The organism is Curtobacterium sp. MCBA15_008, from assembly GCF_001865065.1.
Classification (GTDB): domain Bacteria; phylum Actinomycetota; class Actinomycetes; order Actinomycetales; family Microbacteriaceae; genus Curtobacterium.
The window spans coordinates 316052-368795 of the sequence record NZ_MJGN01000045.1 but is presented as its reverse complement, the minus strand read 5'-3'; the positions used below and the strand labels follow the sequence as shown (position 1 = coordinate 368795).

General features: G+C 72.2%; 58 protein-coding genes and 1 pseudogene. 21 read left to right on the top strand and 38 right to left on the bottom strand.

What is annotated here, in order from left to right; genetic code table 11:
- A pseudogene (locus BIU96_RS16270) lies at positions 1-260 on the bottom strand (hypothetical protein); the annotation flags it as partial.
- Between the two features lie 221 nt (positions 261-481).
- Here BIU96_RS16270 and BIU96_RS16265 point away from each other — a divergent pair.
- From BIU96_RS16265 to BIU96_RS19960, 6 genes are all read left to right on the top strand, one after another.
- Entirely contained in the window at positions 482-2953 is a 2472-nt protein-coding gene (locus BIU96_RS16265; protein ID WP_071293634.1) for a phosphoketolase, read from the top strand.
- Between the two features lie 91 nt (positions 2954-3044).
- Complete coding sequence (locus BIU96_RS16260) at positions 3045-3401, top strand: hypothetical protein (protein ID WP_139200102.1); 357 nt, start codon at positions 3045-3047, stop codon at positions 3399-3401.
- Positions 3382-3594: a hypothetical protein gene (locus BIU96_RS16255; protein WP_139200101.1), complete on the top strand. Its 213-nt coding sequence runs from the start codon at positions 3382-3384 to the stop codon at positions 3592-3594. Before BIU96_RS16260 ends, BIU96_RS16255 begins: the two co-directional genes overlap by 20 nt.
- 24 nt (positions 3595-3618) lie before the next feature.
- The gene (locus tag BIU96_RS16250; RefSeq protein ID WP_071293631.1) at positions 3619-4302 is read left to right on the top strand and encodes a fumarylacetoacetate hydrolase family protein; all 684 of its coding nucleotides are present in this window, start codon (positions 3619-3621) and stop codon (positions 4300-4302) included.
- A 158-nt stretch (positions 4303-4460) separates the two neighbouring features.
- A complete protein-coding gene (locus BIU96_RS16245; RefSeq protein ID WP_071293630.1) occupies positions 4461-5444 on the top strand; it encodes a sugar phosphate isomerase/epimerase in 984 nt (327 codons plus the stop codon).
- A gap of 10 nt (positions 5445-5454) precedes the next feature.
- Complete coding sequence (locus BIU96_RS19960; protein ID WP_175477586.1) at positions 5455-5631, top strand: hypothetical protein; 177 nt, start codon at positions 5455-5457, stop codon at positions 5629-5631.
- 25 nt (positions 5632-5656) lie between these two features.
- Here the strand turns inward: BIU96_RS19960 and BIU96_RS16240 are convergent, their stop codons facing one another.
- The 6 genes from BIU96_RS16240 to BIU96_RS16215 all read right to left on the bottom strand — a co-directional run bounded on the left by BIU96_RS16240 (position 5657) and on the right by BIU96_RS16215 (position 11052).
- The gene (locus BIU96_RS16240) at positions 5657-5986 is read right to left on the bottom strand and encodes a hypothetical protein (protein WP_071293629.1); all 330 of its coding nucleotides are present in this window, start codon (positions 5984-5986) and stop codon (positions 5657-5659) included.
- Complete coding sequence (locus tag BIU96_RS16235; RefSeq protein WP_139200100.1) at positions 5983-6543, bottom strand: hypothetical protein; 561 nt, start codon at positions 6541-6543, stop codon at positions 5983-5985. Before BIU96_RS16235 ends, BIU96_RS16240 begins: the two co-directional genes overlap by 4 nt.
- Entirely contained in the window at positions 6540-7070 is a 531-nt protein-coding gene (locus tag BIU96_RS16230; RefSeq protein ID WP_254786201.1) for an RNA polymerase sigma factor, read from the bottom strand. The genes BIU96_RS16235 and BIU96_RS16230 overlap by 4 nt, the downstream gene beginning before the upstream one ends.
- A 236-nt stretch (positions 7071-7306) precedes the next feature.
- Complete coding sequence (locus tag BIU96_RS16225; protein ID WP_139200098.1) at positions 7307-7507, bottom strand: hypothetical protein; 201 nt, start codon at positions 7505-7507, stop codon at positions 7307-7309.
- A 135-nt stretch (positions 7508-7642) separates the two neighbouring features.
- The gene (locus BIU96_RS16220) at positions 7643-10165 is read right to left on the bottom strand and encodes an ATP-dependent DNA ligase (RefSeq protein ID WP_071293625.1); all 2523 of its coding nucleotides are present in this window, start codon (positions 10163-10165) and stop codon (positions 7643-7645) included.
- Positions 10162-11052: an SDR family oxidoreductase gene (locus BIU96_RS16215; RefSeq protein ID WP_071293624.1), complete on the bottom strand. Its 891-nt coding sequence runs from the start codon at positions 11050-11052 to the stop codon at positions 10162-10164. Before BIU96_RS16215 ends, BIU96_RS16220 begins: the two co-directional genes overlap by 4 nt.
- A gap of 105 nt (positions 11053-11157) precedes the next feature.
- On the opposite strand from BIU96_RS16215, the gene BIU96_RS16210 reads away from it, so the two are divergent.
- Complete coding sequence (locus tag BIU96_RS16210; RefSeq protein ID WP_071293623.1) at positions 11158-12186, top strand: Ku protein; 1029 nt, start codon at positions 11158-11160, stop codon at positions 12184-12186.
- Here BIU96_RS16210 and BIU96_RS16205 read toward each other — a convergent pair.
- Positions 12183-12662: a DUF6328 family protein gene (locus BIU96_RS16205; protein ID WP_071293622.1), complete on the bottom strand. Its 480-nt coding sequence runs from the start codon at positions 12660-12662 to the stop codon at positions 12183-12185. The genes BIU96_RS16210 and BIU96_RS16205 overlap by 4 nt on opposite strands.
- A gap of 113 nt (positions 12663-12775) precedes the next feature.
- Between BIU96_RS16205 and BIU96_RS16200 the strand changes: the two genes are divergently transcribed.
- Complete coding sequence (locus BIU96_RS16200; protein WP_254786186.1) at positions 12776-13357, top strand: antibiotic biosynthesis monooxygenase; 582 nt, start codon at positions 12776-12778, stop codon at positions 13355-13357.
- A gap of 4 nt (positions 13358-13361) precedes the next feature.
- On the opposite strand, the gene BIU96_RS16195 is transcribed toward BIU96_RS16200, so the two are convergent.
- From BIU96_RS16195 to BIU96_RS16180, 4 genes are read right to left on the bottom strand one after another with little or no spacing between them, the layout of a single operon-like run.
- A complete protein-coding gene (locus BIU96_RS16195) occupies positions 13362-14297 on the bottom strand; it encodes a Ppx/GppA phosphatase family protein (RefSeq protein WP_071293620.1) in 936 nt (311 codons plus the stop codon).
- A gap of 31 nt (positions 14298-14328) precedes the next feature.
- Complete coding sequence (locus BIU96_RS16190; protein ID WP_071293619.1) at positions 14329-15186, bottom strand: ribokinase; 858 nt, start codon at positions 15184-15186, stop codon at positions 14329-14331.
- Positions 15183-16613, bottom strand: a complete 1431-nt coding sequence (locus BIU96_RS16185; RefSeq protein ID WP_083402995.1) for an MFS transporter — start codon at positions 16611-16613, stop codon at positions 15183-15185. The genes BIU96_RS16190 and BIU96_RS16185 overlap by 4 nt, the downstream gene beginning before the upstream one ends.
- Positions 16614-16618: 5 nt before the next feature.
- Entirely contained in the window at positions 16619-17632 is a 1014-nt protein-coding gene (locus BIU96_RS16180; protein ID WP_071293618.1) for a nucleoside hydrolase, read from the bottom strand.
- A gap of 182 nt (positions 17633-17814) precedes the next feature.
- Here BIU96_RS16180 and BIU96_RS16175 point away from each other — a divergent pair, with 182 nt between their 5' ends.
- Positions 17815-18825: a LacI family DNA-binding transcriptional regulator gene (locus BIU96_RS16175; protein WP_254786185.1), complete on the top strand. Its 1011-nt coding sequence runs from the start codon at positions 17815-17817 to the stop codon at positions 18823-18825.
- 167 nt (positions 18826-18992) lie between these two features.
- Here BIU96_RS16175 and BIU96_RS16170 read toward each other — a convergent pair whose 3' ends face one another.
- The 6 genes from BIU96_RS16170 to BIU96_RS16145 form a co-directional block, all read right to left on the bottom strand.
- Positions 18993-20669 carry an MDR family MFS transporter gene (locus BIU96_RS16170; RefSeq protein ID WP_071293617.1) on the bottom strand — a complete coding sequence of 559 codons (1677 nt, stop codon included), beginning with the start codon at positions 20667-20669 and terminating at the stop codon, positions 18993-18995.
- Complete coding sequence (locus BIU96_RS16165; protein ID WP_254786184.1) at positions 20666-21286, bottom strand: TetR/AcrR family transcriptional regulator; 621 nt, start codon at positions 21284-21286, stop codon at positions 20666-20668. Before BIU96_RS16165 ends, BIU96_RS16170 begins: the two co-directional genes overlap by 4 nt.
- Positions 21287-21333: 47 nt before the next feature.
- Positions 21334-21816 (bottom strand): GNAT family N-acetyltransferase, encoded by a 483-nt coding sequence (locus BIU96_RS16160; protein WP_254786182.1) that lies wholly within the window; start codon positions 21814-21816, stop codon positions 21334-21336.
- A 26-nt stretch (positions 21817-21842) separates the two neighbouring features.
- Complete coding sequence (locus tag BIU96_RS16155) at positions 21843-22520, bottom strand: HAD family hydrolase (RefSeq protein ID WP_071293614.1); 678 nt, start codon at positions 22518-22520, stop codon at positions 21843-21845.
- Positions 22521-22591: 71 nt separating this feature from the next.
- The gene (locus BIU96_RS16150) at positions 22592-23233 is read right to left on the bottom strand and encodes an MBL fold metallo-hydrolase (RefSeq protein ID WP_071293613.1); all 642 of its coding nucleotides are present in this window, start codon (positions 23231-23233) and stop codon (positions 22592-22594) included.
- Positions 23234-23290: 57 nt separating this feature from the next.
- Complete coding sequence (locus tag BIU96_RS16145; RefSeq protein ID WP_071293612.1) at positions 23291-23716, bottom strand: MarR family winged helix-turn-helix transcriptional regulator; 426 nt, start codon at positions 23714-23716, stop codon at positions 23291-23293.
- 72 nt (positions 23717-23788) lie between these two features.
- Between BIU96_RS16145 and BIU96_RS16140 the strand changes: the two genes are divergently transcribed.
- Positions 23789-24550: a glycosyltransferase family 2 protein gene (locus tag BIU96_RS16140; RefSeq protein WP_071293611.1), complete on the top strand. Its 762-nt coding sequence runs from the start codon at positions 23789-23791 to the stop codon at positions 24548-24550.
- Here the strand turns inward: BIU96_RS16140 and BIU96_RS16135 are convergent.
- Complete coding sequence (locus BIU96_RS16135; protein WP_083403007.1) at positions 24547-25185, bottom strand: helix-turn-helix domain-containing protein; 639 nt, start codon at positions 25183-25185, stop codon at positions 24547-24549. The genes BIU96_RS16140 and BIU96_RS16135 overlap by 4 nt on opposite strands.
- A gap of 67 nt (positions 25186-25252) precedes the next feature.
- On the opposite strand from BIU96_RS16135, the gene BIU96_RS16130 reads away from it, so the two are divergent.
- Positions 25253-26242 (top strand): NAD(P)/FAD-dependent oxidoreductase, encoded by a 990-nt coding sequence (locus tag BIU96_RS16130; RefSeq protein WP_071293610.1) that lies wholly within the window; start codon positions 25253-25255, stop codon positions 26240-26242.
- Positions 26243-26302: 60 nt separating this feature from the next.
- Here BIU96_RS16130 and BIU96_RS16125 read toward each other — a convergent pair whose 3' ends face one another.
- The 6 genes from BIU96_RS16125 to BIU96_RS16100 all read right to left on the bottom strand — a co-directional run bounded on the left by BIU96_RS16125 (position 26303) and on the right by BIU96_RS16100 (position 31182).
- Entirely contained in the window at positions 26303-26968 is a 666-nt protein-coding gene (locus BIU96_RS16125) for a pentapeptide repeat-containing protein (RefSeq protein ID WP_071293609.1), read from the bottom strand.
- Between the two features lie 5 nt (positions 26969-26973).
- Positions 26974-27393, bottom strand: coding sequence for a DUF6314 family protein (locus BIU96_RS16120; protein ID WP_071293608.1), 420 nt, complete (start codon positions 27391-27393; stop codon positions 26974-26976).
- A 9-nt stretch (positions 27394-27402) separates the two neighbouring features.
- Positions 27403-27753, bottom strand: coding sequence for a hypothetical protein (locus tag BIU96_RS16115; protein ID WP_071293607.1), 351 nt, complete (start codon positions 27751-27753; stop codon positions 27403-27405).
- Positions 27754-27887: 134 nt separating this feature from the next.
- Complete coding sequence (locus BIU96_RS16110; RefSeq protein ID WP_071293606.1) at positions 27888-28946, bottom strand: NAD-dependent epimerase/dehydratase family protein; 1059 nt, start codon at positions 28944-28946, stop codon at positions 27888-27890.
- Complete coding sequence (locus tag BIU96_RS16105) at positions 28946-30139, bottom strand: zinc-dependent alcohol dehydrogenase (RefSeq protein WP_071293605.1); 1194 nt, start codon at positions 30137-30139, stop codon at positions 28946-28948. Before BIU96_RS16105 ends, BIU96_RS16110 begins: the two co-directional genes overlap by 1 nt.
- Before the next feature lie 155 nt (positions 30140-30294).
- On the bottom strand, positions 30295-31182 hold the full coding sequence (locus BIU96_RS16100) for an aminoglycoside phosphotransferase family protein (protein WP_071293604.1): 888 nt from the start codon (positions 31180-31182) through the stop codon (positions 30295-30297).
- Positions 31183-31204: 22 nt separating this feature from the next.
- Here BIU96_RS16100 and BIU96_RS16095 point away from each other — a divergent pair, with 22 nt between their 5' ends.
- On the top strand, positions 31205-31582 hold the full coding sequence (locus tag BIU96_RS16095; RefSeq protein WP_071293603.1) for a hypothetical protein: 378 nt from the start codon (positions 31205-31207) through the stop codon (positions 31580-31582).
- A gap of 138 nt (positions 31583-31720) precedes the next feature.
- On the opposite strand, the gene BIU96_RS16090 is transcribed toward BIU96_RS16095, so the two are convergent.
- The 5 genes from BIU96_RS16090 to BIU96_RS16070 all read right to left on the bottom strand — a co-directional run bounded on the left by BIU96_RS16090 (position 31721) and on the right by BIU96_RS16070 (position 35457).
- The gene (locus tag BIU96_RS16090; RefSeq protein WP_071293602.1) at positions 31721-32356 is read right to left on the bottom strand and encodes a DNA alkylation repair protein; all 636 of its coding nucleotides are present in this window, start codon (positions 32354-32356) and stop codon (positions 31721-31723) included.
- Positions 32353-33156 carry a sulfite exporter TauE/SafE family protein gene (locus BIU96_RS16085; RefSeq protein WP_071293601.1) on the bottom strand — a complete coding sequence of 268 codons (804 nt, stop codon included), beginning with the start codon at positions 33154-33156 and terminating at the stop codon, positions 32353-32355. Before BIU96_RS16085 ends, BIU96_RS16090 begins: the two co-directional genes overlap by 4 nt.
- An 86-nt stretch (positions 33157-33242) precedes the next feature.
- Positions 33243-34430 (bottom strand): peptidoglycan DD-metalloendopeptidase family protein, encoded by a 1188-nt coding sequence (locus BIU96_RS20450; protein ID WP_071293600.1) that lies wholly within the window; start codon positions 34428-34430, stop codon positions 33243-33245.
- Between the two features lie 176 nt (positions 34431-34606).
- Positions 34607-35083 (bottom strand): SRPBCC domain-containing protein, encoded by a 477-nt coding sequence (locus BIU96_RS16075; RefSeq protein WP_071293599.1) that lies wholly within the window; start codon positions 35081-35083, stop codon positions 34607-34609.
- The gene (locus tag BIU96_RS16070) at positions 35080-35457 is read right to left on the bottom strand and encodes a helix-turn-helix transcriptional regulator (RefSeq protein ID WP_217642286.1); all 378 of its coding nucleotides are present in this window, start codon (positions 35455-35457) and stop codon (positions 35080-35082) included. The genes BIU96_RS16075 and BIU96_RS16070 overlap by 4 nt, the downstream gene beginning before the upstream one ends.
- Positions 35458-35529: 72 nt before the next feature.
- Here BIU96_RS16070 and BIU96_RS16065 point away from each other — a divergent pair, with 72 nt between their 5' ends.
- Positions 35530-37413: a gamma-glutamyltransferase family protein gene (locus BIU96_RS16065; protein WP_071293598.1), complete on the top strand. Its 1884-nt coding sequence runs from the start codon at positions 35530-35532 to the stop codon at positions 37411-37413.
- On the opposite strand, the gene BIU96_RS16060 is transcribed toward BIU96_RS16065, so the two are convergent.
- Positions 37395-37769 (bottom strand): hypothetical protein, encoded by a 375-nt coding sequence (locus BIU96_RS16060; RefSeq protein ID WP_071293597.1) that lies wholly within the window; start codon positions 37767-37769, stop codon positions 37395-37397. The genes BIU96_RS16065 and BIU96_RS16060 overlap by 19 nt on opposite strands.
- A gap of 90 nt (positions 37770-37859) precedes the next feature.
- Complete coding sequence (locus BIU96_RS16055; protein WP_071293596.1) at positions 37860-38903, bottom strand: NAD(P)-dependent alcohol dehydrogenase; 1044 nt, start codon at positions 38901-38903, stop codon at positions 37860-37862.
- 288 nt (positions 38904-39191) lie between these two features.
- On the opposite strand from BIU96_RS16055, the gene BIU96_RS16050 reads away from it, so the two are divergent.
- Together BIU96_RS16050 and BIU96_RS16045 are read left to right on the top strand one after the other, a co-directional pair.
- Positions 39192-39632 (top strand): OsmC family peroxiredoxin, encoded by a 441-nt coding sequence (locus tag BIU96_RS16050; protein ID WP_071293595.1) that lies wholly within the window; start codon positions 39192-39194, stop codon positions 39630-39632.
- A gap of 116 nt (positions 39633-39748) precedes the next feature.
- Entirely contained in the window at positions 39749-41257 is a 1509-nt protein-coding gene (locus BIU96_RS16045) for a threonine/serine exporter ThrE family protein (protein WP_071293594.1), read from the top strand.
- 15 nt (positions 41258-41272) lie between these two features.
- On the opposite strand, the gene BIU96_RS16040 is transcribed toward BIU96_RS16045, so the two are convergent.
- Together BIU96_RS16040 and BIU96_RS16035 are read right to left on the bottom strand one after the other, a co-directional pair.
- Complete coding sequence (locus BIU96_RS16040; RefSeq protein ID WP_071293593.1) at positions 41273-41467, bottom strand: DUF2795 domain-containing protein; 195 nt, start codon at positions 41465-41467, stop codon at positions 41273-41275.
- 110 nt (positions 41468-41577) lie between these two features.
- Positions 41578-42252, bottom strand: a complete 675-nt coding sequence (locus tag BIU96_RS16035; RefSeq protein ID WP_071293592.1) for a TetR/AcrR family transcriptional regulator — start codon at positions 42250-42252, stop codon at positions 41578-41580.
- Between the two features lie 168 nt (positions 42253-42420).
- Between BIU96_RS16035 and BIU96_RS16030 the strand changes: the two genes are divergently transcribed.
- The 4 genes from BIU96_RS16030 to BIU96_RS16015 all read left to right on the top strand — a co-directional run bounded on the left by BIU96_RS16030 (position 42421) and on the right by BIU96_RS16015 (position 46803).
- Positions 42421-42744: a hypothetical protein gene (locus BIU96_RS16030; RefSeq protein ID WP_071293591.1), complete on the top strand. Its 324-nt coding sequence runs from the start codon at positions 42421-42423 to the stop codon at positions 42742-42744.
- A gap of 89 nt (positions 42745-42833) precedes the next feature.
- Entirely contained in the window at positions 42834-43739 is a 906-nt protein-coding gene (locus BIU96_RS16025; protein ID WP_217642285.1) for an ABC transporter ATP-binding protein, read from the top strand.
- Positions 43736-44719, top strand: a complete 984-nt coding sequence (locus BIU96_RS16020; RefSeq protein ID WP_071293590.1) for an iron-siderophore ABC transporter substrate-binding protein — start codon at positions 43736-43738, stop codon at positions 44717-44719. The genes BIU96_RS16025 and BIU96_RS16020 overlap by 4 nt, the downstream gene beginning before the upstream one ends.
- Entirely contained in the window at positions 44650-46803 is a 2154-nt protein-coding gene (locus tag BIU96_RS16015; protein ID WP_302847736.1) for an iron ABC transporter permease, read from the top strand. The genes BIU96_RS16020 and BIU96_RS16015 overlap by 70 nt, the downstream gene beginning before the upstream one ends.
- 166 nt (positions 46804-46969) lie before the next feature.
- Here BIU96_RS16015 and BIU96_RS16010 read toward each other — a convergent pair whose 3' ends face one another.
- Positions 46970-47851 (bottom strand): SDR family oxidoreductase, encoded by an 882-nt coding sequence (locus BIU96_RS16010; RefSeq protein ID WP_175477587.1) that lies wholly within the window; start codon positions 47849-47851, stop codon positions 46970-46972.
- 347 nt (positions 47852-48198) lie between these two features.
- On the opposite strand from BIU96_RS16010, the gene BIU96_RS16005 reads away from it, so the two are divergent.
- Positions 48199-48993 (top strand): hypothetical protein, encoded by a 795-nt coding sequence (locus tag BIU96_RS16005; protein ID WP_071293588.1) that lies wholly within the window; start codon positions 48199-48201, stop codon positions 48991-48993.
- A gap of 34 nt (positions 48994-49027) precedes the next feature.
- On the opposite strand, the gene BIU96_RS16000 is transcribed toward BIU96_RS16005, so the two are convergent.
- Together BIU96_RS16000 and BIU96_RS15995 are read right to left on the bottom strand one after the other, a co-directional pair.
- Complete coding sequence (locus BIU96_RS16000; protein ID WP_071293587.1) at positions 49028-49810, bottom strand: endonuclease/exonuclease/phosphatase family protein; 783 nt, start codon at positions 49808-49810, stop codon at positions 49028-49030.
- 25 nt (positions 49811-49835) lie between these two features.
- Positions 49836-50396: a sigma-70 family RNA polymerase sigma factor gene (locus BIU96_RS15995; protein WP_071293586.1), complete on the bottom strand. Its 561-nt coding sequence runs from the start codon at positions 50394-50396 to the stop codon at positions 49836-49838.
- Positions 50397-50444: 48 nt separating this feature from the next.
- Between BIU96_RS15995 and BIU96_RS15990 the strand changes: the two genes are divergently transcribed.
- On the top strand, positions 50445-51110 hold the full coding sequence (locus BIU96_RS15990) for a TetR/AcrR family transcriptional regulator (RefSeq protein WP_071293585.1): 666 nt from the start codon (positions 50445-50447) through the stop codon (positions 51108-51110).
- Here BIU96_RS15990 and BIU96_RS15985 read toward each other — a convergent pair.
- Entirely contained in the window at positions 51103-52626 is a 1524-nt protein-coding gene (locus BIU96_RS15985) for an LCP family protein (RefSeq protein WP_071293584.1), read from the bottom strand. The two genes, BIU96_RS15990 and BIU96_RS15985, sit on opposite strands and share 8 nt — an antisense overlap.
- Between the last annotated feature and the right edge of the window lie 118 nt (positions 52627-52744).

Genomic DNA, 52744 nt, shown 5'->3' with positions numbered 1-52744 from the left:
AGCTTGGCGTTGCCCGAGACACCCGGGGTCAGCTTCAGCGCGGTGAGCGCGTCGGTGAAGCCCTTGTCGAGCGCCACGGCGGTGTTGCCACCGAGGACCTCGGGGACCGAGGCCACCGGGCCGGGGATCTTCGAGGAACTGGAGGACACGGTGTGCACGGAGCCGTCGGCCTGCGCGGCCGAGACACCGAACGCTGCGCCGCCGAGGACGAGCGCGCCGGTCGTGGCGAGGGTGATCGAGGTCTTGAGTGACTTGCGCATTGGTCTTCAGTCCTTTGCTGTGACGGGCACTCCGGCCGGTGGCCGAACGACGCTTCTGTGCGTACGCTGAATACCGGCCGAATCTGACCGGAGAGCGCCCTGGGCGTTTGCCCTTGTGCATCTCATTCGGCACCCCCTCGCAAACGGTTTGGAAGTGGTGCAGAAGTTTTTCGAGCGGTCTCCCTGGGACGGGCTGTGCCACTCCTCCGTACCGTGGGGGCATGTCCCCCGCACTCACCACGAGCACCGACCGGATCCGCGCGATCGACGCCTGGTGGCGCGCCGCGAACTACCTCACCGTCGGGCAGATCTACCTGCTCGACAACCCCCTGCTCACCCGCCCGATCGAGCCCGACGACATCAAGCCCCGGCTGCTCGGCCACTGGGGCACCTCGCCGGCGCTGAGCCTGGTGTACGCGCACCTCAACGCCCTCATCGCCGAGACCGACCGCGACGTGCTCTACATCTGCGGTCCCGGGCACGGTGGCCCGGCGATGAACGCGAACGCCTGGCTCGAGGGCACGTGGGGCGAGCTCTACCCCTCGATCACGCCCGACCCGGCGGGGCTGCAGTCGTTCTTCCGGCAGTTCTCCTTCCCCGGCGGGATCCCGTCGCACGCCGCCCCGGAGACCCCGGGCTCGATCAACGAGGGCGGTGAGCTCGGCTACTCCCTCGCGCACGCGTACGGCGCGGCGCTCGACAACCCCGACCTCGTCGTCGCGTGCGTCGTCGGTGACGGCGAGGCCGAGACGGGGCCGCTCGCTGCCTCGTGGCAAGGCCACACCTTCCTCGACCCGGTGCACGACGGGGCGGTGCTGCCGATCCTCAACCTGAACGGGTGGAAGATCGCGAATCCGACGATCCTCGCCCGCATCCCCGACGAGGACCTCACCGCCTACTTCCGGGGGCTCGGGTACGAACCCATCGTCGTGGACTCGGCCCGGGTCGACGACGACCCCTTCGCCGTGCACGCGCTGTTCGACGGGGCACTCCGCCGCGCGATGGCGACGATCGACGACATCCAGGCAGCGGCCCGGGCGCAGGCCCAGCGTGCGGCCGCGGGGCAGCCGGCCGGAGCATCCGACCTCCGCCCGCGCTGGCCGATGATCGTGCTCCGGACGCCGAAGGGGTGGACCGGCCCGAAGGAGGTCGACGGGGAGCAGGTCGAGGGCACCTTCCGCGCCCACCAGGTTCCGCTGCCCGGGGTCCGCGAGAACGATGCGCACCGGAAGCAGCTCGAGGAGTGGATGCGTTCGTACCGCCCGGAGGAACTGTTCGACGAGGACGGCCAGCCGATCGGCATCCTCACCACCATCCGGCCGACGGGCGACCACCGGATGAGCGCGACGCCGCACGCGAACGGCGGCCGGATCCGCACGGCGCTCGACCGTCCCGCCCTCGCCGAGTTCGCGGCCGAGGTGGGCACCACGGCGAGCGCCACCGGCACCCTGGGGCCGTGGCTCGCCGCGCTCATCCAGCGGAACCCGTCGACGTTCCGCCTGTTCGGTCCCGACGAGACGATCTCGAACAAGCTCGACGCGGTGTTCGACGTCACGTCCCGCGTCTGGCGCGCGCAGCGCGGCGTCGGCGACGAGCACCTCGGAGCGCAGGGCCGGGTGACCGAGGTCCTCTCCGAGCACCTGCTCGAGGGCATGCTCGAGGGCTACGTGCTGAGCGGCCGGCACGGACTCATCAACACCTACGAGGCCTTCGCCCACATCATCGACTCGATGGTCGGCCAGTACGCCAAGTGGCTCGAGTCCTCGACCGACATCGACTGGCGGGCGCCGGTGTCGAACCTGTCGATCCTGCTGTCGTCGCACGTCTGGCGGCAGGACCACAACGGGTTCTCGCACCAGGACCCCGGCTTCCTCGACGTCGTCGCGTCGAAGCAGCAGGACCTCGTCCGGATCAAGCTGCCGGCGGACGCGAACACGCTGCTCGCCGTCGCCGCGCACGCCATGGAGACCACGGACCGCATCGAGGTCATCGTCGCGGGCAAGCACCCGGAGCCGGTGTTCCTGTCGCTCGACGACGCCGTCGCGCACGTCGACGCCGGCGCCGGCGTGTGGGCGTGGGCCGGCACCGAGGACACCGTCGGCCGTGCGGACGTCGTGCTCGTGTGCGCCGGCGACGTGCCGACCGTCGAGACCGTCGCCGCTGCCGACATCATCCGGAAGCACGCACCGTCGGTCGGGGTGCGGGTGGTGAACGTCGTCGACCTGCTCGCGCTCGGTGACCCGCGGAAGCACGAGCACCCGCTGCGCGACGAGCGCTACGACGAGCTCTTCCTGCCCGGTACCCCGGCGGTGTTCGCCTTCCACGGCTACCCGTCGCTCGTGCACCAGCTCACCTACCGTCGGAACGGGCACGACGACCTGCACGTGCACGGCTTCCTCGAGCAGGGCACGACCACGTCGCCGTTCGACATGCTCATGCGCAACGAGATGGACCGGTTCGCGCTGGCGCACGACGCCCTCACCCGGGTCGACGCCGACGCGCACGCGGACCTGCTCGGCAAGCTCTCGGAGGCCCGGGACGCCGCACGCGAGTACGCCTACACCAAGGGCGAGGACCACCCGTCCGTCGGTGGGTGGGAGTTCGCGGGGTGGCCCCAGGACGAGCCCGCCTCCGGTGGCACCGGTGGCGACCCGGGAGCGGGCGAGTCGGAGGGGTCGGCGCCCGGCAGGTAGGTCCTCCTCCACAGCCTGGAGGCGCGGGGCGCCCTCCACAGGACCGGTCACGCTCGTCGCGTGGCCGGTCCTGCTGCGTCAGGGTGGCGGGATGGACGGAACATGGGCCGCGGTGACCGGCGCAGTCATCTCGGCGATCGGGGCGTGCGGCGCGGTCGCGGCGCTGGTCGTCACGGTGCGCGAGGGGCGCGCTGCACGGCGGAATACAGAGTTCTTGGGGCACCGGGACATGTGGTGGCAGCGTTGGTCGTGGGTCGCCGACCGTGCGACGGCGGACGACGACTCGGGTCGCGCCGCCGCGTCCGTGATGGCTGCTGCCCTCGTGACCCGTACGTGGACGACCGAGGACGACACGTGGATGTTCCACGCGCTCGAGCGGCTCTCCGCGCAGCAGGTACCGGGCGAAAAGACGAACGAAGGGAACGGCGATGATCTCGAAGATGGGTGACCAGGAGTTCAAACGGCGACTCGACCTCCGCGAACTCACCACCGCACGGTTGCTCGCCAGCGCGCACTACGGGCCGATCCTCCGCGCCCAGGGTGCGGAGGAAGAACTCGCGCAGATGCGGATCGAGTGGCGTGAACGGCAGGAGCGGGCCCGCGCGCGGAAGCTACGAGAAGAGGCTTCCTTCGCGGACTGACGGGGGTCGTGGCACGCTGGACGGGTGACCGACCTCGTGCTCCCGGCACCGACCCTCCCGACCATCCCGACCTCGACCGGCGGGCGGTTCCCCGTCCGCCGGGTGTTCTGCGTCGGTCGGAACTACACCGCGCACGCGCGAGAGATGGGCCACGACCCGGACCGCGAACCCCCGTTCTTCTTCACCAAGCCAGCCGACGCCGTGGTGCCGGACGACGCCGACACCCCGTACCCGACGATGACCGAGCGGCTCGAGCACGAGGTCGAGCTCGTCGTCGCGATCGGGACCGGCGGCAGCGAGATCACCGTGGACGACGCCCTCGCGCACGTGTGGGGCTACGCCGTCGGCATCGACCTGACCCGCCGCGACCTGCAGGCCGAGGCGAAGCGGCTCGGCCGACCGTGGGACACCGCGAAGGGGTTCGACGCCTCCGCCCCCGTCGGCGTGGTCGTGCCGGCGGCCGACGTGGACCCGACCGCCGGGGCGATCGAGCTCCGGGTGAACGGGGAGCTCCGACAGTTCGGCGACCTGTCCGACCAGATCTGGTCCGTGGCCGAGACGATCGCCGAGCTGTCCCGGTTCGTGGCGCTCGCTCCGGGCGACCTCCTGATGACGGGCACGCCCGAGGGGGTCGGGGTCCTCGAGCGCGGCGACGTCCTCGACGGCTCAATCGCGGGCGTGGGCTCGGTCCGGACGCGCATCGTCTGACCGGTCGCGTTTCACGGGTGTGTCCCGGTGCTGGGAGCGCTCGCAGGCGCAGCGCGTAGCAATGTCTCGACGTCGCTGGGGGTACCGCGGCGTCGGACACGACGGGGCACACCGGGCGCGACGGGGCGCAGGGCGTGTCCGGACAACGGAGGTGTGCCGTGCAGGAACACGACCTGCTCGCGACGTCTTGGACGTGGGCCGGCACCGGACCGATTCACGAGCGCATCCGCGCCGTCGGGGCCGCCGGCTTCGCAGGGCTGTCGATCTCGCTCGGTGACCTCCACGAGGTCCGGGCGACCATCGGCTTCGCCGCACTCCGCCGGGTGCTCGACGGGGCCGGCATCGTCTGGGTGCAGCTCGGACCGCTCGAACGCTGGTGGACGTGCTCGAACCGGACGCCCGATCAGGAAGCCGACCGTGGCGTCGTACTCGAGGCCGCCGCGATGCTCGGCGCGTGGCAGGTCGTCGCGCGGGCCGACACGACGCTCCCCGGGATCTCACCGGCCGCCATGGTCGACGACTGGGTGGACCTCGCTGGACAGGCCGCCAAGGTCGGCGCCCAGCTGGTCCTCGAGCCGGAGCCCTGGTCCAACCTGCCGACGGTCGAGCGCGCCTCCCGGTTCGTCGCGGCGGCCGGGCACCCGAACGGCGGACTGCTGGTCGACGCCATGCACGCCCTCCGGGGTGGGTCCACGCTCGCGTCGATCCAGCAGGGCGTGGCGTCGACCACGCTCGCGGCGGTGGAGCTCAGCGACGGGCTGCTGCACACCCCGGCGGGCATGACCCTGTCCGAGGAGTCCCGAGCGGCCCGCTACCTACCGGGGGCCGGGGCGTGGGACCTGCCGGGCTTCATCCGCACCGTCCGTGACCTCGGGTACGACGAACCGTGGGGTGTCGAGGTCCGGACGGCAGCACACCGGGCGATGGCGCTCGAGGACGCGCTGCGCACCGCGGCCGCCGCGACCCGTGCCGTGCTCGACGCCGCCGATGCGTACGGCGCCCCGGCGGCCCCGGCGATGCCGACCACCCCCGCGCCGACCTCGGCCGTCGACTTCGAGCCGTCGGCGAACGCCCCGGATGCTCGTCACCACGGCCTGCGTCGCATCCACCGACGGGATGCCGACACAGGCACGCCCGCGTAACCTCGGCCGCATGACGGACCACGCAGCACACGACGACGACCTCCTCCGCCGCTCGCAGGAGTCCATCGACGAGGCGAAGGCAGCCGCGGCCGAGGTGACGGAGCCGGAGGAGGACGAACTCATCGCGGAGGACCTCCCGGTCGCCGACGACGCCGAGCCGACGGACGGGCCCGCGCCCGCCGCCTGAGCGGCAGTCACCCGCCGCGTTCGCCTCAGTCGATCTCGACGACCCGCACCGTGACGTCCGCAGGCCGCTGACCCAGGGCCTCCACCGCGCCCTGCACGACCGCGTCACGCACCCTGCGCACGAGCGCCACCGTCGGGACGGCTCGGTCCGAGGTCACGACCACCCGGACACGTGCGCCCTCCGGCAGGTCCTGCACGAGCACCGCGCCGCCGTCGCGCGGCAGGTCGAGCGCCGTCCGGACGTCCCGCACGAGCGTGGCGAGCTTCGGGCCGGGCGGCAACACGGACCGGACGCCCGGCACGGCGAGCGCCACCTCGGTCAGGCGGCGGGAGAGCGTCCGGGTGTCGGTGGTCATGCGGCTCCTGGGTCGATGAGGTCGGCGACGCGCACCACGACCGTCCGCACGGCGAACGGCGCGTGCGCCTCGAGGGCGGTGGCGACCGCGACGTGCAACGCTTCCGTCCGGTCGTGGACGGGTCCGTCGGCCGTCACCGCGACGGTGACCTCGACGTCGACTGCGCCCCCGGGCACGGTGACGTCACCGGTGAAACGCGTCCGGCGGACGACCAGGCCGGGGACGTCGTCGCCGAGTGCCCGCACGAGTCCGCGCAACGCTCCCTCGGTGACGACGAGCGTCGAGGCCGGGTCGTCGTCGGGCACCGGGATGTCCCGGCCGGCGTGTGCCGTCGTCCGGATCGAGATGAGGACACCGGCGATCCAGGAGTCGTCCGCACCGGACACGTCGGCATCGAGCAGGTCGCGCGAGGCGGTCCGCAGTGACTCGAGTCGTCCGAGTGCGGCGAGTGCTTCCGGGTCGCGGTCGATCTCCGGTCGCACCGGATCCCGCCCGGAGTCGAGGTAGTCGGAGAGCTCCTCGAGGGTGAAGGCGCCGAAGCGTTCGTCGTCGGTCATCGCCACCCCTCCATCTGCTCGAGCACCCGTCGACGTGCCCGTGCGAGGACCCCACGCACCGTGGCCTGCGGCATCCCCGTCGCCTCGGCGATCTCGGCGTACGAGGCCCCACCGATCTCCCGCATCACCCACACCGCACGCGGCGCATCGGGGAGAGCCTGCACGATACGCGCGAGTTCCTGGACCTGGAGCCGTGTCTCGACCACCTCGTCGACCGGACGGTCGTCGGAGGACTCGACCACCGCCTCCAGGTCGAGGTGGGGGTGACGACGTCGGAGACGGTCGAGCGCCTTGTTGGCCGCGATCCGGAACAACCAGTTGCGCACCCGGTCGGGGTCGTCGACCCGGTCGATGCGCTGCCAGGCCTGCAACGCCGCTTCCTGCACCGCGTCGTCCGCCTCGCCGTCCCCGTGGCCGAGGATGCGGGCGGCGTAGGCCCGCATGTGCGGACCGTACCGGCGGATGAGCACGCCGAACGCGACCGTGTCACCGTCGGCGCAGCGTTCGACGAGGGAGGCGTCCGACAGGGACGCCAGGGCGTCAGCGTCGCTCAGGGTCTGCTCCTCAGGGTCAGCCCGGCGATGTTTTTCCGGGTCCGGACGTGACGAACCGGTCGTTCGCCTCGTCTTCTGTACGTGCCTGCCAGGAGCGCTGCTCGCTGCTGGCGCAGAGCGCGTCGCGGCCGGTCATCCCTGAACGACCGGTCGCGGCGCTCCGACGGCGGCCCGTGCGTTCCCTGATCCGGCGCACGGGTCGTCTTCTCCTACTGGTTGACCCCGTCGACCTTGTCGATCTCGTCGACCTCGTCGACCTCGTCGACCTCGTCACCGAGGAAGTCCGCGTAGGTGACCTCGGACTCGGGCAGCACCTCTCGCGGGTCGACCGGCACCTGCACCGATCGATCCGCAGCGATCGTGCCGCGCTCCTCCGTGGTGAACGGGGGCAGGTACTTGCTCGCACTCATGCTCACGCCCTTTCGTCCCGGCGAACGTAACAGGCCGTGGCGGAATGGCGGGCGGGCGGCGCGGAATCGTCCCCCGGACCGTGCCGGAACGGGGGACGGAAGTTCGCCCGCGGCGGACCCGATGCGGACGCATGCTCAGGTCTCGCGGACGACGTCCGACGGGTCCTTGTCGACGCGCCAGCCGCGCCACGACGGTTGCCGCAGCCGGCCGTCGGAGGTCCACTCGGCGAACTCGACCTCACCGACGCGCTTCGGTGTCACCCAGTGCGCGTCACGGGCGTCGGGACGGGGGACGTCGACGAACGGGGAGGTCTTCCGTTCCAGCGCACCGAGCACCGCACCGATCTCGTCGAGGTCACGGTCGCGGAACCCGGTCCCCACCTTGCCGATGTACTCGAGCCCGTCCGGCCCCGGCACCCCGAGCAGCAGGGAGCCGACGCCACCCGCGCGACGACCGCTGCCGGGTTTCCAGCCGCCCACCACGACCTCTTGCGTGGCGTGGTGCTTGAGCTTCAGCCAGGCCTCGGAGCGTCGCCCCTCGGCGTACTTCGACGACCGCTTCTTCGCGACCACGCCCTCGAGTCCCTGCTCCTTCGAGTCCGCCATCGCCCGCGCCAGGTCGCCCTGGTACGCGGCGGGCACGTCGATCGCGCCCCCGGGGTCGACGACCGTCTCGAGCGCCTGCCGCCGTGCGTCGTAGCCGAGCCGCGTGAGCTCGTGGCCGTCGGCCTCGAGCACGTCGAAGAGCAGGAGTCGGACCGGCGTCTGCGCACGAGCCGCCTCGACCTCGCGCCGCTTCGTCAGCCCCATCCGGTTCTGCAGCAGCTGGAACGACGGCCGGCCGTGGTCGTCGAGCGCCACGATCTCGCCGTCGAAGACGCCGTCGACGCCCGCGCGCTCGCCGAGTTCCTGAAGCTCCGGGTACTGGTCGGTGAGGTCGTTGTCGTTGCGGCTGCGCAGGGTCACCGAGCCGTCACACACGGTGCAGAGGGCGCGGATGCCGTCCCACTTCATCTCGAACGCCCAGGCCGCGGGGTCCAGCGCGGGCTCGCCCTTGGCCAGGGACGCCTGCATGGTCCGGCGGTCCGCGGGCGCGGTGTCCGAGGCCGCGGCACCGTCGATGCGGTGCTGGGCGTCACGTGGTGCGGTCGACGGACTGGAGGCACGGCTCGCCCCCGACCCGTCGCCGCCCTCCGCCAGGCGGTCCGGCTGGTCCTTGGTGCGGTGGATGAGCCAGTTCTTCTCGTCGCCCTCGCGACCCCGGCCACGACCGCGGGTGTGCAGGAGCGCCAGACGGCGAGCGCCTCCGGTCCGGCCGTGCAGCGTGACGATGACTTCTTCGCCCTCACGCCACTTCTCGAGCTCGTACGTGCCGTCGTCCCAGATCGTGACCGTGCCGCCGCCGTACTCGTCCTTCGGGATCGTGCCCTCGAACGCGCCGTACTCGAGCGGGTGGTCCTCGGTCTGCACCGCCAGGTGGTTCTTGCCCGGGTCGCTCGGTTCGCCCTTCGGCAGCGCCCAGCTGACGAGTACGCCCTCGTGCTCCAACCGGAAGTCGTAGTGGTCCCGCGTCGCGTGGTGCTCCTGGATGACGAACGTCGGGGTGCCGTCCTTCCGGACCGTCGGCGCGTCCTCGGGAACGGGCTCCGGCGTCTTCGAGGCGTCGCGCTTCGCACGGTAGGCAGCGAGGCGGTCACGCCCCGGCTGCTCCGCGTCGTTCGCGCGCTGGGTCCGGTCGCTGTCCCAGTGACCGTGGTCCGGTCGTCCGACGGCCAACGAGGCGGAGGCGACCGGGTGCAGGAAGTCGCCACGGGCCTCCAGGCGTTCCAGCACCTCGTCCAACGTGAGCTGGGCGAGCCCGCGTTCCTCGAGCTCCTTCCAGGTGCGGGGCGCGGCGACCGTGGGCCGCTCGCGGCCACGCAGCGAGTACGGGGCGATGGTCGTCTTGTTGCCGTTGTTCTGCGACCAGTCGACGAAGACCTTGCCCGTCCGCTCGGCCCGGCTCATCGACGACAGCACGAGGTCCGGCAGGTCCTGTTCGAGTGACTTCGCGAGTTCGTGCGCCACCTCGGACACCTGCGCCGTGGTGGCCTTCCCGTCGAGGGCGGCGTAGAGGTGGATGCCCTTCGAACCGGACGTCACCGGGTACGGGTCGAGGCCCATGCCGTGCAGGACCTCACGCGCAGCGACCGCCACCTCGACGCACTCCGGCAGGCCGACGCCCTCGCCCGGGTCGAGGTCGAGCACCAGCCGATCGGGGTTCTGCTGGGCACCCCGGGGGCCGAAACGCCACTGCGGCACGTGCAGCTCGAGCGCCGCCTGCTGTGCCATCCAGACCAGGGTCGGCAGGTCGTCGACGATCGGGTACTCGTTGTCGTGCTCCGAGTGGTGGATGGTGTGGTGGCGGACCCAGTCCGGCGCCGAGTCGGGCAGGTTCTTCTCGAAGAAGACCTTGCCCTCCACCCCGTTCGCCCACCGCTTCCGGGTCACCGGCCGGTCCTTGACATGCGGGATCATCCACGGCGCCACGCGCTCGTAGTACTCGATGACGCGGCCCTTGGTCGTGCCGGTCTCCGGGTAGAGCACCTTGTCGGTGTTCGTCAGCGCGAGCCGCCGGTCACCCACCAGGACGACCGTCCTGCGGGACGCGGGACTCACAACGCCACCCCGGTCGCTCCCGCCACGGTGAGGGTCGACCCGGAAGTGTACGAGGACTCGGGACCCGCCAGGTAGACGTAGGCGCCGCCGAGTTCCACCGGCTGCGCAGGCCGGCCGAACGGGGTGTCCTGCCCGTACGCGGCGATCTCGTCGCCCGGGTAGCTGATCGGCTGCAGCGGTGTCCACACCGGGCCCGGCACGACCGTGTTCGCGCGGATGCCCTTCGACGCGAGTTGTCGTGCCAGACCGTTCGTGTACGTGATGATCGCGGACTTCGTCGCCGCGTAGTCGATCATCCGGTCCTGCGGCTGGTACGCCGAGACCGAACTGGTGGTCACGATCGCGCTGCCCGGCGCCATGTGCGGCACCGCGGCCCGGACCAACCAGAAGAGCGAGTAGAGGTTGACCTTCATCGTCCGGTCGAAGTCCTCGGTGCTCTGCAGGGTGACGTCCTCGTGCACCTGCTGGTGCCCCGCCACCAGGACGAGCGCGTCGAGCCCGCCGAGCTCGCTCACGGCGTCGCGCACCAGCACGGCGCAGAACGCCTCGTCGGTGAGGTCACCCGGCAGCAGCACCGCCTTGCGGCCGAGGTCGCCGACGACGTCGCGCACGGCCTCGAGGTCCTCGCGCTCTTCCGGCAGGGCGTTCAGGGCGACGTCCGCGCCCTCCTTCGCCATCGCGATCGCCGCCGCGCGGCCGATGCCCGAGTCCGCGCCCGTGACGAGGACCCGGTAGCCGGGCATCCGGCCCGTGCCGAGGTAGCTCGTCTCGCCGTGGTCGGGGGCCGGGTCCATCGCGCTGGCCAGCCCGGAACCCTGCTGCGTCTGCGCGGGGAACGGCGGGCGGGGGAACTGGTCGCGCGGGTCCTGCTTGTCGAGCTGGCTCATGCGCCCATCGTGCTCGTTCAGCCCGCGGGCCGGTCCAGCGAACCCGGATCTGTGGAGAACCCGCGACTGCGAGCGCTCCTGTGCACGGACGGGCATCATGAGCGCATGAGGTCGATCTGGAAGGGCTCCATCGCGTTCGGGCTGGTCAACGTACCGATCAAGGTCTACGCCGCGACCGAGACCCACGACGTCTCCCTGCACCAGGTCCACGACGAGGACAAGGGACGCATCCGGTACAAGCGGGTGTGCGAGTTCGGGCACGAGGTCGAGTACGCCGACATCCAGCGCGCCTACGACGACGGCGACAAGACCGTGGTGCTCACCGCCGACGACTTCAAGCAGCTGCCCGAGGAGCAGTCGCACGAGATCGAGGTCCTCGAGTTCGTGCCCGTCGAGCAGGTCGACCCGATGATGTTCGAGAAGTCCTACTACCTCGAGCCGGACTCCCGCTCCCCCAAGGCCTACGTCCTGCTGCGCGAGACGCTGGCGAAGACCGACCGCCTGGCGATCGTGCAGTTCACGCTCCGCCAGAAGACCCGGCTCGGCGTCCTCCGGGTGAACGACGACGTCATCCTGCTGCAGGGCCTGCTGTGGGGCGACGAGGTCCGTGCGGCGGACTTCACAGCCCTCGACGCCTCGGTGAAGGTGAGCGCGACAGAGCTGAAGATGTCGTCGTCGCTCGTCGACAGCATGTCCACCGACTTCGACCCCGACCGCTACACGGACGAGTACCAGGCGGAGCTGCAGCAGCTCATCGACGCCAAGCTCGAGGCGGGCGACGACATCGACACCGAGAAGACGTTCGGCGAACGCGCGGAGGACGACGACGAGGGCGAGGGCGGAGACGTCATCGACCTGATGGCCGCCCTGCGGGCGTCGGTGGACAAGAAGCGGTCGCGGTCGTCGTCCGGTTCGTCGTCACGGCCTGGAGGCACGGGGTCGCGTTCGTCCTCCGGCTCGCGTTCGTCGTCCGGTTCAGCCAAGGACGACGACGAGCAGCCGGCGGCGAAGAAGCCCGCCGCTGCGAAGGCATCGTCCTCGTCGTCGTCGACCACGAAGAAGACCCCCGCCAAGAAGACGCCCGCCAAGAAGGCGCCGGCCAAGAAGCCCGCAGCGAAGAAGCAGGCGAGCTAGCCGTCCCTGCTGGTCCGTAGGAGCGCGAGCGGGATCGACACCCAGAGCAGCGCCGTCCCGACGAACACCACGGCCCCGCCGACGAGCCCGCCGACGTCGCCGATCACCACGTCGAACACGAACAGCACGGTGCCGGAGAAGAGCAGCGCGCTGGCGATGAGCGTCGTGAGCAGGATCACGTTGCCGACCCGGACGAGGTCGTGCTTCTGCCGCTGCCGGAACACCAGCCGGTGCGTGGCGACGGCGGACAGGGCCACGACGGTCACGACGACCGCGAGGACGACCAGGACCAGGTAGATCGTCTCCTGTCGGTCCGACAGGGTGGTGAAGCGCTGCTGGAACGGCAGCGTCAGCAGGAACCCGGCGAGGATCTGCGTGCCGGTCTGCACGATCCGGAGCTCCTGCTGGATGTCGACCCAGTTCCGGTCCCACCGCTCGGTCGACGTCTCGTGCCGGCCGCGTTCGGTCTCGCTCATACCGCGAACGTACCCACGTTCGACCGTGGCCTCGACGAGGTCGCGCAGCCCGACACGAGCCGGTAACACGCCTGCGGGAGACTGGGCGCATGACTCCAGAAGAGCCTGGGGCCTTGTCGTCGCCACCCGCGACCGATGGCCCGCCCGTCACCGTCTCCATCACCCGCCTGGTCGAACCCGACCGCATCCCCGATGTCACCCGCTGGGTGCAGTCCGGCGTGAACCTGGCGAACCGCTACCCGGGCTTCCTCGGCTCCGGGTGGGTGCGGTCGCACGCGTCGAGCCGCGAATGGCACATGCTCTACCGGTTCGCCGACCACGACTCGCTCGCCACATGGGAGAACTCCGACGACCGGCTGCGGTGGCTCGACCTCGGCCGTGACCTCGTGGTGGAGCACCGCGTCGAGAAGCGCACCGGCATCGAGGGCTGGTTCGACGTCCCGCAGGACGCCCCGGCGTCGAGCGCTCCGCCACGGTGGAAGCAGGCGGTGAGCATCTGGCTCGGCTTCTTCCCGGTGAACCTGGCGTTCACCTACCTGGTCGGCTGGCTCGTGCCGGCGTTCGGCGCGCTGCCGGTCCTGCCCCGGGTGCTCATCACGACGCTGGTGCTCACCCCGATCATGACGTTCTGGGTGCTGCCGTTCGTGACGAAGCTGATCCGTCCGTGGCTGCTGGCGCCACCGCGCAGCGCGTGACGCCCTAGCCGAGCACCGACAGCTGGTCGAGCCGCTCGAGGATCACGCCCTCGCGGAGCGCCCACGGGCAGATCTCCAGCGCCGGCAGGTCGAAGATGTCCAGGCACGCCTCCGCGACGAGCGCCCCCGGGACCACCTGGTGCGCCCGACTGGCGGACACCCCGGGGAGCGTCGCCAGCTCGGCGACGGACATCGAGAGCAGCGACGGCAGCTTCGCCCGCAGGACGGCACCGTCGAGCAGCCGCGGCACAAGCGGGCCGGCACCGGACGGCGCGGCGCCGCAGATCCGGGCGATCGAGCGGAACGTCTTCGAAGTCGCCACGGCCCGGTCCGGGCGTCCGGCGCGGAGCAGTAGTCCGGCGTCGCGGGCGATCTCGACGCGGATCTCGTGGCGGATCCGGCGGACGTCGTCCTCGGAGGGAGTGCCCGCGGCGAAGTAGGAGCGGGCCAGCCGAGCGGCACCGATCGGCATCGACCACGCGACGTCTGGCGCCTCGTCGCCCCCACCGGCGATCTCGAGCGAGCCGCCGCCGATGTCGAACACCGCGAGCCGTCCGGCCGACCAGCCGAACCAGCGACGCACGGCCAGGAACGTGAGCCTGGCCTCGTCGGAGCCGGACAGGACGGCGAGCTCGACCCCGGTGGACGACTCGACGTGGGCGAGGACCGCCTCGGAGTTCACGGCGTCACGGACCGCCGAGGTCGCGAACGCCAGCATGTCCTCGCAGCCGCGCTCCTCGGCGACCCGGACGGCATCGGCCACGAAGGCGGTGAGGGCGTCGACCCCCTCGTCGGTCACCGCACCGGCGTCGTCGAGGTGCTCAGCGAGCCGCAACGGCTGCTTGAACGACGACGCCGGCAACGGTGCGGCACCCCCGTGGGCGTCGACCACGAGCAGGTGGCCGGTGTTGGACCCGATGTCGAGGACTCCCACGCGCATGGGGACAACGCTAACGGCCTGGAGGCGCGGGTCACGCCCGCAGAAACCGCTCCAGTTCCGGGGTGGTCGGGTACGAGGCCTGTGCGCCCACCTTGGTCGCGGCGTACGCACCGACACCCACGGCGAACCGGGCGGCGTCGACGAGGGAGTCCCCCGCCGCCAGCCGGAGCGCCACGGCACCCATGAACGCGTCGCCGCAGCCCGTGGTGTCGACCGGCTCCACGCGCACCGCGTCGATCGACGCCGGGTCGTCGTCACCGTCGTGGACGGTGCAGCCCGCGCCACCCCGGGTGACGATCGACCGCGCGACCCCGTGCTCGCCGAGCGACTCGGCCTCGTGCTCGTTGACGAGCAGGACGTCGGTCAGCTCGAGGAGTTCGGCCGGGACCGCGCCGAAGGGCGAGAGGTTCGTCAGCACCGTGACGCCGGCGTCACGAGCGGCACGGGCGGCGGCGAGGACGACGTCGATCGAGACCTCGAGGCACAGGCCGAGCACGGCCGCCCCCGTGAACGCGTCGGCGGGGACGTCGTCCGGGGTGAGCGTGGCGTTCGCGCCGCCGGAGATCACGATGGTGTTCTCGCCGGCGCCGTCGACCGTGATGACGGCGGTGCCGGTGGCCGTTCCCTGCCGGACGGCGACGTGCGTGATGTCCGCACCCGCCGCCGCGACGGAGTCGCGGAGCAGTGCACCGTTCCCGTCGTCGCCGACCGCGCCGATCATGCGGACCGTTCCCCCGAGCCTCCCGGCAGCCACCGCCTGGTTGGCGGACTTGCCTCCGGGCAGGGTCTGCAGGTCGGACCCGTGCAGGGTCTCACCGGGCTTCGGGAAGCGCTCGGTGCGGACCACCAGGTCCGCGTTGAGCGAGCCGACGACGACGATGGTGTTCAACGGACGGACTCCTTCTGCGGGACGGCCGAGGTCGTCTCGGCGTCCGACGGGCGCGGGATGAGGAACGACATCGCGAGGGCGCCGATGGTGATCGCGGCACCGAGCAGCATGCCACCGGAGTAGCCGGCGGTGCCCGCGGACCCGCCGACCCCGAGGGCGATCTGGAGCGCCGGCAGGACGGCGAAGCTGACACCGGCACCGAGGTTGAACGCACCGGCGTTCAGGCCGGGCAGGAAGCCGGGGTTGGAGGCCGGCGACAGGACGATCCCGAGACCGTTGAGGATGATGTTCGCGATGCCGGCGTAGGTGATGCCGATCAGGACGGTCGCCACGACGAGCACGGGCAGCGAGTGCACACCGACGAACGCCATCAGGAGCGTCGCGACGATGCTCCCGATCAGGCCGACGCGGAGGACCGCGCGGTACCCGATGGTCGGGGCGAGCCGTCCGGCGAAGGGTCCGACGATCCAGCCGACCAGCGCGTACGGCGTGAGGAACACGAGCGAGGCGAGGTCCGCCTCCATCCCGAACCCGGCGTCGTGGTTCTGCGCGAGGCTCGTGACGAGGCCGTTCACGACCGCGAACACACCGGTCATCGTGAGGAAGGTCGTGGCGAGGAGCGCCCACGTGCCGCGACGCTTCAGGAACCGGGTCTCGACGAGGGGTTCCTTCACGCGCGACTCGACGGCCCAGAACACGGCGAACGCGGCGAGGGCGACGACGATCCCGCCGACCACGAGGACCGGGTTCGCTGCGCCGAGCTTGCCCGCCTCGTTGAAGGCGGTGAGCAGCGCGCCGACGCTGACCACGAGGGGGACGACACCGATCCAGTCCATCCGGGTGCCGGCGGACGGCTTCGACTCGACGCCCCACACGGCGACGAGCGCCAGCGCGATCACCGTGACGACGGCGATCACCCAGAAGATGCCGCGGAAGCCGAAGTTCGTCGCGATCCACCCGCCGGCGAGCGCGTCCACGCCGGCGATGCCGCCGTTGACCGCGGTGAGCAGCCCGAGGGCGGCGCCGTACCGCTTCGGGTCGCTGATCTCGTTGCGGAGCACGAGCAGGCAGATCGGGACGACCGGGCCGGTGACGCCCTGGATGATGCGACCGGTGAACAGCATCGGCACGTTGACCGCCAGCGCAGCGACGATGCTGCCGACGAGCATCACGGCGAGCATGCCGAGCAGGACGCGCTTGCGGCCGACGATGTCGGACAGGCGCGGCAGGAACAGCGAGAACAGCGCCGCGAGCGTGAAGTACAGGGTCTGCGACAGCCCGATCGTCGCGTCGTCGGTGTTGAGCTCCCGCGCCATGGTGACCAGCGCAGGGCTGAGCATGCTCGCGTTGAGCTGGAACGCGATGCACGCTGCGAGGAGCGCCGCGGTGAGGGCGCCGATCGACTTCTTCGTCGATGTGGTGGTCATGGTGCTCAGATCTCCGTCGAGGTGGTGGTGGTGGTGGCGGGGCGCGGGGTCCAGCCGGTGTCGGGGGTCTCGCCGATGCGCTCGAGGGCGTCGACGACGAGGTCCCAGAAGCGGGCGTGGTCGAGCTCGAGCGCGGCGCTGGTGCGGCAGTCCTCGGGGGCGGGAGCGCGGAAGTCGGCGACGGTCATGCCGAGGGTCAGGGTGCCCTGGGTCTCGATGTGGATCGGCACCTTGACGGCGCGGACGACGGTCGGGTCGATCACGTACGCGACGGCGCAGGGGTCGTGCACCGGCGGGGCGTCGAAGCCCTGCGCGTCCTTGTAGGTCTGGCCGAAGAAGTCGAGGAGCTCGCCGACGAACGCGGCCGGGCCGGTGCCGACGGCGGCGATGCGCGCGGCGACCTCCGGGGTGGCGAGGGCCTGGTGGGTGAGGTCGAGGCCGACCATCACGACGTCCCAGCCGGCGTCGAAGACGATCGACGCGGCCTCGGGGTCGATCACGATGTTGAACTCGGCGACCGGGCTCCAGTTGCCGATGTGCACGCCGCCGCCCATCAGGACGACCTGCTTGACGCGCTCGACGATGCGGGGTTCCTTGCGGGCCGCGAGGGCGATGTTCGTCAGACCGCCGGTCGGTACGAGGGTGACGGTGCCGGGCTCGTGCGCCATCACGGTGTCGATGATGAGGTCGACCGCGTGCCGCTCGTCGAGGTCGAACGAGGGCTCGGGCAGCATCGGGCCGTCCAGGCCGCTCTCCCCGTGGATCGACGGTGCGACCTCGATCTGGCGGAGGATCGGCCGATCGGCACCCGCAGCGAACGGGATGCCCGTGATGCCGGCGATCCGGGCGACCGCCAGGGCGTTGCGGGTGACCTTCGGCAGCGTCTGGTTCCCGACGACCGTGGTGACGGCGAGGAGCTCGATGTCCGGGTTGCCGTGGGCCAGCAGGATGGCGACGGCGTCGTCGTGACCGGGGTCGCAGTCGAGGATGATCTTCGCTGGCTGGTTCGCTTCGGACACGCGAGGTGCTCCACTTCGTCGGGGATGAGGTCTGGGCCCGACGTGGTGGGGTCCGCACCGTCGGAGGATCAATTCCCGGCACGGCACGTCAAGCGTTTGACATGGAACCACGTCAAGCGTTTGACGTCAAGCGCGCGACCCGCCGCGGTCACGAGCACGACCACCGTCGGTAGCATCGGACCGTGCCATCCTCAGCCGCGCCCGGCCGCCGTGTGACCGCCGCGATGGTGGCCGAGCGTGCGGGCACGAGCATCGCCACCGTGTCGCTCGTCGTGAACGGCAAGGAGCGGGGCCGGGTGTCCGCGCCGATCGCCTCCCGGGTGCGCGACGCCGTCGAGGAGCTCGGCTACGTGGTCGACCACGCGGCGAGCTCCCTGGCGCGGGGCAGCGGCGACCTCGTCGTGCTCATCGCCCCGGACCTGTCGAACCCGTTCTTCGCCGAGGTCATCCGCGGCGTGCGGGACACCATCGGTGACCGGTTCCAGCTCGTGCTGTCCGTGACCGAGCGCGGCGCGCAGCCCGTCGCCGCCGACGTCCGGCGCTTCGAACGACTCCGACCTGCGGGGATCCTCGTCGACGCACCGGCCGCCGGCGAACCGATGTCCGCGAGTGTGCCCGTGGTCCTCCTCGATGCCCCCGGTGGCGCCGAGGCCGTCAACTACGACCTGTCCCCCGGCGTCCACGACCTCGTCGCGCACCTGCACGAACAGGGGCACCGCCGTGTCGGGTACCTCGACGGGACCTCGCGTGCGACGACGTTCGGCGTCCGCCGCGAGCTCTTCGAGCAAGAGTGCTCCGCCGCCGGCATCACGGTGTCCGAGATCACGGCGCGCGCCGATCTCACCGTGGACGCCGCGGCATCGGCCACCGAGCACGTCATCGAGGCCTGGCAGGAGGACGACGTCACCGCCGTCGTCGCGGCCGCCGACACCCTGGCGTACGGCGTCCTCCGGACCGCGGGTCGACTCGGGATCGCCGTGCCCGGGGAGCTGGCGGTCGCCGGCTTCGACGACCTGCCGTCGTCGTCCGTCACCGCGCCCGCCCTGACGAGCGTGGCCCTGCCGGGAGCTGAACTCGGCCGCTCGGCAGCCCTCCGCCTGCTCGCGACACTCGACGGCACGGCCGCCGAGCCCGCGGCCCTGCCGACGCGGCTCGTGCCGCGCGCGAGCACCGGCGCGAGCACCGGCGCGTAGCGCCGGGTCACCGCGACCTCACGCGCTCAGCGACAGCTCACGTGCGCTGGAACGCGTGAGCTGTCGGTCAGCACGAAACGCCGGCCGTGGCAGTGAGCGCGACCGGACGACGGACAGGAGGCGCGGTGCCAGCTGGCACCGCGCCTCCAGGCCGTGAGTGGTTGCGTCTACCGGTCGGCGCGGTCTCCCGGCTCGGCAGCCGTCGCGGTCTCCGCGTGCCCCGCGCGCTGCGCGCGCTCGAGCTCGTCGGCCTCCGCACCGCCGACGGCCTCGCCGCGGGCGACCATGCCGGCCGTGTCGGACAGGGTGATCTGCGGCAGGAACAGGGCGAGCAGGAACGCCACCGCGATGAACGGCAGCAGGTACCAGAACACCGGCGCCAGGGAGTCGGCGTACGCGTTCACGATGCCGTTCTGCACCGCCTCGGGCAGCTTCGCCACCGTCGCGGGGTCGATGCTGCCCGCCGACGACGCCGCATCCGCCGACGAGCCGCCGGCACCCCGGAACACGTCGGTGAGCGACGTCGTGAGCCGCGCCGTGAAGAGCGCACCGAACACGGCGGTGCCGAGCGAGGCGCCGACCTCGCGGAAGTAGTTGTTCGTCGACGTGGCGGTACCCACCTGCGACGCCGGCACGGCGTTCTGCGCGACGAGGACGACCACCTGCATGATCAGCCCGAGGCCCGCGCCGAAGATGAACAGGTACGCGCAGATCAACCAGATCGGGGTGTCCGCCGCGAGCTGGGTCATCGCGAGCATCGCGATCGCGACCAGGACGGTGCCGATGATGGGGAACATCCGGTAGCGCCCGGTCTTCGTGATCAGGTTGCCGGACGCGATCGAGGTCCCGATGAGACCGACCATCATCGGCAGCATGAGCAGGCCGGACACGGCGGCCGAGGTGCCGGAGGCCATCTGCAGGAACGTCGGGACGAAGCCGATCGCCGCGAACATGCCGATGCCGAGCACGAGCCCGATACCGGTCGCCAGCAGGAACGTCCGGTTCCGGAAGAACGACAGCGGGAGCACCGGGTCCTGCGCGCGCGACTCGACGAGGACGAGCAGTGCGGCCGAGACGACGAGGCCGGCGAACCAGGCCCAGGTCTCGAGGGCGTCCCAGCCGTGGTCCTTGCTGCCGCCGAACTCCGAGAAGAAGACGAGGCACGTGGTGGCGGCGGACATGAAGAGCACGCCGAGCACGTCGATGCGCTTCGTCGCCTTCTTGTTCGGCAGGGTCAGCGCGAACCACGCCACGAAGAACGCCGCGATGCCGACCGGGATGTTGATGTAGAAGGCCCAGTTCCAGGTGAGGTGGTCGACGAAGAAGCCGCCGAGCAGCGGGCCGCCGATCGCCGACAGGCCGAAGATCGCACCGAGCGGGCCGAGGTACTTGCCGCGCTGCGAGGCCGGCACGATGTCGGCGATGATCGCCTGCGACAGGATCATCAGGCCACCGCCGCCCAGGCCCTGCATGGCGCGGAACACCACGAGCTGCGTGAAGTCGCCGGCGAAGGCGCACCCGGCCGACGCGATGGTGAACAGCGCGATGGCGATGAGGAACAGGTTGCGACGGCCGAGCACGTCGCCGAACTTGCCGTAGACGGGCATCACGATCGTGGAGGCGAGCAGGTACCCGGTCGTCAGCCACGCCTGGTGCGCGACACCGCCGAGCTCGCCGACGATGGTGGGCATCGCCGTGGAGACGATGGTCTGGTCGAGGCTGGAGAGCAGCATCCCCGCGATGAGCGCGGAGAAGATGATCCAGATCCGGCGCTGCGTGAGGAGCAGCGGTCCGTCGGAGCCTGGGCGGGCACGCTTGGTCGTGCCCGGCGCGGTGGCGCTCATGTGGTGTGTTCCCGTTCGGTCGTGGTGACCGCCCTGAGCAGGCGGAGGTTCTCGGTGAGCAGGGCGTCGAACGTCGGCCCCGTCGCTTCGTCGAACGCGTCGTCGAAGTACGTCTCGGCCGTCACCCGGAGCAGCCCGGCGGCGGCCTCGGTGACGAGCCGCGCCCGGCGGTCCGCCGGGTCACTCCACGCGAAGCGGAGTCGGACGGCCTCGGTGATCCGGGCGAGCTGCACGTCGGTGGCCGACATGAACCGGGCGACGAGCGCCGGCTCCCGTTCGAACACGCCGCGGACGAGGACCTCGTCCGCGCGGTCGACGCCGACACGGTGCAGCTGGTCGATGGCCAGCGCCACGATCGAGCCGAGCGGGTCGAGGTCACCGGGGACGATGCCGCCCGCCGCGTACGAGTCGATCGCCTCGACGTCGGCGTGCAGCTCGATGCCGAGGACGGCGTCCTCCTTCGACGCGAAGTGGTTGAAGAAGGTGCGCCGGGACACCCCGACGGTCTCGCAGAGCTGCTCGATCGTGAAACCGTGCAGCCCGTGCTCGACCGTCGAACGGCGCGCCTCGACGATCATGCGTCGGCGCAGCGCTCGGGTGCGTTCGGTCGTGCTCACCGAGCAAGAATTGCACTTTCAAGCTGAAAGTGCAAATAGTCCTGGGGCTACAGGGCCTTCTCGAAGCAGAACGACCACGGCAGCGTCGCGATGTACGGCTCGTAGACCGGGATCGGGTTCCAGCCGGTCTTCTCGTAGAGCGCGACGGCGTCCGGCTGGCGGTCGCCCGTCTGCAGGATCAGGCGATCGGCCCCGAGTTCGCGGCCGATCTGCTCGCACTCGTCGAGCAGCGCCGTGGCCGCACCCTTGCCCCGTGCCGACGCCAGCACGATGAGGCGCTTCAGCTCGGTCTCGTCACCGAGTCGTCGGATCGCGATGTGCCCGATGGCCTCGCCGTCCTCGTCGACCGCGAGCACGGAGGACACGACCGTCGCCGGGTCGACGCTCAGCGCGCGGTTCCGTTCGGCCGTCACGGCGGGGTCCTCGTCGACGGTGGCCGAGGCGTACCGCTCGTGCATCTCCTCGTCCATCCGGGCGCGGAGCGCCACGGCACGGGGGTCCTCCCACGGGACGCGTTCGATCGTGATCACGATCGACGATCCTGTCACGGATGCCGTCAGAGCGCGGCGAGGGGCCCCTTGCCGGCCCGGAACGCGGCGAGCACGGCCGCGGCGTCGTCGTACACCTCGGCAGCGCCGGCACCGCGGAGCTCGTCCCCGCCGATGCCACCGGTCATCACCGCGACGCACGTCACGCCGACCCGTCCCGCGGACTCGACGTCCCACATCGCGTCGCCCACCATCACGGCGGCGTCGGCGGCCACCCCGGCCTTGTCGAGAGCGACCCGGATGATGCAGGGGTCGGGCTTCGCCTGCTCGACGTCCTCGGAGCTCGTCACCGCGGTGAGCCACCCCTCGGCGTCGAGCAGCTCGCGGAGCCGCGCGAGCTCGTTCTCCGGCGCACTCGTCGCGAGCACCACCGCGTGCCCGGCCTCGGCGACCGCACGGAGCAGGTCGCGCGCGCCGGGGAGCAGCCGGAGTCGGGGCATCTGCTCGGCGTAGTACGCGGTGTGGAACTGCTTCGCGGTGTCGCGGGTCTCGTCGGAGGCGTCCGGCAGGAGTTCCTCGAGCAGCTTCGCCGAGTCCATGCCGATGGCGCGGTGGATTCGCCATGCGTCGACGGACTCACCGGCGGCGAGGAACGCCCGCCACCACGCGTCGATGTGCGCGTAGTTGGAGTCGGCGAGGGTGCCGTCGATGTCGAAGAGGACTGCGGTCGTGGGCGCGGCGGACATCACCCCATGCTGGCCCGGGAGGCACGGGTCGCCTCCCAGGCGCACGGCGCGACCGCGGTGGGCCGCCTCCGTCAGACGGTGGTCGACTCCCCGGCCGCCAGGATCTGCACCGGCACCGGCCCCAGACCGTCGGACCCGAGGAAGCGCGCGGTCGACTGCTGGCCGACCTCGCTCAGCATCGCCTCGTGGATCTGGACGGCACGTTCCGGTGCGACGGCCCGGACGTAGTCGACGGCGGCCGCGGTGTTCGTCCACGGGCCGCTCGTCGGCAGCAGCAGGGTCTGCACGGGGACACCGGGCTCGAGGTACGCGTCACCCGGGTGGAACACGGCACCGTTCACGAGGTACCCGACGTTCGCGACCGTGGGGACGTCGCGGTGGATGACCGCGTGCTCCTCGCCGAACACCTGCACCGAGAACGGGCCGACCTCGAAGGAGTCGCCCGCACGGACGGCGGCGACGCGACCGTCGTGGGCGCCGAGCTGCTCGACGATCGCCTCGGGCCCGCGCACCAGCAGGGCGTCGTTCGCGGCGAGCGCCGAGCGGACGGCCTCGATGTCGAGGTGGTCGAAGTGCTCGTGGGTGACGAGTACGGCGGCGGCGGCGCGGGCGAGGTCGGCGGCCTCGGGCGTGAAGGTGCCCGGGTCGATCACGAGGGTGGTGTCGTCCTGTTCGAGGACGACGGTGGCGTGGTTGTACTTCGTCAGCTCCATGCCGGCAACACTACAACTGTGTTGTAGTTCTGTCGCGGGGAGCAGGTGAGGAAGCGTTCAGTCGGCTCGGCGCGCGACGCGTTCGAACAACTCCGGCAGCCGGGCCAGCAGCGCCCGTTCCTCGTCGTCGAGCTCCTCGCGGATGCCGGTCGCGAGCCAGTCGGTGCGGGCGTCCATGTCCTTCTGGAGCGCCTGCTGCCCGGCCGGGGAGATCCGGATCACCGACACCCGACGGTCGCGCTCCGAGACGGTCCGCTCGACGTACCCGAGGTCCGCGAGTTCGCCGACCGTGCGCGACTGCCCCTGGTGCTTCACTCCGCGGCGCCGGGCGAGGTCGGCGATCGTCATCGGGCCTTCGCGTCGCAGGAACCCCAGGGTGGTGGTGTGGGTCGCCGGGAGCGCGTCCGTCTCGCGTCGTGCGGCGCGGACCACGCGACCGATGGACTGCCGCAGCTCCGCGGCGAGCTCCTCGATCGGGTCCATGGCCGCCAACGCTACCGCCTGCCGGTTCCCCGCCCGCACGTCCGTCCAGCGCGCTTCCGGTTGGATCGGGGGATGTCCACCGTCTCCGTGGTCGTCCCGGTGCTGGACGACGCCGAGCACCTCCGCCGGTGCCTCGACGCCCTCGCGAACCAGTCGGTGCGCCCCGACGAGGTGGTCGTCGTGGACAACGGCAGCCGCGACGACAGCGCTGCCGTCGCTCGTGCGGCCGGCGCGACGGTCCTCACCGAACCCGTGCGCGGCATCGCCCGGGCCTCGGCGCGCGGCTACGACCACGCGACCGGGGACGTGATCGTCCGGCTCGACGCCGACTCGGTCCCGCCGCCGGGGTGGATCGCCGACGCACTCCGGCTCCTCGCCGACCCGGAGGTGGTCGCGGTCACCGGCCCCGGACGTCCGCGCGACGGCGGGCCGGTGGTCCGACGGGTGTGGGACGCGGTCTACATGCGCCCGTACTTCGTCCTGATGTGGGCCGCGCTCGGGCGACCGCCGCTGTTCGGGTCGGCGATGGCGGTGCGCCGCGAGACGTGGCTCGTGATCCGCGCACGCGTGCACCGCGGCGACGCCGAGGTGCACGACGACGTCGACCTGAGCATGCAGCTCGATCCGGGATGGCGGGTGCTGGCCGACCGTGCGCTCACGGTGCAGGTGTCTGCGCGACCGTTGTCGGGCCTCCCGTCCGCCCTGCTGCGGACGCGACGCGCGTTCCACACGTTCCACGTGAACGGACGGCGGGCGAACCCGGTGCGGCGGTGGGCACGGCGCTCCCGTGTGGGGGCACGCCGGCGGGCTGCGGCGCGCTGGACCGAGCGCTAGCGTTCGCGCTCCGCGACGACCGGCCGCGACCGCACGTGCGCCCGCTCCCCCTGCGGCCCGTACAGGCACAGCACCTCGGTCACCTCGTCGGTGACGTTCCCGATCCAGTGCGGGGTGTGGGTGTCGAACTCGACCACCTCGCCCGGCCCGAGGTCGAGGTCGTGCTCGCCGAGCAGCAGCCGCAGCCGCCCGGAGAGGACGTAGAGCCACTCGTAGCCCTCGTGCGTCTGCAGCGACGGTTCGCCGCCGGGCGAGTTCGGCGGGAACAGCTGCTTGAACGAGCGCACCCCGCCGGTCCGCCGCGTGAGCGGGATCACCACGCGGCCGCCGTGCGACTCCGGCCTGAGGTGGACGCGGGGGTCACCCGTCGCGGGTGCTCCGACGAGGTCGTCGAGCGGCACCTGGTACGCCCGGGCCAGCGGGAGCAGGAGCTCGAGGGTCGGCTTCCGCTGCCCCGACTCGAGCCGTGACAGCGTCGACACCGAGATGCCGGTCTCCGTCGCGAGGGCCGCGAGCGTGACGTCCCGCCGCGCCCGGAGCGCGCGGAGTCGCGGGCCGACCGCGTCGACCACCTGCGCCGTCGTGCGTGGGGTGATCCGTTCCTCCCGGCCGTGGTCGTGCGCTCTGCTGCCCATGATGGTCATGTTGCCAGACCGGCAATCTTCTTTGCCAGCACGACCACTGATTCCGCAGGATGCGTGCATGCGTGATCACTACGACGTCATCGTCATCGGCGGAGCAGCCGCCGGTCTGTCTGCAGCCCTCATCCTCGGTCGTTCGCGACGGTCGGTCCTCGTCGTCGACGCGGGCGAGCCCCGCAACGCGCCCGCCGAGGGCGTGCACAACTACCTGGGTCGCGAAGGCGCAGCACCGTCCGAGCTGGCCCGCATCGGTCGCGACGAGGTGGCCGCCTACGGCGTCGAGGTGACGGCCGGGAGGATCGTGGCCGCGTCCGCCACGGGCGGCGACGGCGTCGACCCGGTCGGCTTCTCGGTCACCACCGACTCCGGCGCGGTCGTCACCGCGCGCAGGTTGGTCGTCGCCTCCGGCGCCGTGGACGTCCTGCCCGAGGTCCCGGGGCTCGCGGAGCAGTGGGGTCGCGGGGTCGTGCACTGCCCGTTCTGCCACGGGTGGGAGGTGCGCGACCGGCGCATCGGCGTCCTGGTGACGACGCCGTTCGGGGCGCACCACGCGCTCATGTTCCGGGCGCTGAGCGACGACGTGACGGCGTTCGTCACCGACCCGGCGCTCGTCGACGACACCGCCCGTGCCGGTTTCGCGGCTCGTGGCATCGGCGTGGTGGACGCACCCGTGGCTCGGGTCCTGTCGTCCGAGGGCGTGCTGACCGGCGTGGAGCTGGCGACCGGCGAGGTCGTCGGGCTCGATGCCCTCGCGGCCGCGAGCACCGCCGAGGCGCGTGTCGACTTCCTGGCCGGCCTCGGCCTCGTCGCCACGGACCAGCTGGTGGGCGACTTCCGGGTCGGGGGTGCGCTGACCGTGGACGCTGCCGGGCAGACGAACGTGCGCGGGGTGTACGCGGCGGGCAACGTGGCGTCCCCGATGGCGACGGTGATCGCGTCGGCCGCTGCCGGCACGCAGGCGGGCGCTGCCGTGCACGGCGACCTGGTGCAGGCCGACCTGGCGGCGGCGCTGGCCGGCGTCGCCGCTGTTTCGGGCACTGTTTCGGGCTGATCGACAGTTCGCGGGGCCGGTCGAGCGTGCAGTGTCGGTGAGCGCGAAACTCGGCTTGGGTCAGTCGACGCGGTAGCCGGCCTGCGCAGCCAGGAGCGGGGCCAGCGTGTAGAGCTGGTCGGAGCCGATCGTCGCCCCGCGGAACCCCTCGAGCCGCTCCACGCGGTCGAGGTCGGCGGCGCGCAGGTCCACGTGGTCGATCCGCGTGTTCGACCCCTCGGCCGCGCGGATCCGACTGCCGTCGAACGACACCCGCAGCAGTCGGGCGTCGGCGATGTCGAGTTCGTCGATGACGCAGTCACGGAACACGACGTCGGTGAGCGTCGAGCCGCGCAGGTTCACGAACCCGAGCTTCATGCCGACGAACTCGACCCCGTTCAGCCCGGCGTCGTAGAGCTCGGCCGAGCCCACACGACCGCCGGCGATCCGGACCTCGCGCCACGAGCTGCTGGAGGCCTTGAACACCGGGGCATCGAGCGTCTCGACCACGGAGTCCCGCACCCGGAGCCCGCGGAGGTCGGCACCGTCGACCCGCAGCGTGCCGATGATGCTCTCCTCGATCTCGAGGTCCGGCAGTCGCTCTCCCGCGAGGTCGAACGTCTCGATCCGCTTGCCTTCGATGCGGTCGCCGGTCAGGACGTCGCCGGGAGCGGGCGTCCAGTCTTCGAGGTCAGCGGGTTCGGTCAGGGTGATGCGCGGAGCGTCGGTACCGGAGGAGCGGGCCATGCCCCTCAGTCTGCCGCGTGGGACCGACGTCGCAGGTCGCTGACGAGCACGTAGTCCTTCGCGGGGCCGTGGGCCTCCCACCGGACGGTCCAGTGCCCGGCGTCGCCGTCGAGCACACCCGCGTAGTGGTCCGGCGTGCACGGGTGGTCGACCCGCTCGCCCCACGCCCAGTCGTGGAAGACCCGGCCGTCGGCGAAGTGCACCGTCCAGCGGTCGTCCGGAGCGCGGCGCACGAAGAGCGTCCGTGACACCGGGGTCGCGCGGCCGCCGAAGTGCATGGTGCCCGCTTCGTCCCAGCGGACCTCGTCCGGGCCGGTGCTCGTCAGGGTCGTCGTGCCCGTGACGGTCCCGCGCTGGCCGGCGAGTCGGTCGTCCACCGTCCGTCGGAGCTCCCACTCCCCCAGCAGGTCCGTCGGCAGCAGCACCGCCCCAGGCTACGCGCGCAGGGCCTCGGCTCGTGCGGCGCGGTGCTCGTCGTCGGTGATGACACCACGCCGGTGCAGGTCGTCGAGCTCGGCGAGCCGCTGTTCGAGCGACTTGTCCGCCGCGAGGGTGCGGCTCTGCATCGCCTGGTACGCGATGTCCTCCTGCACGGTGAGCGGGTTCTGCCCACGGTCGGCCATCCGCTTCGCCCGGTAGATCGTGAGGACGATCGTCGACACGATGCCGAGACCGATCACGACCGCGACGACTCCGAACAACGCGCCGAACGCATCGCCCCCGCCGAAACCGTCGGACATGCCCGGGTCGTCGAAGTCGCCGAACGCCATCCCGCTGAACGCCATGACGCGACAGTAGCGCGCGACCGATCTCTCCCATCACCCCCGCAATGGGAGGCGGATCCGCGCATCGGGTGCCGGAACTTCCTGCTCCCTACGAGCGATTCCGCCTCCCACGCGCGCCCCACCCCGCGCGCGCCTCAGCCGCGCAGCGGACCCGACGCGGGGACGTTCGCGCCGTCGGCGAACCCCGCCACGAGGTCGCGCAGCGCCTCGTCGGCCGTGTGCCTCGGCACCCACCCGAGCTCGGCCCGAGCCCGGTCGGTCCGCATGATCGGCACGCCCGCGGCGATGTCCACCCACCCGGCGTCCGTCGGTTGCAGGCGCAGCCGCCAGGTCAGCGTGACGATCCCGCGGATGAGTCGGAGCGGCACCCGGACCGCGCCGAGCATCCCGAACGCCCGCGCCATCCGCGGCGGGTTGAGGACCGGCGACGCGGCGATGTTGAACGCACCACCGGCACGTCGGTCGATCGCTCGCCAGTAGGCGTCGGCGACGTCGTCGGCGTGCACGGCCTGGAACACGAACGGCAAGGGCAGCGGCAGGACGGCCCACCGGATCCAGCGGACGATCGACATCGGCACGAACGGCCCGAGGAAGATGCCGCGGATCTCCGCCGCGGCCCCGCGCTGGAAGATCAGCCCGGGGCGGAGCCGCGTGACGACGACGGACGGGTGCTCGGACTCGAACGCGTCCATCGCCGCCTCGTTCGCGGCCTTGTGGATCGAGTAGGTGGCGGTGGGGATGCCGGTCGCCGGCCAGGTCTCGTCGACGGGGGTGCGCTTGCCGTCGACGTCGACGCCCCGGTACGTGCCGACCGACGACGCGACGACGACCTGGGGCACGCCGGCGCGGGCGACGGCCGCCAGGACGTTCGCTGTCCCCGTGACGTTGGTGCGGTGCTGCGCGGGGATGTCGTGCGTCGGCTGCAGCGCCCAGGCGAGGTGCACGACGGCGTCGGCGCCGGCGAACACCGTGGCGAGTTCGTCCACGGCCGACCGGCTCCCGACGTCGACGGCGTGCCACGTGGCGACGTCGTACGGCGCGACCCGGGCGTCGGGGAGCCGCCGGGCGACCCCGACGACCTCAAGGCCGCTCTCGTCGCCGGCGCGTCCGTCCCCGCTGAGGCGGGCCTCGGCGAGCCGCCGGAGCACCGCCGTCCCGACGTTGCCGGTCGCACCGACGACGACGATCCGCATCAGGCGGCGGCCAGTGCGGGGTCGAGCACGACCTTCACGCAGCCGTCCTCCTTCTTCTGGAACACCTCGTACATGTGCGGGGCCTCCTCGAGGGACACCCGGTGCGTCGTGAGGTCGAGCGTGCCGAGCGGGTCCGACGGGTCCTGCACCAGCGGCATGATGTCGTCGATCCAGCGCTTCACGTTGCACTGCCCCTCGCGGATGGTGATCTGCTTGTCGAACAGCGTCATCATCGGCATCGGGTCGGCCATCCCGCCGTAGACACCGCTGAGGGACACGGTGCCACCACGGCGCACGAGGTCGATCGCGGCGTGCACCGCGGCGAGACGGTCGACACCGGCGGTCTCGATCGCCTTCTGCGCGAGCTTGTCGGGCAGCAGTCCGGCGGCACGCTGCGCGAAGCCCGCCATCGGGTTGCCGTGCGCCTCCATGCCGACGGCGTCGACGATCCCGTCGGGGCCGCGGCCGTCGGTCAGGTCGACGAGCTCGGGCACCAGGTCCTTGGTCAGGTCGAACACCTCGGCGCCGTGCTTCGCCCCCAGGTCGCGGCGGACCTGCTCGGGGTCGACGGCGAGCACGCGGTAACCGAGGTGCTTGCCGATGCGGGCGGCGAACTGGCCGACCGGGCCGAGTCCGAGCACGGCGAGCGTGCCGCCATCGGGCACGTTCGCGTACTGCACGGCCTGCCACGCGGTCGGCAGGATGTCGCTGAGGAACAGCCAGCGGTCGTCGGGCGTGCCGTCGTCGGGCACCACGATGGGGCCGTAGTCGGCGTGCGGCACACGGAGGTACTCGGCCTGGCCGCCGGGGACCTGGCCGTACATCTTCGTGTAGCCGAACAGCGACGCCCCGGTACCGTACTCCGTCACCTGGGTCGTCTCGCACTGCGACTGCAGGCCGTGCTGGCACATCCAGCAGTGGCCGCAGGAGATGTTGAACGGGATGACGACGCGGTCGCCGACCTTCAGGTTCGTGACGCCGGATCCGACCTCTTCCACGATGCCCATCGGCTCGTGGCCGAGGACGTCGCCGCGGTCGATGTACGGGCCGAGCACGCGGTACAGGTGCAGGTCGGACCCGCAGATCGCCGTGGAGGTTATCCGCACGATCGCGTCGGTCGGCTCCTGGATGGTCGGGTCGGGGACGGTCTCGACGGACACCTTCTCGGTGCCCTGGTAGGTCAGTGCGCGCACGTTGCGTTCCTCTCGTGGTCGCTTCGAGCCGGCCTGGAGGCACGACTCACGTCACCCTCGTCGGTACGCCCCCGCCCCGTGGTGCGTTCCCAGCCGCGGGTCCCCGCGCGGTCCGTGGCGGCGGTGATCCGCGCCTCCAGGCCCGCCGCGACCGCTCACGCGACCGGGTCAGCGAGGACGGACGCGAGCACCCGCTCGTGGTCCGCGCGATCGCCGGGGCCGGCGCTGCCGGCCAGCATGATGAGCGACTTCCAGAGCGCCCAGCCCCGCGCTCGTGCCCAGGTGTCGGCGTCGAGCTCGACCGCCTCGTGGAACGCGCCTCGGGCGTCGCCCGCGAGGAACGTCCACGCGAGCACCAGGTCGCACGCCGGGTCACCGACGCCGCACGTGCCGAAGTCGATGAGCGCACGGAGCCGGCCGTCCTCGTCGACGAGCAGGTTGCCCGGCGCGACGTCGCCGTGGAACCAGACCGCCGGCCGGTCCCACGCCGTCGCGGTGGCTGCGTCCCAGATCCGCTCGCAGACCGCACGGTCGACGCTGCCACCGAGCGCGTCGAGTGCCGCGACGACCTCGGCGGCGTACACCGACGGGTGCGCTCCGCGCTGGAACGAGTGCGCACCCGCTGCCGGTCCCCCGGCGGCCGGGACGCCCCGGAGCTGCCGGAGGACGGCGCTGACCTCGGCGGCGAAGCGCTCGGTGTCGAGTCCTGCCGCGCGCTCGGCGACGGTTCCGTCGAGCCACCGTCGGACCGACCAGGGGAACGGGTAGCCCTCGCCCGGTTCCCCGAGCCCGACCGGCTCCGGCACCGCGACGTCGAGCCGGCCCGCGAGGTACGGCAGCACGTCCTGTTCCTTCTCGACCGCGGGCACGTACCCGTCGGCGCTCGGCAGTCGGACGGCCAGCTCGTCACCGAGGCGGAAGGTGCGGTTGTCCCAGCCCTGGTGGTCGACCTCGCGCACCGGCAGGGGCGCCCACTCCGGGAACTGCGACGCGACGAGCCGGCGGACCAGCGCGTCGTCGATGGAGGGCACCTCGGTGTGCATGGGCCCAGGTTAGGCTCCGCGCATGGCCACCGTCTCCGAGCTCCTCTCCGCGAACCTCCACGACGTCTTCGGCAACACCGACGCCGCTTCCCGCCGCGCTGCGATCGAGCGCACCTACTCGTCCGACGTGTCGTTCACCGACCCCGAGGGCACCGTCGTCGGGTGGGACGCCCTCGAGCAGAAGGCCGCCGGGCTCCTCGGGTCGGTGCCGGCCGGCTTCCAGTTCGTCGAGGAGGGCCGCCGCTACGTGTCGGACTCGCACGGTGCGCTCGCGTGGGGGTTCGGCCCGGTCGGGTCGCCCGCCGTGCGGGGCATCGACGTGATCGAGGTCCGCGACGGCGTCGTCGTCGCGCTGACGACGGTGCTGGCGGAGCCGGACGAGGCCGAGCGCGCGGTCTAGTTGCGCGCGGTCCTCGGCTCGCACTGCTCGGCTCGCGTGGCGCTCGGCTCGCGGCTCGCGTGACTTCTCGCGCTGAGCGACAGATCACGCGCGTGCGAGCGCGTGATCTGTCGCTGCGCGCGTGACGTCGGTGCCGCGTCAGTCGCGCAGCCGGTCCCGTTCGGCCGTGGGCAGGTGCTCGGTCGCCGTGCGCAGCGCAGCGGGGGTCAGCAAGCGACCGCTGCGCTCGAGGAACGCGATGAGCGCGGGCTCCGACGCGCGTTTTCCGGTCTCGCGCAGCACCCACCCGAGCGCGGACTGCACCGTCTCGCTGCGCTCCCGCACGAGTCGACCGGCGATGGCGAGCGGCACCTCGGCGTCGCCCTGCTTCACGAACGCCAGCGTCGCCACCACCGCGATCCGCCGCACCATCGCCACGTCGGACTTCACGAGCGCGAACAGCGGGCCCGTCGAACCGCCCACGAGCGGTGCGCCCACGAGTTCCTCGGCAGCCAGGTCGACCAGGGCCGTGTCCTCGAACCGTTCGGCCTTCGCCACGGACACGTACTCGTCGGTCAGCTCCGGGTCCGGACGCTCCCGCATCGCCTGGACGAGCAGCAGCACCGCGACGAGTCGCGCACCCGGGTCCTCGCTCCAGAGCAGCGCCGAGCGCTCCCCGTCGTCGAGACCGGCGAACTGCCGGGCGACCCGGCGGGCCGCGGGCACGTCGCCGGAGGTCCGGGCGAAGGCCATGAGCACCGCTTCGGCGTCGCCCTGTCCGCTGCGGGGTGTCACGCGACCTCCCCGGCGGTCGCCTCGTTCCGTGGGGCAGCCCGGCGACCGCGCACCAGGACGATGACCGCAACGACGACGAGGAAGCCGGCGAAGAGCCACGTCGCCACCTGCGGGTCGAGCACGCGCGCGATCACGGCCCCGCCCGGGGAGCAGATCGCCGCGGTGATGCCGACCGTGAGCCCGACGCGCAGGTCCACCGCACGTCGACGGAGGTTCGCGACCGTGCCGGACACCGACGTCGGCACCATCGTGAGGAGTGACGTGCCCTTCGCGAGCAGGTCACCCGCGCCGAGGACGACCTCGAGCCCGGGCACGATGACGACCCCGCCGCCGACGCCCACGAGCCCGGACAGCACGCCCGAGAGCAGCCCGAGCAGCAGGAGCACGATCGCCTCGACGACGCCGAAGTGCACGTCCCCGCCACGGGTCGGGACGGTGGTGACGAGCGAGACGAGCACGACGGCGATGAACCCGACGAAGATCCACGGCAGGACCCGGAGCGGCAGAGCACGCAGCAACCGAGCGCCGATCGGGGCGCCGATGACGCTGCCCACGGCCAGCACCAGGGCTGCGAGCCAGTGCACCTCGCCCTGCACGGCGTAGGTGATCGCCCCGACGACTGCAGCGGGGGCGATCGCCACGAGCGACGTCGCCGATGCCCGGCGCTGGTCGAGGTGGAGGAACGCCATCAGCGCGGGGACCACGATCACGCCGCCGCCGACCCCGAACAGGCCGGAGAGCACGCCGGCGACGATCCCGATCGCCACCAGCACGAGGACCTGTCCGCGACGCTTCTCCATCGCCACCAGGCTAGCCGCCGTGCCCGCCGCGCCTCACGAGCAGGAGTCGTCCGCCGGTGCCCCCGCCGCGAAGTCGTCGGGCAAGGTCACCGGAAGTGCAGCACCTTGAGCGGGTCGACCAGCGTGCCGCCCTGCCGGACCTCGACGTGCACGTGCGGGCCCGTCGACTGCCCGGTGTTGCCGGACCGCGCGATCTCGTTGCCCTTCCCCACGATCTGCCCCTTCTTGACCTCGATCTTGCTGAGGTGCGCCGTGAGCACGGTGGTCATGCCGTAGGTCACGATGACGTAGTTGCCGTACGAGGGGTTGTTCGCGACGGCGCTCGTGACGGTCCCGGTGCCCGAGGCGTACACGGGCGTGCCGGTGCCCACCGCGGAGTCGGTGCCCTGGTGGTAGCGCGGGACGTGCCCGGCGCCGCGGTCGTCGCCGTACTTGCCGGAGATCCGGGTGCTGGCGACGGGCCAGAGCAGACCGGTGACCGCGCGGGTGGACCAGACGCGGGTGTCCTTCTTGCCGTAGAGCACGACGTTGCCGTCGACCTGCACGAGGAGCTGGCCGGGGCCGCCCGGGGTGCCGGTGGCCCAGAGCGCCTTGCGCGCCGCGCTGTAGATGACGAAGTTGCCGTCCGGCTGCACCGAGGCGTACGCGTTCTTGTTGCCGCCCGTCTTCGAGGCCCAGATCTGCTTGCCGTCCACGGTCTGCACGAGCACGCCGTCCGCGCGCATGGTCAGCGTGCGCGAGTTGGTGCGGTCGGACCGCAGGACCGTGCCGGGCAGGATGACGTTCCCGGCAGCGACGCTGTCCTGGTAGGTGGGGAACTCGACGACGCTGTGGTTGGCGGTGTTGATCATCCGCATGGTGCCGTCGGGACGGACGCCGAAGTTGCGGCCGACCTGACCGGCACCGCCCCAGAGTGCGACCCGCACGTTGTTGTAGACGATCGCGAGCGTGCCGTTCGCACGGACCTGGGCGAACGCGCCGGGCTTGCCCGAGGTGTTCGAGGACCAGAGGACCTTGCGGCCGATGCCGTACTCGACGAGGTTGCCGTCGCCCTGCATGACGAGCTGGAACTGTCCGTTGTTCGACGTGACCGAGTCACCGGGCCAGAGCGTCGCCCCGGCTGGGACGGTGCCCGTGTAGACGATCGGAGCGGCGGTGGCCGGAGCGGCGGTGCCCACGAGCCCCGCAGCGACGGCGGCGAGTGCGACGACTGCCGCGACGAGCCGAGCGCGGACTGGGCGAGGGCGTGCCGTGGACGACGAGGTGCTGCGCATGATTCCCCTGAGCTGGGATCGCAGGGAAGGCGATCCGGGTGGCGGTCACGCCCCTGCGCGACCGTACGGCGACACGCCCGATACGCGCCGCCGAACGATGGTCACCTTTTCAGGGAAGTGACACAACCCCCTTGACACAGCGGGGTGAACCCCAGTTCCGGGGGCAAGCCGGCGTGTCACGGCATCTGGAAGAACTCCTTCGGTGCGCCGAGCAGCGCCTCGAGCTTGTGGAACGACTGCGTCCAACCGGCGATGTTCATGTCGCGCATCACCTCGGGGAAGGGGCCCTGGGTCAGCGTCACGACGGTGCCGTCGCCGTCCTCGGCGAACTCGAGGGTGAGGGACAGCGGCGTGCCGTCCTCGATCCCGGGGATCCCGTTCGCCACCTGGGTGCCGACGATGACCCGGTTCTCCTCGATCTCCTGCAGGGTCGACGTCACGGGCGACGCCCACTCGGGGTTGTCGTTGCTCACCATGGTGAGGTTCCAGGCGCCGCCGACGCGGGCGTCGACCTCGACCGTGGCCGCCGGGACGTGGAAGCCGAGCGGCCCGAACCAGAGCGCGAGCAGGGCGGGGTCGACGAAGGCGCGGTACACGTCCGCGACGGGGTACGCGAACCGGTGCGTGGCGTGGGCGGTGAACTGGTCGGTCATGACTGCTCCTGGTGGTCGTGGTGATGCGTGGCGGGGGTGGGGTCGTGTCGGGTGGCGAGCACTGCCTCCAGGCTGTCGAACCGGCGGTCCCAGTCGGGCCGGAGCCCGCCGAGCCAGACGCCGAGTTCGGCGACGGCCTCCGGCCGGAGCCGGCACGTGCGCCAGGTGCCGTGCCGTTCGCGCGTGATGAGCCCGGCGCGCTCGAGGATCCCGAGGTGCCGCGAGATCGCGGGACCGCTGACGTCGAACGGTGCGGACAGGTCGGTGACGGTCGCCTCGCCCTTCCCCAGTCGTTCGACGATGCGACGGCGGATCGGATCGGCGAGGGCCGACAGGACGGCGTCGATGTCGTCGGGCTCCACGGCGGCCTCCACTGATGAACCGTTCGGTTAATTAACCGATGCGTTCAGTATCGAGCGGTTCGACGGAGCGCGCAAGATGGGACCATGCCGACGCCGAACCCCGCCTTCGTCCCGCCCGCTCCCCACACCACCCGCCCCGACCTCCGGGGGACCTTCGGGATGGCCGCCTCGACGCACTGGATCGCCACGGCCATCGCACAGTCCGTGCTCGAACGGGGCGGGAACGCGTTCGACGCCGCGGTCGCGGGAGCGTTCGTCCTGCACGTCGTCGAACCGCACCTGAACGGCCCCGGCGGCGACCTGACCGCCGTGTTCGCGACGGCGGACGACCCGACGCCGGTCGTCCTCGTCGGGCAGGGGCCGGCACCGGCAGGCGCGACCCCGGAGCACTACCGTTCCGAGGGACTCGACCTCGTGCCCGGCTCCGGCGCCCTCGCCGCCACCGTCCCCGGTGCGGTCGACGCATGGCTCCTGCTGCTCCGCGACCACGGCACGTGGGAGCTCGCGGACGTGCTCGCCCCGGCGATCGGGTACGCACGCGACGGCCACCCGGTCGCACCCGCCGTGGTCCGCACGATCACCGCCGTCGCCGACCTGTTCCGCGACCACTGGCCCACCTCCGCCGCGCAGTGGCTGCCTGGAGGCGCGGTGCCGGTCCCGGGGGACATCGTCCGGAACGAGGCGCTCGCCTCGGTCCTCGACCGCCTGGTCGCCGCCGGCGACGGCGCCGGCAGCCGGACCGGACGGATCGACGCCGCACGGAGTGAGTGGGCCGACGGGCTCGTCGCCCAGGCGGTCGAGCGCTTCGTGCAGCAACCGCACCGGCACTCGTCGGGCACCGACCACGCCGGGGTGATCCGGGCGACGGACCTCGGTGCGTTCCGGGCGACGTACGAGCCCGCGACGACCGCCGAGTTCCGCGGCTGCACGATCGCGAAGACCGGAGCCTGGGGGCAGGGCCCGGCGCTCCTGCAGACCCTGCGCCTGCTCGAGCCGCTCGACGACGCGCTGCTCGACCCCTCCACCGAGGTCGGCGCGCACACGATCGTCGAGGCGCAGAAACTCGCCCTCGCCGACCGCGAGGCGTTCTACGGTGACGGCGACGTCCCCCTCGACGTCCTGCTCTCCGACGCCTACTCCGACGAGCGCCGTGCGCTGATCGGTGACGACGCGTCCGCGGAACTCCGCCCCGGCACCGTCGGCGGCGTCGCGCACGCCATGCCCCCGGTCCGCACGCAGGCCGAGGCCGAAGCCGCCGGTGCGGTCGGTGGCCAGGGCGTCGGGGAGCCGACCGTCCAGGTCGCCCGCCGCTCGGAGGTGCCGCCCGCCGCGCCGGTCGAGGACCGCGGCGAACCGTTCGTCGCGCCGAACGGTGAGACCCGTGGCGACACGGTCCACATCGACGTCGTCGACCGCTGGGGCAACATCGTCAGCGCGACGCCGTCCGGCGGCTGGCTGCAGTCCTCGCCGACGATCCCGGAGCTCGGGTTCTGCCTCGGCACCCGCCTGCAGATGACCTGGCTCGAGGAGGGCACCGCGTCGACGCTCCGCCCCGGAGAGCGGCCCCGCACGACCCTGACCCCGACGCTCGTGCTCCGCGACGGAGTCCCCGTCGCGGCACTGGGTTCGCCCGGCGGCGACCAGCAGGACCAGTGGCAGCTGCTCTTCCTGCTGCGCTGGATCGTCGGCGGGTACTCGCCCCAGCAGGCGATCGATGCGCCGGCGCTGCACACGACCTCGTTCCCCGGCTCGTTCTGGCCCCGCACGTGGGAGCCGGCGGGACTCGTGGTCGAGGACCGGCTCGGTGACGACGTCATCGCCGGACTCGAGGCCCGGGGCCACGTCGTCACCCGCGCCGGCGACTGGTCACTCGGCCGGTTGTCGTGCGTGACGCGGGACCCGACGACCGGCGTGGTCGGTGCCGCGGCGAACTCCCGCGGCGCGCAGGGCTACGCCGTGGGGCGCTGACGCCGGAGCCGCGCCGTGCGGACCAGCCGGAGCACGTTGACGACGGGGTAGGCCAGGGCGAGCCCGGCCAGGACGAGCAGCGCGAGCGCTCCGACCCAGGCACCGCTCGCGGGGTCGACGTTCGCGCTCTGCCACAGCGGGATCGACCGCACGACGGCGTTGACCCCGACGGCGGCGAGCACGAGTGACGCCACGACGCGCCAGACGAGTCCGAGCCGCGTCGCGGGTCGGCCGTCCGAGGCGCCCGCGCCGTGCTCCGGTGCGTCGTACGGCAGCCCCATCGTGGCGGCGCCGCCCTCGCTGTCGGCGGTCCTGGGACGGGCGACGGCCTCGGTGTGGTCAGCGTTCCCGGTCATGGTCCCCTCCTGCCCGGCGCATATGTTGCCCCGTGGACTCACGATAGCCCCGAGGCCCCCGAGCGGGAGGGAACCGTTACCGAACCGATCTCAGAGGGTCGGGACGACGACCGCGCGGCCCGAGAGCTCACCGGCCTCGAGCTTCCGGTACGCCTCGAGCGCGTCGGACAGCGGGTACCGCTCGACGTCGGGGACGATCTGCCCGGCGCGGTACATCGCGACGACCTCGTGCAGGTCCTCGATGGTGCCCCAGTACGTGTTCGTGATGGTCGACTCGTAGGGCGTGGAGAAGAAGTTCCACTCCGTGGTCCCACCGGCGATGCCGACCACCGTGCAGCGCCCGCCGACGGCCATCGACGCCTGGGCCGCCTTGATGGTGGGCGTGGCGCCGACGAAGTCGAACGCCGCGTCCACGCCGCGACCTCCGGTGATCTCGCGGATCGCCGCCACCTGGTCGGGGCCGCCGGGCACGGTGACCGCGCCGCGTTCGGCGGCGCGGTCCATCGCGTCCTGCTTCACGTCCGTCGCGATGACCGTCGCGCCGGTGAGCGCCGTGAGGATCTGGACGGCGATCTGGCCGAGGCCGCCGAGCCCGACGACGAGCGCGAAGCGCCCGCCCCCGGCCAGGTTCGGCAGGGCGTTCTTGATCGCGTGGTACGGCGTGAGAGCCGCGTCGCCGAGGGGTGCGGCCGCCACGGGGTCGGCGTCGCCGAGCGGCACGAGGTTTCGGGCGGGGACGCTCACGTACTCCGCCATGCCGCCGTCACGGCCGAGCCCGATGCCCGCGTACGGGTTCGTCGCGGCGTTCTCGCAGTAGGTGTCCTGCCCCTTGGAGCAGTACGAGCAGTGGCCGCAGCCGACGGGCCCGTAGACCAGGTACGCGTCGCCCTCCGTGAACCCGGTGACGCCGTCGCCGACCGCCTCGACCCAGCCGGAGTTCTCGTGCCCGAGCACGAAGGACGGGGCCTGCGCGCCCGGCTGTCCCTGCTGGAACTCGCGGTACACGGCGACGTCGGAGTGGCAGGCACCGGCGCCGGCGACCTTGAGGAGCACCTCCCCCGGCCCTGGTGTGGGCTTCGGGACCTCCGTCAGGGACGGGAACGTCTGGTACTGCTCGAACACGACGGCACGCATGTGTCTCTCCTTTGATTCCGACTCACGCTACACCTGTTGCGCTCAACAACACCTGTCGCCTGCCTCGCTCGATCCTTCCCACAACGCCCGCGATGGAAAGCGGAATCGGGCACACCTGGTCGGAACATTCGACCCGGTACGCCCGAATCCACCATGTACGCCCGAATCTACTCGGTACGCCCAATCCTGCGTCTTCCCCGAGAGCCCGTGACGAGAACGTCCGTTCTCGACTTGACTCAGACGCGATAGTCCCGACTCGGGACCGATTCCCACACGAAAGGAGCGGCCATGCCCACGCGCACCGCACGAACCGCCTGGAACGGCGGCCTCAACGACGGCTCCGGCCAGGTCGAACTCTCCAGCTCGAAGGTCGGCACCTACGACGTCTCGTTCCCGAAGCGCGCCGCCGACGACGCCGGTGGCACCACCAGCCCCGAAGAACTCATCGCCGCAGCGCACTCCGCCTGCTACGCCATGCAGTTCTCGGCGGTCCTCGGCGAGGCCGGCGGCACGGTCGAGGCCCTCGACGTCAAGGCCGACGTCTCGCTCGGCCCGGACAGCGCCGGCGGCTTCAAGCTCACCGGCATCGTCCTCACCGTCACCGGCGAGGTCTCCGGCATCGACGAGGCAGCCTTCCTCAAGGCCGCCGACGAGGCCAAGGCCACCTGCCCCGTCAGCAAGGCGCTCACCGGCGTCGACATCACGCTCAACGCGACGTTCGAGCAGTAACGGACCAGGTGCGGGAGACCGCGCCACCCGACGGACTGGAGGCCCGTGGCGACGCCGCCACGGGCCTCCAGTCCGCGTCCTGGTGACGTGGAGACCGCGACTGGCACCATGGCGGGATGGCCGAGCAGTTCCTCCCCGGTGCGCCGCGACCGGGGCGACCCCACCGGCCCCGCGTCCGCAACCTCGCACAGCACGACATCCGCGACGCCCGCGCACGGCTCCGCGGAACGATCTACGAGGACGTCTCGCCGGACACCCGTGCCCGCGAGCAGTACTCACCGGTGCAGATCGTCGACTTCTGCCTCGACCTCGCCGAGGTGATGCTCGCCTCCGGGGCCGACACCCGCAGCGTCGAGACCGCCGTGGTCGCCGTGTCCACGAAGTGGAACCTCGCCCCGCTCGACCTCGACTTCTCCGGCAGCTCGGTCACGATCCAGTACGCGCCGTCGGACACGCCACCTCTGGTGAAGGTCCGCACCGTGCAGTCGGACGGGTCCGACCTCGACCGTCTGGCGCGGGCGAACCAGATCGTCGACGACCTGGTGCACGACGAGCGGGACATGACCTCCGCCGTGAGCGCACTGGTCGCGGTCCTCCGGCTCCCGCCGCGCTGGCCGACCTGGCTGGCGGACGTCGGCCTGTCGATCCTCGGCATCTCGATCGCGATGCAGGCCGGCGGTGGGTGGCGTGCCGGCCTCGGCGCGTTCGTGCTCATGCTCGGCATCATCCTGTCCGGCCGCTGGCTGACCGGTCGGGGCTTCCCGCAGTTCTTCGTCTCCGGCGCCCAGGGAGCGGTCGCGTCGGCCATCGGCACGCTCGCGATCTGGGCCGGCGTGCTGCACCCCGGTCAGGCGGCGACGATGGTGGCTGCGCTCGTGGTGCTCCTGCTGCCGCACCCGTCGCTCGTGACGTGGGCGCAGGACGCGATCTCCGGGTTCCGCGCGATGGCGGTCGCCCGGGCCTTCTACATCGGGCTCGTCATCGCGGCCATCGTGGTCGGGGTGCCCGCCGGCATCGCCCTGACGAAGTGGCTGCACATCGAGGTCGATCCGTCCGGCATCGTCCTGCCGGTCCTGCCGCTCTGGGCCTCGCTCGCGCTGACCGTGGTGTCGGCCGCGGCGAACTGCTTCGTGCAGCAGGCCAGCGCCCGGGTGATCCCGGTGGCCGTCGTGTTCTCCGTGGCCGCCAGCGCTGCACTCCGGGGCCTCCGAGAGGCCGGGCTGCCGCTGCTCGGGGCGACGTTCCTGGCGGCCGTGCTCCTCGGCGTGCTGTCGACGATCGCCGCGGCACGGATGCGGACGGCCGTCGCGGCGATCGCGGTGCCGGCGTTCTGCGGCGCCCTGCTGCCCGGGGTCGCGGTGTCGAACGCCCTGCTGAACTTCATGTCCGGGTCATCGAGCGCCGCGCTCGACTTCGTCGCCGCGGTGTCGGTCGCGCTCGGCATCGGGGCGGGACTCGTGCTCGGCGGGCTCGTGGCCACGCCGGGTGCTCGTCGTGCGCTGCGCCGGTCGCGGCGGGTCGTCGTGCACTCGGTGCACAACGACACCACCGCGATCCCGGTCATCCGCGACTCGGGCTACGACCCGGGCAACGGCTCGACCCCGCGGGGCACGCGGGCGCGCTGACGCGGCAACCCGGGGTCAGCCCGCGTCGGAGACGGCGCTCGACACCGCGGTCGGGGCGTCGTACTCGCCGTCGGGGATGTTCTTCAGGGCGTCGAGGACCTCGCCCTCGGCGCCCTCCTTCTCGGCGGTGGCGACGATGTCCTCCTTCGAGGCCGGGTAGTCGATGCCACTGAGGTACTTCTGGACCTGGATCGGGTTCGCTGATGCCATGTCGGCTCCTTCCGTCGGAGACCCACCGAGTACGCCGGTGCCCCTCCGAGCCGGTCCGGCCACCGCGCGCAGCGGATCAGCGGCGACGCCCGAGAGGCGACGCGATCGGGTCAGAGTTCCCAGCCGCCGTCGCCCCAGGTGGACAGGCGGCGTGCGGCCTGGGGCTCGTACCGCTCCATCCAGCCGCGCTCGAGCCGCGCGACCGCACGGTCGAACGCCGGCACGAGGTCGAGATCCGAGCGCAGGAGCGCCTGCAGCTGCAACCCCTCGTAGAGGGCGATCAGCTGCTCGGCACCGCGGCGGGGGTCCATCGTGTGCGGGGCACGGCCGACCGCGACGTCGTGCTCGAGGCCGCGCTTGATCTGCGCGTAGAAGAGCTGGTACCGGGAGCGGAGGTAGGTCGCCATCGGGTGCTGCGGGTTGCCGGCGACCGACAGCAGCGCGACGAGCAGCCGCATGAGCGCCGGGTCCTCGGCGTTCGACGCGACGATGGCGCGGAGGAGCTGCACGGTCGAGCCGTCCCCGACCTCGCGCGTGACCTCGTCCATCCGGCCACCGTTCCAGCGGTCGACGGCGGCGAGCACCAGGCCGTCCCACGACGGGAAGTGCTGGTGGAGTTCCTCGACCGGGATGCCGAGGCGCTCGGCGACGAGCGCGGCGTGGGCCTCGTGGAAGGGGACGTCCCGCAGCAGGTCGACGGTGGCACCGACGATCGTGATCCGCAGGTGCAGGGTGGCGGCTGCGGCGGCTGCCGCGTGCGTGTCCGCGCTGGTGTGTTCGAGCATCGTGCCCTCCGTCGGTCCCGGACGTCCTGTCCGCGTCGCCCCTCTTGGGGGCAGGTCCATCCAAGTGGAGATCGGGGGCCACCATCATCCCCGGTCCGGGTGTCGGCATGTCGGGGGACAAGCGCGACTTCGCAGGACAATCGCGGCGATCCGTGTGACGATGCCGGGATGACCCCGAACGACCCCACCGCGCAGGGACTCGCGACCATGGCCTCGGCCGGGTTCGAGTTCGGCGGCGACCCCGACCAGGTCGCACACGACGTCCGCACGATGTGGGAACAGCTGGGCCGTCCGGTCGGGGCCTTCGACGCCGCAGCGCGCGCGATCGCCGTCCTGCCGCAGCGTCCCGAGGTCCCGATCGCCGACCAGGCCCGTCGGCGCGAGTTCGAACGGGCGGTCGGGATCAACCCCGTCGAGGTCGAGCTGGCCGCGGCACTCTCCGCCCGCGAACTGCTCGAAGGGCTCGCGCGCACCTGCAGCGCCCCCTGCTGAAGCGGTCCGCAGCGGTCCCGACGATCCCCCGCCTCCGGAATCCCGTCACGCGTTAGGGAATCGAGGCAAGGTGAGGCTACCCTTACCTCGTGGTCGATCTGGATGCGCGTTCCGTCACCGTGGGCTACCACGGCGAGCCCGTCGTGCACGCCGCCTCACTGGAGCTCGTCGCCGGGAAGGTGACCGCACTGGTCGGACCGAACGGTTCCGGGAAGTCCACCCTGCTGCGGACCATCGCGCGCCTCCAGGCCCCCCGATCCGGCGACGTGACCCTGCGGGGCGTGGCCGACATCAGCACCGGCACCAGCACCGACGCCGGGCACGCCGACCGCGGCGACGACCTCGACGGCCTCGCGCTCTCCCCGAAGGCCTTCGCCCGCCAGGTCGCCCTGCTCACCCAGGGCCGGCCGGTCCCGGGCGGGCTGCGTGTCCGCGACCTCGTGGCCTTCGGCCGCTACCCGTACCGCTCGCGCTTCGGCGGGCAGGACCCGGACGGCGCCGCGGCCGTCGCGCACGCCCTCGACGTCACGGGGCTCACGCCGCTCGCCGAACGCGCCGCCGACGAGCTCTCCGGCGGCCAGCTCCAGCGCGTCTGGCTGGCCAGCTGCCTGGCGCAGGAGACCGGCGTCCTGCTGCTCGACGAACCGACCACGTACCTCGACCTCCGCTACCAGGTGGAGCTGCTCGACCTGGTCCGCGACCTCGCGGACGAGCGGGGCATCGCCGTCGGCGTGGTCCTGCACGACCTCGACCAGGCCGCCGCCGTCGCCGACCGCGTCGTCCTGCTCCGCGCCGGGGTGGTCGTCGCCGACGGCTCCCCCGAGGAGGTCCTCGTGTCGGACCGCCTGACCGATGTCTACGGCATCCGCATCGACGTCGACCACGACCCCTCCACCGGACGCCTGCGCACCCGCGCGATCGGCCGGCACCACACCCGGACCGCGTCGGACACCGGCGCGCACCACACCATCGAAAGGCTCCACGCCAGCTCATGAGACGACTCCTCGCCGCCACCGCCATCGCCGCCACCGCTGCCCTCGGCCTGACCGCGTGCGGCTCGACGCAGGCAGCCTCCGACGAGACGTCCTCGGCGTCGAGCATCACCGTGACCGACGCGACCGGCACGAAGGTCACGCTCGACGGTCCGGCGAAGAAGGTCGTCGGCACGGAGTGGAACGTCGTCGAGGACCTCGAGACCCTCGGCGTCTCGCCCGCCGGTGTCGCCGACGTGAAGGGCTACTCCGCCTGGGACTCCGCCGTGCCGCTGACGGGCAAGCCGGAGGACATCGGGACCCGCGGTGAGCCGAGCACGGACACCATCGCCTCGATCGCACCGGACCTGATCGTCGCCACCGACGACCTGAAGGACTCCGTCGTCGCACAGCTCCGGAAGATCGCACCGACGATCGTGGTCTCCTCGGCGAAGGGCAGCGACCAGCTCGGCACGACCAAGGCGACGCTCGACCTCATCGCCGAGGCCACCGGCACCACCGCGAAGGCGAAGTCGGTCTGGAAGGGCCTCGAGGACGCGATCGCCGACGGCAAGGAGCAGCTCACGAAGGCCGGCAAGGACGGCACCGAGGTGGCGTTCGCCGACGCCTACGTGTTGTCGAACCAGGTCACGATCCGTCCGTACACGGGCTCGTCGCTCATCGGGACGATCAACGGCGAACTCGGGCTGCAGGACGCGTGGGCATCGACCGACGTGAAGGGCGACGCGGCGTACGGGCTCGGCTCGACCGACGTCGAGGGCCTGACCGGCCTGCCCGACGCCACCGCCTTCCTCTACATCGGCAACGACGTGGACGGCGACGACGTGTTCGCGAAGACCCTCGCCTCGAACGCCGTCTGGAAGGGCCTGCCCTTCGTGCAGGACGGCGACGTGCACCGTCTCGCCGACGGCATCTGGATGTTCGGCGGCCCGGGTTCGATGGAGGCGTACATCGACGCCACCGTCGCCGCGCTGACGAAGTAGCGGCCATCGACACCACGACGGCACCGGCGCGGGCCGGGCGACGCAGCATCGTCGTCCGGCCCGCGCTCGGCGTCGCGCTGCTGGTCGGCGGGATCGCGCTCGTCGCGGTGCTCGCCGCGGTCGACGTGACGCAGGGCACCGCGCACGTCGGGGCGATCGACGTCTGGAACGCCGTCCTCGGGCGGGCGGACCGCACCGACGCGTCGGTCGTCGCCGCATCGCGGTTCCCCCGCGCGGCCGCGGGGCTGCTCGTCGGCTTCGCCCTCGGCGTCGCCGGCGCCGCGATGCAGGCGGTCAGCCGGAACGTCCTCGCCTCCCCCGACACCCTCGCGGTGAACGCCGGGGCGTACCTGGCGCTCGGCGTCGTGTCGGTCGCCGGCGTCGGCCTGCCGGTCGTCGCGCAGGGTGCGGTCGCGTTCCTCGGCGGGCTCGGCGCCGCGGCCCTCGTGCTCGCGCTGTCCGGACTCGGCAGCGGGACGGTCCGGCTCGTCCTGGCCGGCACCGCCCTCGCGCTCGGCCTCGGGTCGATCACCCAGGCCCTCATCCTGCTGTTCCCGCAGCAGACCCAGGGGCTCTACGCGTGGAACCAGGGCGGCATCGCGCAGAACGGGTTCGCCACGGTCCTGCCGATGCTGCCGGTGCTGGCCGTCGGCGTCGTGGGGTTCGTCCTGCTCTCGCACCGCGTCGACGTCCTCGCGCTCGGGGACGACGCCGCGCGCGGTCTCGGCGTCCCCGTGCGGGGCACCCGCGTCGTCGCCGTGGTCCTCGCCGTGCTGCTCACGGCGGCGGCCGTCACCATCGCGGGACCGATCGGCTTCGTCGGGCTCTGCGCGCCCGCCCTGGTCCGCCCCCTCGCCCGGCGCTTCCCGACGCTGCACCGCTCGTGGGCACTGTTCCTCGTGGCCGGGCTCGTCGGCGCGGGGATCGTGCTCGCGGCGGACGTGCTGCTCCGCGCCGTGGTCAGTGGCGACCGTGCGGTCTCGGTGTCGACCGGGGTCGTGACGAGCGTCCTCGGCGCGGTCTTCCTGGTCGTGCTGGCGGTCCGCGCCCGCGACGCCGGGCAGACCACGCCGCTCGAGGTGCACCGGATCCCGGGCCGCACCACCGTGGCCGTCACGGTCGTGGTGCTCGTGGCGGTCCTGGTGGGCGTCGTGATCGCCTCCGTCCTGCTCGGTGACGCGAAGCTCCTGCTCGGCGACGTCACGAACTGGCTGACCGGCCGGGCGAACCAGGCGATCTCGTTCATCCTCGACACCCGCGTCCCCCGGGTCTCGGCGGCGCTCCTGGCCGGGGCCGCGCTGGCACTCGCGGGCACCCTCGTGCAGGGCGTGACACGCAACCCGCTCGCCGACCCCGGGGTCCTCGGCGTCTCGAGCGGCGCCGGGCTCGGTGCCGTGCTCGTCGTGACGCTCGTCCCCGCGGCGGCCAGCTGGTCCGTCGCCGGGGCCGCGTTCGTCGGTGCGGCCGTCGCCGCGCTGGTCGTGTTCGGCTTCGCCGCCCGCGGCGGCTTCCGCCAGAACCGGCTCGTGCTGGTCGGCGTCGGCGTCTCGGCGGGCCTGACCGCCCTGATCAGCCTGCTCATCGTCGTGACGGACCCGTTCAACGCGAACAAGGCCCTGACCTGGCTGTCCGGGTCGACCTACGGCCGCACGTGGCAGGACTCGCTCCCGGTGGTGGCCGTGCTGGCGGTGTCGCTCGTAATCCTCACCACCCGGACGCGCGAGCTCGACCTGGTCTCCCTCGACGAGGACACGCCCCGTCTGCTCGGCGTCCCGCTCGGCCGCACCCGGCTCGGGTTCCTGGCGCTGTCGGTGCTGCTGACCGCGACCGCGATCGCCGCGGTCGGCACGATCGGGTTCGTCGGCCTGGTCGCGCCGCACCTCGCACGCTCGCTGGTCGGCCGCGCCCACGCCCGGGTCGTCCCGGTCGCGGTGGTGCTGGGCGCGCTCCTCGTCTGCCTCGGTGACCTGCTCGGCCGAACGGTGATCGCCCCGGCCCAGCTCGGCGCGGGCATCCTCACCGCCGTGGTGGGGACGCCGTACTTCATCTGGCTGCTGCTGCGCACGCCACGGGCCGCACGCTGACGCGATCGGCGCGGCCGCGGCCGCGGCCACGACCCCGCACGACCTGACAATGCCGGCGCGAGCCGGTCACGCCGACGCGACCACGGCCCGGAACCGGCCACGCGCACGACAGGAGGCGCGGCGCCCACCGGCACCGCGCCTCCTGTCCGGCACTCGTCCTGCAGCCCTACGGCGTCGGCATCCCGCCGTCGACGTGCAGCGTCTCGCCGACGACGTACGACGACTCCCCGCTCGCCAGGAACACGTAGGCCGGCGCGAGCTCGGCCGGCTGTCCCCAGCGGCCGAGGTAGGTCTGCTCGCCGGCGGACGGCAGCGCCTCCGGCGGCTGCCCACCGGCGGGCTGCAGCGGGGTCCAGATCGGCCCAGGCGCGACGGCGTTGACGCGGATGCCCTTCGGCGCGAGCTGCGCCGCGAGGCCCTTCGCCAGGTTGTTGACGGTGGCCTTCGTGGCCGCGTAGTGCACCAGGTGCGGCGACGGCGCGTACGCCTGGATCGACGTGGTGTTGATGATCGTGGAGCCCGGCTGCAGGTGCGGCACGGCGGCCTTCGTGATCCGGAACGTCGCGTAGGCGTTCGTCTTGAAGGTCTCGTCGAACTCCTCGTCGGAGATGTCCTCGATCGAGGCGACGTTCTGCTGCTTGCCGGCGTTGTTCACGAGGATGTCCAGCCCACCGAGCTGCTCCACGGCGTCCGCCACGATCTGCTCGCACACGGCGAGCGAGGTGATGTCCCCGGGCAGGGTCACGGCCTTGCGGCCGGCTGCCTCGATGAGTCCGACGATGCGGTCGGCGTCCTCCTGCTCCTCGGGCAGGTACGAGATGGCGACGTCGGCGCCCTCGCGGGCGTAGGCGATGGCGACGGCGGCGCCGATGCCCGAGTCACCGCCGGTGACGAGCGCCTTGCGGCCGGCGAGCCGTCCGGAGCCGCGGTAGGTGTCCTCGCCGTGGTCGGCGGGGACGTTCTCCGCCATCTCGGCGTCGGTGCCGGCACCCGGGAGGTACTGCTCGTCCGGCTTCTTGTCGGCGTACATCTTCGTCGGGTCCTGCATTGCGTACTGGTCGATCTGCTGGTCCGTCATGCCCGTGACGGTACGCAGGTGGTCACCCCGGACCGTCCAGCAGGCTGTCCCCCGACGCGTGGACCGGCCTGCGTCGTCCGCCGGTCGCGAGCGGGCCTGGAGGCGCGACACCGGCCCGGCACGGACCGTGCGGCGGGTGGGCGCGCGGGATCGCGACTCCCGCGGCAGGGGCCGGACCAGGGTGCGGCTCCGACGAGGGCCGGCCCGGGCGACGTGATCGTGACGCGTCACCGACGAATGTCACGGTCCGGTGACGACCAGGCCCCGATTCGGTAACACCCGTCGTCCAACCAGCCGCGACGTCGTACCGTCGACTGGTGACCTTCCGGACCGTCCTGGCGTCGAGCGCCACCGTGCTGGCCTTCGCGGCCGGCGCGTTCGGCATCGGCGGCACCCCCGGATCCGGTCCGGCGACCGCTGCGGCGGCCGAGCTCTCCTCCGATGCCTCGCTGCACGAGCAGCCCGCGCGGGTCAGCGCCGCCAAGCTCAAGCGTGTCGACGCCATCGAGCTGGACGCCGAGTCGCTCGTGTTCCGGAACGGCTCGAAGACCGTGACCGAGGCCTCGATGCGCGACTCCGTCACCACGGTGTCGCTGCTCAACCGTCTGCTCGGCACGCCCTCGCGGACCCAGACGGCCGAGGGCGACGGCGGCGCGTGCTTCCCGTCCGGCACCACGTACACCTGGGGCGGCGCGGTCCGCGTCGCCGCCCTGTCGACGCCCGCCAAGGCCGGCAACGCGGTCGAGATCCGCATCCTCCGCGACGCCGTGCGCACGCGTGCCGGCGACGACGTCGACCTGACCGGCCCGGACGGCGTGCAGGTCGGTGACGACATCCACGATGCGATCGCCGATGCCCCGAAGTCGGAACGCGTCTCGTACGGGTCCGACGACACCAAGGCGTGGCAGCTCCTGCTCGAGCCGGGCTGGAGCCCGACCGACGAGCCACGCACGGACGACGCGACCGACGCCGACGACACCAACGCCGACGCCGACACCCCGACGGACGACGCGGTCGCACGCGGGACGAACGGGGTCTCCGCCCTGACCGACGACACGACGGTCACGGTGCTCGGCTCCCCGATGCCGGTCCACGCCCAGCGCAGCTGCTGATCCCGGGCGGCCCGCCCCACCCGGTCGAGACCGATCAGATCCGCAGCGTCGCCACCACCGGGAAGTGGTCGCTCGCGAACCAGGTCTCCGGTCCGTCGTGGTCGATCACGACGCGGTCCACGCCGGCGATCCCACGCGTGAACACCCAGTCGATCCGCTCCCCCGAGTCCACCGGGGGCTGCCAGTCGTTGAACGTCGCGGTCCGGTCCGCGGGGTCACCCGCGACGACCCAGGCGTCCGCGAAGCCCGCGTCCGTGAGCACCCGCGACGCCGCGCCCGCCCCGGCCGGCTCGTTGCAGTCGCCCGCGACGATCACCGGGCCGTCGGTACCGTGCAGGCGTTCGGCGATGAGCGCGGCGCTCTTCGCCCGGACCTCGTCGCCGTGCGGCCCCACCTCGTGGTCGAAGTGCGTGGTGAGCAGCGTGAAGGCGGGTCCGTCGACGTCGAGGAGGCCGGCGTGGTTCGCGACCCGCGGGAACACGCTGCCCCAGGTGTTCGAGACCGGCTCGTCGGGGGTGTCCGACAGCCAGAACGTCCCCTCGTCCGTCGGGCGGAAGCGGCTGCGGCGGAAGAACACGGCGGCGTGCTCGCCGGCTTCGCCGCCCTCGCGTCCCTGCCCGACGTCGGCGTGGTCCGGGAGTCCGGCGCGGAGGTCGTCCATCTGGTGGTCGAAGGCCTCCTGCACGCACAGCAGGTCGGGATCGTGCCGCCGGATGACGTCGAGCAGCACCGGGAGCCGGGCCGGCCAGTCGTGCGCGGGGTCCGGGTTCTTGATGTTGTAGGTCATCAGGGTGATCGGCCGCGCTGCGTTGCTCACCCCTCGACCGTACTGACCGACGGCGTCACGGGGCCATGACCCGCCGCAGTGCGGTGACGCCGTCCCGTGCGCGCGTCTTCGCGGTGCCGACCGGGACACCGAGCGACGTCGCGACCTCGGGCCCGGTCATGCCGACCAGGTAGCGCAGTGCCACGGCCTCACGCTGTCGCACGGGCAGGGCGGCGACGGCCCGGTGCAGTTCGGCGCGCTCGAGGACGCTCTCGGCCCGCTCGGTGCCGGCGTGGTCGACCGGCTCGTGGTCCCGCGCGCCGATGCGCAGGTCGCGGTCGCGGTCGGCGCTGCTCTTCCGCACCCGGTCGATGGCGCGCCGCTGGGCGATCGTCCGGATCCAGGCGATGGCGGCGTGCTGCGGGTCGAACCGGTCCGCGATCTGCCAGATCTCGAGGAAGACGTCCTGCACGACCTCCTCCGCCTGCCAGGGATCGACGAGCTGGTGCCGGACGTACCGCTCGACCAGGGGACGGAAGCGCACGTACAGGCGCTCGAAGGCACGTCGGTCGCCCAGCGCGACGGCGAGCAGGAGAGCGCGTTCTTCGTCGCGCCGAGCGAGGAGTGCATCGTCCATGCGGAGAATGTCACATGAGCAAAATGTACTCGCAAGTACACTCTGAGCATGCGCCTCGAACACGCCCCGAAGACCCTTCGACGCACGACGCCGAAAGGACTGGCGACCCGGAACCGGATCGTCGTCACGGCCGCCGACCTGATGCTCACCCGGGGCGTCGCCGGCACCACGCTCGACGACATCGGGGCCGCTGCCACCGTCGGCCGGTCGCAGATGTACCACTACTTCACCGACAAGGGTGAGCTCGTCCGCGCCGTCGTCCAGCAGCAGACCGACGCGGTCATCACCCACCAGGGGCCGGACTACGGCGACCTCACGACGTGGGACGCCTGGCAGCGCTGGCGCGACCGGGCCGTGGAGGACGCCACCGCCGGGGACTGCGTCGGTGGCTGTCCGCTGGGGTCCCTCGGCACCGAGCTGGCCGAACGGGACGTCGACGCGCGGGACCTCGTCGCCGCCGGCTTCGCCCGGTGGGAGCAGGGCTTCCGGCACGGTCTCACCGTCATGCGGGACCGCGGACTGCTCGACGCCGAAGCCGACCCGGACACGCTCGCGACCGTGGTGATGGTCGCGCTGCAGGGCGGCCTGCTCCTCGCGCAGGTCCAGCGGGACGTCCGCCCGCTGGCGATCGGACTCGACGCCGCGATCGCCGCCATCCGGCAGCACGCGACCGCACCCGCGACGGTGGACGCGCCCGCGACGAGCGTCAGTTGATGCAGACGCCTTCCTTGCCGTAGCTCTTCACGTCGGTCGACGACGGCTTCGGCTCGGACGAGGCGGACTTCGACGGCTTCGGTGCAGCAGCGCCGGCGTCGGACGACCCGGCGGCGGAACCGTCGGCCGGGGTCGATGCAGCACCACCGGCCGCGGGGACCGGCGTGACGGTCTTGCCGTCGGAGCCGAGCACCAGCGTGACACCGGTGACGGCGGTGGTCCGCACGGCGACGGCACCCGGCACGACGGCGGCGACGGCCTTGGCCTGCGCCTCCATCCCGGCGGGGTACTGCACCTGGGTGGCCTTGGTCGTGTCGGAGGAACCGGGGGCGCCGACCTGGAACCCGCGGGCCGTGAGCACCTGCCCGGCCGCACCCGCGGCACCCGTGACGCCGCTGCCGTTCAGCACGGTCACCGTGGTGGCCGCGGGCTGCGCAGCCGTCGCCTTGGTGTACTCCTCGGGTTCGCCGACCAGCCCCTGCACGAACGCGGGGAGCCCCACGGTGTCGACCTCGACGATGGACAGCGCCGAGCCGTTCACGGTGATGGTCGGCGTCCCCAGGGTCGGGATCGTCGCGGACTGGATGTTGCCCGGGCGGAGGTTCCGCATCTGCGACGCCAGGTTGATCAGGTCGGTGTCGGTCTGGATCGAGCCGCCGACCGCGCGCAGGATGTTGCCCATCTTCACGGGGTTGAGCAGCGTCCCCGCGGAGAGCACCTTGCGTGCTTCCTGCGACAGGAAGTACTGCTGGCGGACGTTGCGGTCGAGGTCGCCGTTCGGCAGACCGTGCCGCTGGCGGACGAACGAGAGCGCCTGCTTCGCGTCGAGCGTGGACTTGCCGGCGGGGAGGTCGACCCCCGAGTAGCGGTCCTTGCTGGCCTGGTTGAGGCAGACCTCGACCGGGCCGAGCTCCTTCACCACCTGGTAGAAGCCGAGCAGCGAGACACGCACGTAGTGGTCGATCGAGAGCCCGCTGAGGTTCTGGATCGTCTGGATGAGCAGCTTCGCCCCACCGGTGTCGCCACCGCCGTTGAGCGTGCCGAAGTAGAAGGCGCTGTTGAGCTTGCCCTTGCCGACGCCCGGGATGTCGACGTACGAGTCGCGCGGGAACGAGATCATCGTGGCCTGCGAGCCGTCCTCGTTGATGTGCAGGACGATCATCGTGTCGGTGTTCGTCGCACCGCCGTCGGACTGGGTGCTCAGCTCGGCCATCTGCTCGGGCGTCGCGTTGTCCGGCCGGTGGTCGTCGCCGACGAGCAGGATGTTCTGCGCCTTGCCGTCGACGTCGTCCTGCTTCGTCGTGCCCCCGCCGGAGATCGCGTCGATCCTCGTGACACCGTTCGACAGGCTGCCGTACGCGTAGGCGGCGTACCCGCCACTGAGCAGCAGCCCCATCGTGAGCACGCCGGCGACGGCGGGGAAGACCACCCCGGCGCGTCGCTTCTGGCGGCCGTGGCGCGGCGGCACGGAGCCGCGGGTGGCGCGGCGCGTCGTCTCCTCGGGTTCGTTGCTCACCCCGAAACCATAACCGCAGCGCGTCCAGCGGACATCACACGGCCCTGGCAGGTCGCCGCGATTCCGCCGAGTCCACTCGCGCTCCGGACGCGGGTGCGGGACGGACGGGAGGCGCGGT

Excerpts from the sequence above, each read along its gene's own strand:
- BIU96_RS16145 (WP_071293612.1), bottom strand. The coding sequence starts at position 23,716 with ATGGACCCGATCGAGGAGCTCGCCGCGGAGCTGCGGCAGTCCATCGGT.
- BIU96_RS16060 (WP_071293597.1), bottom strand. The coding sequence starts at position 37,769 with ATGACCGGGAACGCTGACCACACCGAGGCCGTCGCCCGTCCCAGGACC.
- BIU96_RS16185 (WP_083402995.1), bottom strand. The coding sequence starts at position 16,613 with ATGACCACCACATCGACGAAGAAGTCGATCGGCGCCCTCACCGCGGCG.
- BIU96_RS16085 (WP_071293601.1), bottom strand. The coding sequence starts at position 33,156 with ATGGAGAAGCGTCGCGGACAGGTCCTCGTGCTGGTGGCGATCGGGATC.
- BIU96_RS16255 (WP_139200101.1), top strand. The coding sequence starts at position 3,382 with ATGATCTCGAAGATGGGTGACCAGGAGTTCAAACGGCGACTCGACCTC.
- BIU96_RS16205 (WP_071293622.1), bottom strand. The coding sequence starts at position 12,662 with ATGAGCGAGACCGAACGCGGCCGGCACGAGACGTCGACCGAGCGGTGG.
- BIU96_RS16110 (WP_071293606.1), bottom strand. The coding sequence starts at position 28,946 with ATGCGGATCGTCGTCGTCGGTGCGACCGGCAACGTCGGGACGGCGGTG.
- BIU96_RS16225 (WP_139200098.1), bottom strand. The coding sequence starts at position 7,507 with ATGAGTGCGAGCAAGTACCTGCCCCCGTTCACCACGGAGGAGCGCGGC.
- BIU96_RS16195 (WP_071293620.1), bottom strand. The coding sequence starts at position 14,297 with ATGCGCGTGGGAGTCCTCGACATCGGGTCCAACACCGGCCACCTGCTC.
- BIU96_RS16215 (WP_071293624.1), bottom strand. The coding sequence starts at position 11,052 with ATGAGCCAGCTCGACAAGCAGGACCCGCGCGACCAGTTCCCCCGCCCG.
- BIU96_RS16020 (WP_071293590.1), top strand. The coding sequence starts at position 43,736 with ATGAGACGACTCCTCGCCGCCACCGCCATCGCCGCCACCGCTGCCCTC.
- BIU96_RS20450 (WP_071293600.1), bottom strand. The coding sequence starts at position 34,430 with ATGCGCAGCACCTCGTCGTCCACGGCACGCCCTCGCCCAGTCCGCGCT.
- BIU96_RS16045 (WP_071293594.1), top strand. The coding sequence starts at position 39,749 with ATGGCCGAGCAGTTCCTCCCCGGTGCGCCGCGACCGGGGCGACCCCAC.
- BIU96_RS16260 (WP_139200102.1), top strand. The coding sequence starts at position 3,045 with ATGGACGGAACATGGGCCGCGGTGACCGGCGCAGTCATCTCGGCGATC.
- BIU96_RS16095 (WP_071293603.1), top strand. The coding sequence starts at position 31,205 with ATGGCCACCGTCTCCGAGCTCCTCTCCGCGAACCTCCACGACGTCTTC.
- BIU96_RS16135 (WP_083403007.1), bottom strand. The coding sequence starts at position 25,185 with ATGGGCAGCAGAGCGCACGACCACGGCCGGGAGGAACGGATCACCCCA.
- BIU96_RS16030 (WP_071293591.1), top strand. The coding sequence starts at position 42,421 with ATGACCCCGAACGACCCCACCGCGCAGGGACTCGCGACCATGGCCTCG.
- BIU96_RS16235 (WP_139200100.1), bottom strand. The coding sequence starts at position 6,543 with ATGACCGACGACGAACGCTTCGGCGCCTTCACCCTCGAGGAGCTCTCC.
- BIU96_RS16115 (WP_071293607.1), bottom strand. The coding sequence starts at position 27,753 with ATGGCGTTCAGCGGGATGGCGTTCGGCGACTTCGACGACCCGGGCATG.
- BIU96_RS16040 (WP_071293593.1), bottom strand. The coding sequence starts at position 41,467 with ATGGCATCAGCGAACCCGATCCAGGTCCAGAAGTACCTCAGTGGCATC.
- BIU96_RS16035 (WP_071293592.1), bottom strand. The coding sequence starts at position 42,252 with ATGCTCGAACACACCAGCGCGGACACGCACGCGGCAGCCGCCGCAGCC.
- BIU96_RS16240 (WP_071293629.1), bottom strand. The coding sequence starts at position 5,986 with ATGACCACCGACACCCGGACGCTCTCCCGCCGCCTGACCGAGGTGGCG.
- BIU96_RS16265 (WP_071293634.1), top strand. The coding sequence starts at position 482 with ATGTCCCCCGCACTCACCACGAGCACCGACCGGATCCGCGCGATCGAC.
- BIU96_RS16125 (WP_071293609.1), bottom strand. The coding sequence starts at position 26,968 with ATGGCCCGCTCCTCCGGTACCGACGCTCCGCGCATCACCCTGACCGAA.
- BIU96_RS16150 (WP_071293613.1), bottom strand. The coding sequence starts at position 23,233 with ATGGAGCTGACGAAGTACAACCACGCCACCGTCGTCCTCGAACAGGAC.
- BIU96_RS19960 (WP_175477586.1), top strand. The coding sequence starts at position 5,455 with ATGACGGACCACGCAGCACACGACGACGACCTCCTCCGCCGCTCGCAG.
- BIU96_RS16155 (WP_071293614.1), bottom strand. The coding sequence starts at position 22,520 with ATGTCCGCCGCGCCCACGACCGCAGTCCTCTTCGACATCGACGGCACC.
- BIU96_RS16170 (WP_071293617.1), bottom strand. The coding sequence starts at position 20,669 with ATGAGCGCCACCGCGCCGGGCACGACCAAGCGTGCCCGCCCAGGCTCC.
- BIU96_RS16075 (WP_071293599.1), bottom strand. The coding sequence starts at position 35,083 with ATGACCGACCAGTTCACCGCCCACGCCACGCACCGGTTCGCGTACCCC.
- BIU96_RS16010 (WP_175477587.1), bottom strand. The coding sequence starts at position 47,851 with ATGCAGGACCCGACGAAGATGTACGCCGACAAGAAGCCGGACGAGCAG.
- BIU96_RS15995 (WP_071293586.1), bottom strand. The coding sequence starts at position 50,396 with ATGGACGATGCACTCCTCGCTCGGCGCGACGAAGAACGCGCTCTCCTG.
- BIU96_RS16210 (WP_071293623.1), top strand. The coding sequence starts at position 11,158 with ATGAGGTCGATCTGGAAGGGCTCCATCGCGTTCGGGCTGGTCAACGTA.
- BIU96_RS16065 (WP_071293598.1), top strand. The coding sequence starts at position 35,530 with ATGCCGACGCCGAACCCCGCCTTCGTCCCGCCCGCTCCCCACACCACC.
- BIU96_RS15990 (WP_071293585.1), top strand. The coding sequence starts at position 50,445 with ATGCGCCTCGAACACGCCCCGAAGACCCTTCGACGCACGACGCCGAAA.
- BIU96_RS16140 (WP_071293611.1), top strand. The coding sequence starts at position 23,789 with ATGTCCACCGTCTCCGTGGTCGTCCCGGTGCTGGACGACGCCGAGCAC.
- BIU96_RS16130 (WP_071293610.1), top strand. The coding sequence starts at position 25,253 with ATGCGTGATCACTACGACGTCATCGTCATCGGCGGAGCAGCCGCCGGT.
- BIU96_RS16100 (WP_071293604.1), bottom strand. The coding sequence starts at position 31,182 with ATGCACACCGAGGTGCCCTCCATCGACGACGCGCTGGTCCGCCGGCTC.
- BIU96_RS16050 (WP_071293595.1), top strand. The coding sequence starts at position 39,192 with ATGCCCACGCGCACCGCACGAACCGCCTGGAACGGCGGCCTCAACGAC.
- BIU96_RS16055 (WP_071293596.1), bottom strand. The coding sequence starts at position 38,903 with ATGCGTGCCGTCGTGTTCGAGCAGTACCAGACGTTCCCGTCCCTGACG.